Origin of the sequence: Microcoleus sp. S1D4, assembly GCF_036700765.1 — a bacterium.
In the GTDB taxonomy this organism is placed as follows: Bacteria; Cyanobacteriota; Cyanobacteriia; order Cyanobacteriales; family Microcoleaceae; genus Microcoleus.
This window is the reverse complement of sequence record NZ_JAUBPP010000002.1, coordinates 115,344-173,014: the sequence shown is the minus strand read 5'-3', so window position 1 is coordinate 173,014 and position 57,671 is coordinate 115,344. Positions and strand designations below refer to the sequence as shown.

The following is a 57,671-nucleotide window of genomic DNA, read 5'->3' as shown; positions in this document are numbered from 1 at the left end:
GTTAGCCCTACAAGTTTATATTCGGATCGGCAGTTAGCATTAACTCTTACTTACAGAGTTTTCGTTCATGCCGAAATTGAGGCTTATTTTGAGGACAGAGTTTGGGAAGTCGCCCTTAATGCTAAAAATAATTGGGATAGCCAGGGTAAGACTTGCCATACTTTAATCTGTTTGCTTGCCTTTTCAGGTCAAATGATGGAAGTACCGCCAGATACACTTAATCCAACGAAGGGAAGTACAAAAGTTAAGGAGGAAAAAATAAAAATAAACAAAAAAATAGATTTAGCTATTAAGAGTTTTAAGCGAGTAATTGACCAAAATCATGGAATTAAAGAAGCTAACCTTCTGGCGTTGCTTTTGCCAATAGGGATAGATACCGATGATTTAGATTCTGCTTGGCTAGGTACGATGAATACGTTTGGGGAGGAAAGAGGTGTTGCGGTACATACTTCAGCGACATCTGCTAAAACTATTAGAGTTCTCAATCCTATAAATGAATTGCAGAGGGTAGAGCAAATTATTCAAGAACTTTTGAGGGTGGATGAGCTGATCGATAATTTAATGAGATAATTGAATAAACCTCCAGCAATTGTCAAAGATTTAATTTTTTCGGTTTCTCGTTTCCGTGCTCTGCTTGGGAAGGCAGATATGGAGGATCTGACTCCCGTGGCCTCGTTTCAAACCTTGTCTTTTGCAGGCGGAACTAAACCCGTTTTATTCAAACCGGCATCAATATCCCTGAGCAATTTTAAATCATCTTCGGGTAAAGAATTAACAGGCGAGTATTTTTCTAGAAACGAGAATGCTTGCCGAAATTCGCGGGGGCGGGAGTCGATCGCGCGATCGAAGTGACAAGGTACAATCCTCTCAAAATCCCAACTCGCGACTCGATCCGCCCAATCGAGAGTTTCCCTCGGCGCGCGGTTGAGAATCAAAGCCTGCAAAACCGGCGCAACCAACAACCGCCCTCCGCCCCGCAAAGCCTCGAACGATCGCGCCCAACCAGGTTTCCACTGGAACGGATACAACCCAAAATAAGCTTTTCTAGAGCGTTCTGGCGCTTTGATAGCTCTGTCAAACACCCCCGACCAGGGCGGCACTTCCAGCACGCTGGGGCGAAAATACATGGCAAATAAGGCTATTCTATGCCATCCTTTGCGCCGATTTTCCTCGGTGTCTGCCACCACATCCGAGGCGGTGTCTTTGGCGTGAAACAGCAGCGGGTAAGAGTCGAGTTGGAGAATCGCGGGCGGGTTTTCCGGAATGGAAACGACGGAATCTGTTAGCATCAGCGTGCGCGACTGCCTGTGAAATAAGGCAACTTCAGCGAAGCGGCCCAAACCGAGGTCGATCGGGCCTAGGATTGCCCAGTCAAATTCACCTGCGAGGGGCGTGTTGCTGCTGTCACGGGGCAGTACAGAGGTGCGTTTTGCCGGCAAACCCAGCCAACTCAGGGGCAAATTTATGGGGAAACTCCACTGCTGCGGGGCGACAAACACCTGCGCTGCAGGAAAACACCTCGCAAACGGGCCGACAAACACTTTGTGCTCGATGCCCGAACCGGTTGTCAGCAAAATATACTTAACTTCGCCGTGCTCTGCTACTAACTCGTTTAGCAAGCGGATGCACTCGCGAGTCGGCGCGACGGGGGCGTAGACTAGAAGGCCTTGGGATTCTAGTTTAATAACTGTCATCCGCACCGGCACAATCACGTAGAAAATGCCTTGCAGTTGGTCAAAAGTCCAGATTTTGTCTTTGACTATTTCTTTGCGGATGGTGCGCCGCTTGCCGTAGGGATATATTGGGACGATCGGCCAAAATGGCCAGGAATAGTCCCGATTGTCTGTCTGTGTTGGTGTTGGTGTGCCTTCGCCCTCTGCCACTGGTGCGACTCCTTGCCGATTTTTTGGTACTTGCGCGCGATCGAACTTTTGTTAATCTTATTTCAATGTTGCGGCGCGGATTCGATGAGTTGAAAATGGGTTACGGGCGATCGGGCTTTTGAAAGTTTCAGTTTTGACTGTCGGCATCAGTAGCATTGAATTTAAAAAATCGGAAAATACTCTAAAATCATCTGCGTCAATCAGTATTGATCTACCATAAACCTGCGGTTTATGTATCTAACCCGTGACTTCTGCAACTCAAGTCTACTTTGCCGTCCCCATCTCCGCCTCCGGCCCATTCACAGCGAGAATATCCAACCGCCCTTTAATCAAAGTATCTCCATCTTAAACCTCGATCGGAATCGTATCTTCCATTGTCAGCACAACAGGAAATTTAAAAATTCCGTTAATCTCATCAACGGTGAAAGTGATAAAAACTTAACCAATTCTTCCTAAACCTTCCCCACTTCTAGATAGCGCCAAAAGTCATTGCTGATTTGCAATAATTCCTGCTGTTCAAAATCAGTCAGCGGTTCCAGAAATAAAGACTCAGCAAAAGAACCTGCTGTTTGTCTTTCCAGTTTGAGAAGGCGGCGAACGTCATTTAGGGAAAGTTGGCTGGCTTCTCAATTTTGAATCATGGCTTTTGTGCGATCGGCTGTTCCTGTCAAGTATATTGCAAACTTGGTATAATCTCATCTTAAAATTGGGATAAATCGATGATGTGTGAGCAACCATTAAAACCCATTAGTATCAGAATCATTCATCTCTCTCTTCCTCTGCGCTCTCTGCGGTTAAATCATTCCGAAAAAACCGTAAACAATCTCAATCCCCAAACAGACAATTACTTGTGATACAATCATACCAGATATCACCCAGAACCAGCCATGCAGCTAGAAGAATATTTTAACTTCCTAAGACCTGACGACATTCGGCTCAAAGGTTCCCGAATCGGCATCGAAACCATTCTTTACGAATACCTGTTTCGCGCCCGAACTCCCGAAGAAATCGCTAACATTTATACATCCCTCACCCTCGAACAAGTTTATGCAACAATTTTGTACTACCTGCACAACAAAGAAGCAGTCGGTAAGTACATAACCGAATGGCTGGAATGGGGCGAAAAAATGCGAGAAGAACAGCGCCGCAATCCTCGTCCAGTGTATGAAAAAATCCGCAAACTGAGAGCAGCAAGAGATGCAATGAGAAAAGCTGATGGCAATCCAGTATCTGTTTGATGAAAATGTCGATCCTGCATATGTTAACCAAATTCGCAGGCGCAATCCCGATCTGGTTGTTCTCGCAGTGGGAGAACTAACAGCACCTTCCAAAGGGACTCTCGACCCAGAAATTCTCATTTGGTGCGAAATCCACAATTTCATTCTCGTTACCAACAATCGCCGCTCTATGCCCGTTCATTTAACAGATCATCTAGAGCAAAATCGCCATATCCCAGGAATATTTATCCTGAATTCCAAGCTGAGTATCGGTCAAAATATTGAGGAACTGATTTTGATTTATCAAGGATCGTTTGATGATGAGTACCAAGATAAAATTGAGCATTTACCGCTACCATAATTCTCACACATCCCCAACATTGACAAAATTGCCCCTGTCTTAAGGAAAATAAACATACTTTGGCCCCAACTTATGCAAACAATAGTTACAAAGAGTAACTGAAGAAAAAACTAACAGCGATGTCACAAGATACGATCGAATCAATTCTGCATGAAAAACGCCTATTCCCGCCCACGGCTGAATTCTCCCAAAAAGCACAGGTCAAAAGCTTAGAAGAGTACCGCGCCCTCTACGACAAAGCCGCTGCTGACCCCCAAGCATTTTGGGCCGAACTCGCTACCCAAGAATTAGACTGGTTCCAAAAGTGGGATACCGTACTCGACTGGCAGCCACCTGTTGCTAAATGGTTTGTCAATGGCAAAATTAACATTTCTTACAATTGTCTCGATCGCCATTTAACCACTTGGCGCAAAAACAAAGCCGCCCTCATCTGGGAAGGCGAACCCGGTGACTCCCGCACGCTGACTTACGCGCAACTCCACCGCGAAGTCTGCCAAATGGCGAATGTCATCAAAGAATTGGGAGTGCAAAAGGGCGATCGCGTCGGCATTTATATGCCCATGATTCCCGAAGCTGCGATCGCCATGCTAGCCTGTGCCAGAATCGGTGCAGTACACAGCGTAATATTCGGCGGATTTAGCGCTGAAGCATTGGGCGATCGCCTCAAGGACGGCGAAGCAAAACTCGTCATCACCGCCGACGGCGGCTTCCGCAAAGATACCGCCGTCGGCCTCAAAGCACAAGTCGATAAAGCATTAGCAAATAACGCCGTACCAAGCGTTACCAACGTTCTCGTAGTTCAGCGTACCAAACAACAAATTGAGATGGAACCGGGGCGCGATATTTGGTGGCACGAACTGCAAAAAAACGCCTCAGCAAATTGTCCCGCCGAACCAATGGATAGCGAAGATATGCTATTCGTACTCTACACCAGCGGCAGCACAGGCAAACCGAAAGGAGTCGTCCACACAATCGGTGGCTACAACCTTTATACCCACATGACAACCAAGTGGATCTTCGACTTGCAAGATACCGATGTTTATTGGTGTACTGCCGATGTCGGATGGATTACAGGCCACAGTTACATCCTCTACGGGCCGCTTTCCAACGGTGCAACAACTTTAATGTATGAAGGTGCGCCCCGCGCGTCGAATCCCGGCTGTTTTTGGGACGTAATTGAAAAATACGGCGTCACTGTTTTCTACACCGCACCAACAGCAATTCGCACCTTTATGAAAATGGGTGAAGACTTGCCCAAGGCGCGCGATTTGTCATCTTTACGATTGTTAGGAACAGTCGGCGAACCGATCAATCCAGAAGCTTGGATGTGGTATCAGCGCGTAATTGGCAACTCAAATTGTCCAATCGTCGATACTTGGTGGCAAACAGAAACGGGCGGAATTATGATTGCCGCTTTGCCCGGTGCAATTCCTACAAAACCCGGTTCTGCCACCCTTCCTTTTCCCGGAATTGTTGCCGATGTCGTCGATCGAGATGGCGAATCAGTAACTAATCAAAGCGGCGGTTATTTAGTTGTCAAACATCCTTGGCCGGGAATGATGCGTACACTTTACAACGATGCCGATCGTTTCCGCCGCACTTATTGGGAATATTTGCACCCCAAAAATGGCGAATTTGTCTACTTTGCTGGAGACGGTGCCCACAAGGATAAAGACGGTTATTTCTGGGTAATGGGCCGCGTTGACGATGTAATTAATGTCGCCGGACACCGACTCGGTACGATGGAAGTTGAATCGGCTTTGGTGTCGCATCCAGCGGTGGCGGAAGCTGCGGTTGTTGGCAAACCGGATGAGATTAAAGGTGAGGAAATTGTCGCTTTTGTGACGTTGGATGACTCGCAGCAACCGAGTCCAGAATTGGAGAAGGAATTGAAGCAGCACGTTGTTAAGGAGATTGGGGCGATCGCCCGTCCCGGCGAAATTCGATTTACCGATGCTTTGCCGAAAACGCGCAGCGGTAAAATTATGCGCCGCTTGCTGCGTTCTTTAGCCGCCGGAGAAGAGGTTTCTGGGGATACTTCGACTTTGGAAGATCGGACTGTTTTGGATAAGTTGCGCGGCGGTTCTTAGGGCTGTGCAACCGCAGATAAACGCGGATGAACGCAGATAAGATTTACATCTGTGTTCATCTGCGGTTTAATTGTTAATTCGCTTATTTACCTCGCCACAAATGAACGGCATCGCTGTTAATTTCCGACCTTACTTGCAGCCAATCTTCTAGCAAGTAGTCATCATCGACTGCTTCTGAATGCTGTTCGTCTTTGAGAATTGCTAAGACGTGAACTCCAGACGGATAGTTGACATGACGGATTTCTGGGTCATATCCTAAGTGTTGAATTTTTGCTAAAACGCGATCGACTGAACCGGCAACAGTCAGATCGACGGCCAGAATAATTTGACCGAGTTTAGCACCCGGTTTTACACATTCGAGAATAACCATTACTCTTTCTCCCTATGCTATCTTAGATTTTTTTACTGTAGCAATGAATTATTTGGCTCATCTATTCTTATCAGACGGTACGCCAGCATCGCTGATTGGCAACCTCTTAGGCGATTTTGTCAAGGGTTCGGCAGTCAATCTTTATTCCGAGGAAATTAGAAACGGCATCGATTTGCACCGGAAAGTCGATCGCTACACGGACTCTCATGCAGTAGTGCGATCGAGTACAAGCCTGGTTTGCGCCCAGAGACGCAGGTTTGCTGGAGTTTTGATAGACGTATTTTACGACCACTTTTTAGCTAAAAATTGGCTGGAATATTCAGAAGTTCCACTCTGCGATTTTGCCCGCCTAGCCTACAAAGTCCTGCAAGACAACCGCGATATATTGCCCGAATCACTTCAGCGGATTATGCCGCAAATAATCGCCCGCGACTTGCTCGGTTCTTATCAGGAAATTAGCGGAATAGATATTGCTCTCCATCGAATGTCGGCAAGAATCAAGCGGACAAATAACTTAGCAGGTGGAGTGGAAGATTTGACAGTTAATTATCAGCAGCTTGAATCAGATTTTACGGCTTTTTTCCCAGACTTAATAAGTTACGCAGCAACTTGCAAAAATCAATATCAAAAATACCAACACTAATCAGTAGGGTGTTTTTGGGTGCACTTGACTGCGATCTGTTCTCACTAATTGCTTTGGGCAGCAAACTCATGTACAATTTAGCCTAAATATGCGAATCTAATCTCAAGTCCAACAAGGTTCAAAATATGGCAACCAGAATTCAGAACCTGCAAGTAACTCAAGTAGTTGATGGCGACAGCATCAAAATTTCTCTCGACGGCAAAACCGAGTCTCTGCGGCTAATTTGCGTCGATACAGAAGAAAGTTACTCCAACAGTTCAAAACCTGTTACAGCAGCCGGCAAAGCAGCTTCGGAAATGGCTAAAAAATACTTCACTACAGCAGATGGTAAATTTGCTCAAATTGACATAGAATTTGATACAGACGATCCGGTTAAACTTGCTCTAGAAAAACATCGCGACAACTACGGCCGTCTCCTCTGTTACGTACATAAAGATGGAGAAAATTACAACCTCAAACTGATTCAACAAGGCTGGAGTCCCTACTTTGTCAAATACGGGCGCTCCCGATTGTATCACCGACCAATGACTGAAGCAGAATCGGCTGCAAAAGCTTACAATTTGATGATTTGGAATCCGATTACCAATGCCAAAATTCCCTGTCGCAACTATACTATTTTACTGCCTTGGTGGTCGATGCGCGGCTCGATTGTTGAAGATTTCCGCTTGTGTGAAGCAACTACAGAAGCGCTTTCTGTGAGGTTGCACTACCAGAAAATTTTAGCAGCTTCTGAGACAGCTAAACCTATTACTATTTTCTGCGATTTACTGTCTGGAATTAATCAATGGATCGGCGGTCATGCTAGAATTTATGCGGGTTCCTCGTATCATAGATTAGATTTGTGGATACCTGATGCTAAAACTGATGAAAAGGCTCCCTTGAAGCGGCTAATCGAGAAGCGTTATGCGGGTATGGGACGGGGATATGTGTATATCAGCGGTAAGATAGAACAATACAAAGGTAAGCCTCAAATAGTTTTAAACAATCTCAAACAATTTTCTGATTTCCCTCCCTAAAATTTACTTTTACATGAATTGAATAAAAAAAACGGACAAATAGCAGGGCTGCATCTATCCGAAAGAATTTGTAGTGCGAGGTTCCCCGGTTGCTTGCTATACAATGCCCGCCAGCGGTTCCTTTCGCAAGTCGTAAAAAAATGCTTTTTGCCAAGCCGGAGATGCTTCCAAGCGAACCAGATAGCTTCGATTCACCCATTGTTTTGATTTCAGTAGCATTACGGTTAAACAATCCAAATTATTCTGTTTATTTTATGAAACTAAATCAATTTATACTATAATACTATCATTACCAATCTGTAGCTGCCAAGAGCTGCGCCATCAATCCCAACTCCAGAGAGGTCAAAGCCATGTGTCAATTACTGGGAATGAACTGCAATGTTCCAACCGATATTTGCTTCTCTTTTGAGGGTTTTTCTGCAAGAGGTGGCAGAACTGACGTTCATCAAGACGGTTGGGGAATTGCTTTTTTTGAAGGTTTGGGGTGTCGCCTTTTTATAGACTCTAAACCTGCTATTGATTCTCCGGTTGCTGAATTAGTGCGCCGCTATCCCATTCATTCAACTAACGTGATTGCTCATATTCGCAAAGCTACTCAAGGCGAAATTTCTCTGGAAAATTGCCATCCTTTTAGTCGGGAACTTTGGGGACGCTATTGGGTGTTTGCTCACAACGGTAATCTGGAAAATTTTCATCCTGAAAGTGCGGGATTTTATCAAGCTGTAGGCAAAACTGACAGCGAAAAAGCATTTTGTTTGATATTAGAAAAGTTGCGAGAAAGTTTCCCTCAAAACAAGCCTGCTTTGACGGAAATTTACGATGTTCTGAACGAAATTACTAAAACTTTGGCAGCGCACGGAATTTTTAATTATTTACTTTCTGATGGAGAACATTTATTTACACACTGTTCTACTAATCTGCATTATATTGTGCGACAAGCACCTTTTGCTAGGGCGCACTCGATCGATGAAGATGTAACTGTCGATTTCCGGGAATTGACACAGGAAGGCGATCGCGTGGCTGTAATTGCCACTTTGCCGCTTACGGATGATGAAGTTTGGACGCAGATTCAGCCGGGAGAATTGCTGGTATTTCAGGATGGTTTTCCTATTAATTTTGAGAGATAACTTGGCGATTTAAATCGCTTCTGGTTATTGATGATTAACTACTCATCAAGAATCATATTTTCAAACAAAATAGGTTCAATTCGCTTCAATACTTCTTTAACTAAATCTTCTGGACATTCACCAATCAAACTTGCTTGCCTTGCGCGATAATCTTGCATAACGGAGTTGAGCAGTCATAATTACACCTGTCACCGTTTCACCTTCTGGAATGGGAATATAAAACGGATTTTTGCGTTGTGTGGTGCTAATGGGACAGACAAACACAAACCCCATTTTTCGGTTAAATTTAGTTTGACTCACAACCAGTGCAGGTCGAGTACCCATTTGTTCGTGTCCTGCTTGAGGATCGAAATTGAGGCGAATGAAATGACCTCGTTCGGGGATGTAGTTTACCAAACTTCTTCTCCTTCTGGTTTTCCCCAAGAGATTTCTTCGCTGGGTTCTATTTCGCCTGCTAATAGTTCATCTAAGGTGTATTTTGAAATTTTATGATTTATAGGCTCTATGACCATTTTTCCATTTTCTATACTGCAAATTACTGAATCATCTGCTTTCAGGTTGAACAATTTTACAATATAGTCTGGTATTGGCAAAGCTAAGGAATTATCCAAGTTGCTGAGGTGTATTTTTGCTGTCATACATTTGCGATTTTAATGCTCAGGTTTATCTATTATAACAGCTAGATATAAATCGCCTACCAGATTTAGTGTTGTAAATATTTTGAGGGCGATCGCCTTCGGGCAATATCATGACTGCAGGTAGTGTCTAAAAAGTCAAAAAATTGGTTTCAACCGCCGGGTGGGCTATGCAAATACGGCTGCTACGGCTTTCGGCAATGCGGCACAAAATATGCAACTGGATACAAATAATCTTCGCCTGATTCATCAATAACTCGGATATATTGATGTTTCGCAGCGCGAATATCCGGTATCACCTGATAGATTTTTCGCAATTCCAAGGATACTGGATAATCTTGATTGTTAATGCAAACTACAAAATTAGTTTCTAAGTTAAACTTCAACATATTTGCACAAAGTCCTCGGTTCAGGAATAAACGAACCTGCTTGTCGCAACTCTTCCAAGTGCAAGACTATTGCTTCTTTAATTTGCTGTTCTACCTCTTCGAGAGTTGTACCTGTTGCCGCACATCCCGGTAAATCTAGAACGTAAGCAGAATAATTGCTGTTGGCTTTTTTAATCGCAATTGCATAACGCATACTTTCGCGCTGCCGATTTGCGGCTGCGTCTGTCAGCAAAATTGACCCTTCCGCTGTCAATTCCCATCTGTCGCGCGGCGAACCTGTTTCGATATATCGTTTAACAAAGCCATCAGCAGCCAGTTTTTTTAAGACCACCATCATGTCAGGTTCTCGCGGTACATCTCGACGAGAAAGTGCATTCGCGAGTTCGTACCAACTCCACTTTCCTTGACCTTTAGCTACTAATTCCAGCAGCACTAATTCTAGCTGGGTTAATTGAGTTAGGTTTTTCATTAAAAGTCCTCTACGCTTGGATGAAATAAAATACCGAATCCTTCTTTTAATTTATAATCTTCAAGAGTAGCTGTATGAGCATTGTTCCAAAGTTCATAAGCATCGTCGGGGTTTGTTGGCTGTCCCGTTGGATAGCCTAGTTTTTTATACCTCAGATACTCGCGCAACTCGTGAGTATAGAAGCGTAAATCAACAGGCTCAGCAACAAGGGCTTGAGTAGCGATACTTCTTAACCTTTCTACCATTTTTAGCTCAGCTTCACCAACTGGATTAAATCTGCGAACATGAGCTTCAACTAAGGAAACGCCTTTATCAGTAATTTTAACATTTTGATAAGATAAGTTGAGAATTTTTCCGCCCGCTTTTGATGGATTGAAGGGTCTGCCACTTATTGCACCTTTTTTTGTCATTTTATTCAAGTGGCTTTAATTTGTTAATTTATCCATTCCACAATTGCCTCTACTTACGCAGCCAAACTATTAACCAGTCTAACTGTAGGTCGGTCTGCACTTGTGGGCGATCGCAAATAACTTCCAGGTAGTGTCGCAACTGCTACAGTGTTTCCCAACAGATCGAAGAACTCAACGCTATAACCTGTTTCTAGTCCTTCAACGTGATGCTGTTCAACAACCGTACCGATATCGCCGGCATAAAGCCCTTCTTCTGGAAGGTTGAACAGCAAGATCACATCCGAATAAAGTTTATAGTTCATAATTATTCTGCTTCGGGAAATTTTTGCTCGTATTGGGCTAAAATTTCTCGAACTGTTTCGGCCGCGATGTCTGATAGGTCTGATTTAGAATAGATAGTCACCAAAACTATCGAATCGCTAGTTTTGAGGTAATAAATAGCACGGTAGCCCGCACTTTTGCCTTTTTGAATGTCGCTGTTTTTAATTCTGACTTTGAAAATTTCGTACTCCATTCCCGGAATGCGATCGCCCGGAAGTTCCCCCGCTTGAAGTTGTTCGATTACAGGCTGAATGTCGTTGCGAATGTTGCGATAGCGTTTGCCTAAATTTCGCAAGTCTCTTTGAAATCGGGGGGTGAGTTCAATTGCGATCGGTTGCGGATCAGTTGTCATCGATGCCGTCCCACAGTTGAGACAAGGGGAGAGTTTGTCCGGTAATTGCCTCATGGAAGCCTTGCTGAATCCCTTCGATGACTGTCTCAGTGGGGTCATCATCAGGATCGATATCAGTGTTTTGACGAATTTTTTGTTGCAGTTCTTTGAAGCGTCCTTTATAGATATCTTCCCATTTATCGGACTGCAAGAATTTGATAAAAGCTAAGACTTCTTGTTGTTGGTCGGGCGATAAGACCTTTACATTTTCCAAAATGGCTTGTTCTACGCTCATAATTATCCCTTTTTTTAATTGCTATTTTACAATCTAGTAACAACATTATATCAAACGGGTGGGTCAACAGCAATTCAAAGTTTGATAAATTACTAGGAAACTACTGCAAAATCGGTGTATTGTCGCATTCCCTGCTCGTGAAATGCCAACACAATATCTTCCTTGGGAACCCCTGCACGCACCAAATCCGTTGCAATCCCATCTTCTGTCCAGTCTTCCTCGATCCAGAATTTGCGATCGCGAATCCGAACGTAAACAGTGATACCGGTAATGCGATCGCCCTTTTGCCAGCCAAGATTTATCCAGATGTAATGACCGTTTTGCTCGTCTGCAATCAAGAATGTCTCGATGTCTTGTTGAGAAGGGCGATTATTGCACAATTCTATATACTCGGTCAAAATACGCTTGATTAGTTTGGGATATTCGATTAGTTGATCCATTCACAATTTTCTCTACTTCTGTATTTACGATAATTATTTTATAGATGACAAGCAGATAGTTTGGAATCTAACCAATGCAATCCCAATCCCCAGCTATTTCCACCAGGGACGATGACTCTTCTATGTCCTAACCAATATACAAAAGTATGGGGAAGATGACCAAGGGGAGCGCGGAGTTCATAGGTCATTCTACTATTAAATGAATCCCATTTAACGTATTCGCAGAATTTGTCATAATCTTTGCCCGCTTCTTGCCAAATAGACCTTTGTACTGAAAATCCGAAACGCTCATTTGAGTATTTTACCCAAAGTTGGTTAATTGTTTGGAGGTCTGTACAAGGAAAGTTTACCCAATCTGAATGCCCTAAATAGCCTAATTTTTCACAGCACGCTACCCAAAGTATAATTTGTTTAGTTTCGCAATCAGCTTCTTTAAACTTGCCCTCGGCTAAAAAATTGCGTAATTGAGTGTAATCAGCTCCGCTTTCTGAAGCTAGATTAAGAAATTGGTTGTCATAATTTAAAGATTGAAAATCACTCATGGTCAGCGCCTAAGATATTTTGAATATGAGATTATTTGACTTGAGCCGTATGAATTTGCTTCGCGCCCGCTTCGAGAAACCCATGCTTGAGTTAATTATAGTTTTGTAGGGTGCGTTAGGCGGTAGCCGTAACGCACCCATACTAATACTAGCTGCCGCCAATCCGAGCGACATCACGAGCGTTTTCTTCAAACGCAGCCGTCAGCGCATCATCACCGCTTAAACCCGATGCGATCGCCCTTTCAATGGCCTGCAACACCCGCTTGTAATCCCGCGGCATCACCTTCACAAACACCGGCACCATCTCATCCCACGCAGCAAGAACCTTCGACGCTTTCGCACTTCCAGTCAAATCAACATGAGTTTGAAGCATCAGCCGCAAATCAGCAATCTCCTCAACATCCTCCAATTTTTCCAAATCCACCATCGACATATTGCAGCGAGTAGCAAAATCCCCCGCCTCATCCAAAATGTAAGCAACACCGCCACTCATACCCGCTGCAAAATTGCGCCCGGTTTCACCCAAAACTACAACCTTGCCGCCAGTCATGTACTCGCAACCGTGATCGCCCACACCTTCAACTACGGCATTCACGCCGGAGTTACGCACCCCAAAACGTTCGCCCGCCATCCCCCGGATGAAAACATCACCAGCGGTTGCTCCGTAAAGCACCACGTTGCCGACAATCACATTTTCCTCTGCGACAAAGGTAGAAGCCGGCGACGGATACAAGATGATTTTGCCGCCGCTCAGGCCCTTGCCCAAATAGTCGTTGGCCTCGCCTTCGAGCTCCAGGGTGACTCCCTTGGGTACGAATGCGCCAAAGCTTTGTCCCGCGCTACCTTGGAAGTGCAGGTGTACCGTGTCATCGGGTAAACCTTCCCAGTGGCGTTTGGTGATTTCGTTGCCGAGAATTGTGCCCACAACGCGGTTGATGTTGGTAATCGGCAGTTTGGCGTGCACTTTTTCGCCGTTTTCGATCGCACCTTTGCACAAATCCAACAACACAGTCATATCCATCGACTTGGACAACCCGTGATCCTGCGCCATCTGACAGTAGCGCCCGACATCCGCCCCAACATCCGGCTGGTAAAGGATTTTCGAGAAATCCAAACCCTTGGCCTTCCAATGCGCCACCGCTTGCTGAGGTTCCAAAACATCAGTCCGCCCCACCATTTCATTCAGCGTGCGGAAACCCAACTGCGCCATAATTTCCCGGACTTCCTGGGCGACGAAGGTCATAAAGTTTACCGTGTGATCCGGATCGCCGGTAAAGTTTTTCCGCAGCAGCGGATCTTGGGTTGCAACACCCACCGGGCAAGTGTTCAGGTGACATACGCGCATCATGATGCAGCCCAATGTCACCAGCGGCGCGGTAGCAAATCCGAATTCCTCCGCACCCAGCAAGGCCGCAATTGCTACATCGCGACCGGTTTTCATTTGTCCGTCGGTTTCGACAACAATCCGGCTGCGGAGATTGTTGAGTACCAAAGTTTGGTGAGTTTCGGCCAATCCCAATTCCCAAGGTAATCCCGCGTGTTTGATCGAAGTCTGCGGCGACGCGCCGGTACCGCCGTCGTAGCCGGAGATGAGCACCACATCGGCGTGGGCCTTCGCAACCCCAGCGGCGATCGTCCCGACTCCCACTTCCGACACCAATTTGACGCTAATCCGCGCTTCCCGGTTGGAATTTTTCAAGTCGTGAATCAATTCGGCCAAATCTTCGATCGAATAAATGTCGTGGTGAGGAGGAGGCGAAATCAAACCCACACCAGGAGTCGAATTCCGTACTTTCGCAATCCACGGGTATACTTTTTTACCAGGCAACTGTCCGCCTTCTCCGGGTTTTGCCCCTTGCGCCATCTTGATTTGCAGTTCCTTGGCTTGGGAAAGATACAAGCTGGTAACGCCGAAACGCCCAGAAGCAACTTGTTTGATCGCGCTGTTTTTCGAGTCGCCGCGATCGTTTGTCCAAGTATATCTTTCCGGATCTTCGCCACCTTCACCGGTGTTCGATTTACCACCAATGCGGTTCATCGCTACAGCCAAAGATTCGTGGGCTTCTTGGGAAATCGAACCGTAACTCATCGCCCCAGTTTTGAAGCGTTTGAGAATAGATTCCACGGGTTCGACTTCCTCAATCGGGATTGATTCCCGCTGCTTGAATTGCAACAAACCGCGCAAGGTAAAATGCTGCTGGTTTTGTTCGTTTACCAGGGCAGAATACTTTTGGAAAAGCGGGTAACTTCCTTCGCGAACTGCTTGTTGTAGCGCGTGAATTGTCTGCGGGCTAAACAAGTGGGCTTCACCTTCTTTTCGCCACTGATATTCGCCGCCGACATCGAGAGTATGTCCGCTGCTGGGGCGTTCTGGGAAGGCGTGGGTGTGGCGCAAAATTGCTTCTTGGGCGATAACTTCCAAGTCTACACCTTCAATCCGGGAAGCTGTCCAAGCAAAGTATTTATCGACTACGGATTTGTTCAAGCCAATTGCTTCAAAAATCTGCGCGCCGCGATAACTTTGAATTGTGGAAATCCCGATTTTTGATGCAACTTTGGTCACGCCTTTGGTGGCGGCTTTGATGTAGTTTTTGCAAGCTGTTTTGTAATCGACATTTAGCAGCAAACCTTGTTTGATCGAATCGGCGATTGTCTCGAAGGCCAAATACGGATTAATTGCACCGCAACCGTAGCCGATTAAAGTTGCAAAGTGGTGCACTTCTCGCGGTTCGCCGGATTCGAGAACGAGTCCCGCCCGCGTGCGCGTACCTTGACGGATCAAGTGGTGGTGGAGGCCCGCAACCGCCAGCAGTGCCGGAATTGAGGCTTTGTCGGAATTGATGCCCCGATCGCTCAAAATGATGATATTCACCCCAGAGGCGATCGCGCTATCTGCTGCTGCAAATACATCTTCTAAGGCTTGTTCTAGACCTTTTACCCCGGTTTTGGGGTCGAACAAAATTGGCAGCGAAATCGAGCGGAAATTGCCCGTTTTTACGTGTTTGAGTTTAGCCAATTCTTCATTGCTGAGAATTGGTGTTTTCAGTTCGATTAAATGACAGCTTTCCGGTTCTGGTTTCAGCAAATTGCGTTCAGCGCCGATCGTAGTTTCGGCAGAAGTGACAATTTCTTCGCGGATCGAATCGATCGGCGGATTGGTAACTTGAGCAAACAGTTGCTGGAAGTATTCGTAAAGCAGCTTTGGTCTGTTCGACAAAACGGCCAGCGGCGTATCTGCACCCATTGCACCGATAGCTTCCACGCCGTTTGTTGCCATTGGCGCTAACAGCAACCGCAGTTCTTCAAAGGTGTAGCCAAAGGCCATTTGGCGCTGGATCAATGTTTCGGGGTCGGATTCTGCGACTGCTGGCGCATCTGGGAGTTTGGCAATCTCGACCATGTGCTGGTCAATCCACTGGCGGTACGGGTGTTCTGTGGCGATTTTGGTCTTAATTTCTTCGTCAGAAACGATGCGGCCTTCCTCAGTATTTACTAGGAACAGCCGCCCCGGTTGCAGGCGGCCTTTTGATAGGATTCTTTCTGGGGCGATCGGCAAAACTCCGGCTTCCGATGCCATAATTACTAAGTCGTCTTTGGTGACGCAGTAGCGGGAAGGGCGCAAACCGTTGCGATCGAGCACTGCGCCGATCGATGTTCCATCAGTAAATGCGATCGAAGCCGGGCCGTCCCAAGGTTCCATCAAGCAGGAATGGTATTCGTAGAAAGCTTTTTTCTCGTCACTCATCGACTCGTGGGCCGTCCAAGGTTCGGGAATCATCATCATTACGGCGTGGGGTAAAGAACGCCCGGCCAAATACAGCAATTCCAAAGCGTTGTCAAAGATTGTCGAGTCGCTACCTTCGATGTTGATTAAGTTCGGGATTTTCTTTAAATCGTCTCCGAACAACTCCGACTCGAACAAGGATTGCCGCGCGTGCATCCAGTTGATGTTGCCGCGCATGGTGTTGATTTCGCCGTTGTGGGCGATGTAGCGATAAGGGTGCGATCGTTCCCAACTCGGAAAAGTATTGGTGCTGAAGCGCGAGTGAACTAGGGCTAGAGCGCTTTCCATGTCGGGGTCGTGGAGGTCGGGATAGTAATCTCCCACTTGCACCGGCATTAACATTCCTTTGTAGACGATCGTCCGGCAGGAGAGTGTGGAATTATACCAATAGGGGTCTACTTCCGTCCTGCGGATGGCGTTGTGAGCGCGTTTGCGGATGACGTACAGTTTCCGCTCGAAGGCAGCCTCGTCGATACCTGTGGCGCGCCGGAGGAACACTTGCTGCATGAAGGGTTCGCTAGATTTGGCGGTGTCGCCGAGGGACGAGTTGTCTGTGGGAACTTCGCGCCAGCCGAGCACTTCTTGGCCTTCTTCTGCCGCGATTTCCTCAAAGATGCGCTGGCCGTTTTCGCGTTCCGTCTGATTTGGCGATGAGTAAATCGCGCCAACTCCGTACTCGCCGGCTTCTGGAAGTTGGATGTTGAGGGCCGCCGTTACTTTTTTCATGAATTTGTGCGGCACTTGCATCAAAATTCCCGCTCCGTCTCCGGTGTTGGGTTCGCAGCCGCAGGCCCCCCGGTGGTCGAGGTTCAGCAGGATTGTTAGTCCCTGTTCGACGATTTCGTGGGATTTGTTTCCTTTCATGTGTACGATGAACCCGACTCCGCAAGCATCGTGCTCGAACTGCGGATCGTAAAGGCCTTGTTTTGCTGGCAGTCCGTTGCTATTCATTTGGATAAGTCTCTCAAAGTGATCAAAAAATTGCGATCTAGAGCAGAGCGCGGGATGACGATCGATCTAGTATGATGTATTATATATAGATTTACTGTATTGGGTAGATGCAGGAAAAAATTATTGCTGGTGCGATCGATCGTGCAAAAATATTTATAACCGATGAGTTAAGTGTTAGGAACTCCGGGCTAAATATTTATGCTGAAAAAATATCTAATTATTAGCGCGTCTAGATTGGAATGATTTAACCGCAGAGAACGCAGAGAACGCAGAGTCAGAGAAGAGAGAGAAATAATTAGGATGTCAACTGAAATCTTGCATCATTGTCAAAATAGCATTCAACGTATTCAGGAAACATTTTCATGAACGGGCAAAAAATACTCCTAGATCCGGTTTTACCGACAGAAGCAGAAACAATTGCTATCAAGTTGTTGGATAAAATGCTATCCCTCAAGATAGAAAATGGTGATTCTGAGACATTAAAAGTAAAACTTGTGGAAGTGGGCGGGGAAGAAATCGCACTTCCTGAATCTCTCTATCAATTGTTGTGTCAAGCCACACATTTAATGGCGGCTGGTAAAGCAGTATCTTTAGGGCCGATTGAGCAAGATATGACTGTTGAAGCAACTGCTAGTTTGCTGAATGTGTCGCCAGAATTTGTGGTCAAATTACTAGATGACGGGGAAATTACCTATGGAAAATTAGGAAACCAGCGGCGGATTAGTTTGGCAAGTGCGATCGCATACAAACAGCAGCGTAGTGTTAAGCGCCGTGAAATTCTCAAGGAATTAGCTGAGTTTAGCCAGGAAGAGGAATTGCATGAGACCAGAGTATACAGCTAGCAGGTTGATTCCTTATCGTGTTGTTTTGGATTCCTGCGTGATATTTCCTATGCACTTGCGCGATACGCTATTTCGTGCTGCGGAGATTGGGTTGTATGATTTATATTGGTCGCAAGAAATTTGAGACGGTGCAACTCGCAATCTTGTTAATACTGGAAGGATGAAAAGTGAGAGGGTGGCGCGTTTTGAGGCTGCACTTAAGGCAGCTTTTTCTAATGCAATGGTTGAAGTTCCAGAGAATTTGATTCAACAGATGACTAACGATCCAGGGGATCGCCATGTCTCTGCGGCTGCGGTAGTTGCTAAAGCTCAAGTTATTGTTACATCCAACCTGAGAGATTTTCCACGAGAGTCTTTAAATCCTTGGGGAATTACAGCTATGCACCCCGATGTTTTTCTGAATCGTCTTTATGAGGTTGCACCGGATTTGATGGCTAATGTAGTCAGCAAACAAGTTGAGGATTTGAAAAATCTACCCCTGACTGTTGATGAATTACTTGTCAGGTTGAGGGGAGAATTTCCGGTTTTTTCAGATAAGATTCAACGCTATTATGAGAATATTTCGTAGGTTGTAGTTAAGGGCGATCGCTATGCACAAAAATTCCCACAGTTCGATATTGCGGTCATTGTTCTGTAAGCACCATCCCATCGCTTGGCAGATTTGAAGCCTTTAGCTCCCAAAGTTTTAGCCATTTTAGCAATGGCAACCAGAGAACAAGTTATGATTGTCAGTGCACAGCTTTAAGCAATACATTCTCTGCAATTTTTCCCAACCGCTGAATAAGCTGATTATTAAAATGAATGGCGATGGTGACAATGCCGTTACCGAAGTTACCTATAAACCCGCAGAACAACGAGTTTACCTTAACAAAGTCCGCTATTTTGAAGGCATCGTATCCGAAGTTTGGGAGTTTAAAATTGGCGGTTATCAGGTGTTGGAAAAATGGCTCAAAGACCGCAAAAAAGCCAAACGCACTTTATCCTTTGATGATGTGCTGCACTCTCAAAAGGTGGTGGTGGCGCTCAAAGAAACTATGCAACTGATGATAGAAATAGAGCGACTGATTCCTGGTTTTCCGATAGAGTAAAGTTCAGGACTTACTGACTCAGACAAAGAAACCGGGTTTTGATCGAATCTGTGCACAGTAACGAAGTTTTTTTGTAAAAAACCCGGTTTTTGGGGCCATGCGTAAGTCCTATTACGTTATAATTGAGCTAGAATCTTCTATCTGTAAAAATGGGATAGTAAACTATGATATTCACCGAATTAAAAATCGATCTAGCCTCCTTAAATTCAGCCGATAAAGCAGCCGCTATAGAAATTTTACTTCAAACTTTAGCCAACGGTTCTCTAGGCATTAAAAAGACTCCCGGCGTGTGTGGCGGCGATGCTTGTGTTGGCAATACTCGCATACAAGTTTGGGTACTTGTGGGTTATCGCCGTCTCGGATGCAGCGATGCTGAACTTTTTAAGTGCTATCCCCATTTGACTGCTGCTGATTTAGTCAATGCTTGGGCTTATGCTGATGCTTACCCAGACGAAATTGAACTAGCAATTAAAGAAAATGAGGAAGCCTAAAACATGGCACGAATTTATGCAGACGAACAGTATCCGTTGCCAGTAGTTGAGTTTCTGCGACCTTTAGATCACGATGTTTTAACAGTTCAAGAAGCCGGAAACGCAGGATTAGGAATTCCTGATGAGGATGTATTGGCTTTTGTAGCGAGTAATGAGCGAGCAGTTTTGACTCTCAATCGAGGGGATTTTATTCGACTGCATCGATCGCAACCCGACCATGCTGGTATTATTATTTGTACTCAAGATAGCAACTGGGAAAGACAAGCGACGCGAATTAATGATGCTATTTCTACCCTGGATACTTTGAACGGTAAATTGATTCGAGTTAACCGTCCTTCGATGTAAAAAAAACCGTAGCTTACGGGGCCTGGGCGCGATCGCCCTTGTTAAATCTACAGCAATTGTGAGATTCTGTACGTAGCCTTGACTGCGTGACTAATCACAATTACGTTGAAATGCGTAAGTTCTGTGAAGAGTTGATGTAGATTGGTAAATTCGATCGCATACCGGGTGACAGTAGCTAGGGTAATTTTGCTATGGTTGTTAAGGCAGGTCGATCGGGCTGATAAGATTTCTCGGTAAAAATGTACAGTTCGCTAACTCGTCCGCGCGGGTGGGCTGCGATTTTAACAACAAATTAGCTGCCCTCAAAACCCAACGTCGTTTACCAAAGGATTCAGCAAGCAATCCTCAAGGAGTGAAAATCATGGTTCAAACTCAAGAAATTTCTCAAATATCTACTCTGCTGGCATCAGCAGCATCCAACGGAATAGCCGCTACAGAATTGCGCCCTTGGGGCTCGTTTACCACCCTAGAAGAAGGCCCTGGATATAAAATTAAGCGAATCGAAGTTAAACCCGGACACCGCCTCAGCCTGCAAATGCACCACCACCGCAGCGAACACTGGATCGTAGTTTGCGGTACCGCAAAAGTTACCTGCGGCGAAACAGAACAAGTTTTGTTTACAAATCAATCTACCTACGTTCCTCAGTGCATTTCTCACCGTTTGGAAAATCCAGGAGTTATCCCCCTGATTTTAATTGAAGTGCAGAATGGCGAATATCTCGGAGAAGATGATATTATCCGCTTTCAAGACGATTACGCCCGCACCGAAAAGGCCAAGTAACTGATTAAGTGGTTATTTGTTATTTGTTATTTGTTGTTTGTTATTTGTTGTTGGTTATTCGCACCAATCAGTAACCAGTAACCAATAACTAATAACCAGTAACCAGTAACCAGTAACCAGTAACCAGTAACCAATAACCAATAACTAATAACCAATCATGATTAATCTGAGCCCAACAGCAGTCACAGAAGTAAAGCGCCTCAAGTCAAAACATTCAAACCGCAATGCTTTATTTCGTCTGGGCGTAGAATCTAGCGGCTGCTCCGGTTTATCCTATACAATGGCATTTGACGATGCCGCCAGCCCAGAAGACACTGTATACGAGTCCGAGGGAATTCAAGTAGCGATCGACCCCCAGCACTTAAAATATCTCAATCAACTAACCTTAGATTATTCAGAAGACTTGATGGGCGGAGGTTTCCGGTTCCACAATCCCAATGCAGCCCAAAGCTGTAGCTGCGGCAACTCCTTTTCTGCAAAAGAATAATCAAACAGCAGTCAGTCGCAGATAATTCTTCAATCTCCAAGAAACCCCCAGCATTCACGACCAAATTTTCTTAAAATCATCTCCGTTTATCCGCATTACATCTGCTGAAAATCTGCGATTTTCAGAGTAAAATATCGCTCCAATATATCATCTCAAATCTAACAGAGATTAACGTAAAGCGCCTGAAAAGAATCAGGAAAAATTAATATTATGATGACAGTCAAAGACTTAGAAAAAGTTCAAAAAACCTTCAAAGAAGCCGATCAAGATTACCAATTAGAATTAGAAAACGGGAAGATTATCATTGTGGGCCCATCAGATATTGTATCTAGCGAAATAGGTGTACTTTTCATTTGGCTGCTCGCCAATTGGGTTTATCCCCGCCGTTTGGGGCGAATTTTTGACTCCGCAGGCGGCTTTATTTTACCGGATGCTAACCTCACAGCACCCGATGTTTCTTTTGTGCGGGCCGCGCGTCTGAGGGAAAGTCCCCGTTATTTCGGAGAATTAGTCCCAGACTTGGTAGTAGAAATTAAATCACAGAGCGATCGCATTAAACCGCTAGAAAAAAAGCTCCTGAATTTTATCCAACTAGGAGCGCAAGTAGGAATTTTGATCGATCCAGACGAACAAACTGTTACAGTTTACCGTCAGGAATGCGAACCAATTGTATTGGGAAACGAAGATGTTTTAACAGTAGCCGAACTTTTTTCCGGTTGGGAATTGCCAATTTGTCAACTGTGGCCGCCAATTTTTACTGAAGCAGAAACTCAAGCATAATTTTGCATTTTAATATAAGTAATTTGAACGAACCGCGAAGACGCAAAGGACGCGAAAGAAGAGAAGAGAAATTCTTTGTTAGCAAATTTGGGAGAAGCGCTAGAAAAAAACTGCGGCCACAGCATCAAAGCTTCCTATCTTTCCGCCTTTCATATTGCTAAAAAAATCTAACGCTTTTTCTCTTTTCTTCCTTCGCGTCCTTTGCGTCTTCGCGGTTTATAAAAAAAATCAAAATCCCGCCAAAATTTCTATATACAATTAACACGCCAAACAGTACAATTTGAGGTTAATTTAAAAATAGTTAATTAATGAAACTGAGAACTCGCAAATTATGGCTCGGTATAATATTTTGTAGCTTTAACCCGATCGCCCCCAGCATAGCCCAAATCGTCCCCGACACCACGCTACCAGTCAATTCTACCGTGACAGTCAGCGGCAAAAACAGCTCGATAGAGGGCGGCACGACAGCCGGAAGCAATCTATTTCACAGTTTTCGAGAATTTTCGGTTTTGACGGGAAACACGGCTGTTTTCAACAATTCAGCAGACATCCAAAATATTTTCACCCGCATTACCGGTGGCTCGATTTCTAATATTGACGGCGAGTTGAAAGCTAACGGTACTGCAAATCTATTTTTGCTCAATCCTAACGGGATTATTTTTGGCCCGAATGCTTCGTTAAATATTGGCGGTTCGTTTTTGGCGACTACGGCGAATGCTGTAGATTTTGGCGGTGGGGCGAATTTCTCTGCCACTTTTCCCGGACAAAATACGCCTTTGTTAATCGTTAGCGTGCCTCTGGGCTTGCAATACGGACAGCCTTCTGGAAGTATCGTAAATCGATCGACCGACGGATTGCAAGTGCGATCGGGCAACAGTCTGATACTTGCCGGCGGCGATGTGAGATTGGAAGGCGGAGTTTTACTTGCTCCCGGCGGTAGAGTAGAACTCGCAGCCGTTGCTGGCTCTGGAACTGTGCCGCTCAACTTCCTCGGTAACAATGTGAGTTTAGTTTTTCCCACCGGCATCGAAAGAGGCGATATATCTCTAACAAAGGAGGCGGCTATCAACGTGCGCGCAGCAGGCGGCGGGAATGTTATTGTCAACGCTCACAACTTCAACGCTTCAGAAGGCAGCACAGTGCGGGCGGGAATCAATCTAGGGCTGGGTGCGGCAGGCGCTAGAAGTGGAGATATTTATGTTAGCGCGTTGGGTGCGATCGCGATCGACGGTGAAGGCACATTTCTTTCTAATGCAGTGCTGTCAGACGCTACAGGCACCGGCGGCGATGTCAACCTCACAGCCAACTCGCTTTCTGTCACCAACGGCGGTCAAATATACGCCGGGACTTACGGGCGGGGAGATGCCGGCAACGTCAATATTAACCTCAGCGGTGCAGCTTCCTTTGATGAAACAAACGGCTTCTCCAGCGGTGCGTACAGTCGGGTGGAAAAAGCAGCCGCAGGAAACGGAGGCAATGTCAATCTCACAGCAGCCTCGCTTTCGATAACTAATGGGGCTGCCCTGCAAGCCAGCACCTACGGACGCGGGAATGTCGGCAGCGTCAACGTTAACGTCGCCGATACAGTGATTTTGGATGGGACGAGTTCCGAAACCGAGGTTTTCTCCAGCGGTATCTACAACCGAGTGGAGACATCCGACAACGCAGTCGGTCAGGGTGGTAGCATTAATATCGCCGCGGGTTCGCTGTTTTTGACTAATGGTGCTGTGATTACTGCTAGCACCGGCGCCCGGGGCAATGCTGGAAATCTAACGGTGACAGTCCGCGACGGCATTACCTTAGATGGTACCGGTCGATTCTCGTCGGCTTTGGGAGTTGGACAGTCCAGCGGTTTGTACAGCAGTGTCAAAGACACAGCAGTTGGAGAAGGCGGAAATATTCGCGTCAGTGCTAATTCGCTGTCGGCGACAAACGGTGCTGTTGTGATTGCCAATACTTTTGGTGTCGGCAACGGCGGCAGTATTCAAATTAATGTTAATTCTGTCAATCTGGCGGGTGTTGATGCTGGCGGACAGTCTAGCGGCATATTTACGCCGACTGAACCAAGTGCGATCGGCAACGCCGGAGAAATTACAATTAATTCTGATATGCTGCGGCTGGCTGACGGCGCTGTTGTCAGTTCGCGCACTCTCAATTCCAGTAGCGGTGGCAGTATTGCGATTAATGCCCGCACCTTGGAAGTCGTTAACGGCGCGCAAGTGTTGACTACTGCTAACCGCGAGGGCAGTGCGGGAAATATTCAGTTGAACGTTTCTGAAAGTATAAGCTTTTCTGGGAGCGATCGCACTTTTGGCGATCGACTCAATAGATTCGGTCAAGATTTAGTTAGCAACTCCGGTGCTGCTAGCGGAATTTATGCCAATACATCTGACAATTCAACAGGTGCCGGCGGCACTTTAACCGTTCAAACCAGGCAATTAACTGTCCGAGATGGCGCAGCAGTTACTGTCAGTGCCGACGGCAAAGGCGCAGCAGGAAATTTAACAATTGCGGCCGACTCAATTCGTTTAGATAGCGGCGCAATTAAAGCCACAACCCAAGCCGGCAATTTCGGAAACATCACCTTGCAAGCACCGGATTTGCAACTGCAGGGTAACAGTCAAATTACTACTAATGCCTTCGGTACTGCCACCGGCGGCAATATCGATATTAACACCAAGTTTTTAATTGCTAAGGAAAATAGCGACATCCGCGCCAACGCAGTCCGAGGCCGAGGCGGGAATATTATCATTACTGCCGAAGGCATTTTTCAATCTTTAGACAGCGACATCGACGCCAGTTCAGAATTAGGAATTGACGGTAATGTCGAACTCAGAACACCCGATACTGATCCCGTAAAAGGATTAAATCAACCAGAAATCCTCGGAGTTCCCCCGGCACCTGCACAAACTTGTCAAACTAGAGGCCAAAGGACAAGTCGGTTTGTCATCACTGGGCGCGGCGGTTTACCCCCTAGTCCCAGGGAACGAGTCAGCAGCGAGCATAATTTCGAGGCCGTGAAAGAGCCTATTGTGGAGGCTCAAGGCTGGATAATTAATGCTAAGGGGGAGATTGAATTGGTGGCGAATTCGGCTGCTGTGGTTCCTTACAGCCCTGGGAGAGCGCCTGTTTGCCACTGAATAGCGCGCGATCGATTTTGTGCGGCGGGCTTTGGCAAGACCCTAAAAATGCTGTTTCTTTTGATCTCATTGTCGATCCTAAGTGAACAGTATTAGTATTGTAAAAAAGCGGACGGTCGTCCTCACTGCGAACCAATCAATTTTAGACCGGACAGGATTTAAGACCGTTTCCCTCCCGGTATCGCCGCTCAATTCACCGCCGGAACTGGTGATTCTACAGGTCGAATAATTGGCGGTTTATTCGTAGATTTTTCTTGAAAAACTGCCTTGAGTGCTAAGTCTAGATTTTCTGCCATGACGATGCGGTTTTCGTAGGCAACAATAACTCTGACTAAAGTTGGCAAACTATTGCGCTCCGCTTCTAAATAAAGAGGTTCGACGTACAGCAAAGATTGTTCGATTGGAATAACTAATAAATTTCCTTGAATTGCTTTTGAACCCTGGCGATTCCAGAGAGATATTTGTTCGGAAATAACCGGGTCTTGATTGATTAATGCTTCTATTTGTTCCGGGCCGTAAACTAATCGCTGTTTGGGAAACTGGTATAACAGCAATTTTCCGTAATTTTTGTCGTCCGATCGCCCTGCAATCCAAGCAATTAAATTGTTGCGGCCTACTGGTGTAAATGGCAGCAGCAAAATAAACTCTTCGGAAGTTTCCGTCGGCAGTTTCGTAATCAAATAGTACGGTGCTACCGGCTGCTGTTCGTTACCGTAAATTTCCATAGGAACTCGCCACAAATCCTCCCGATTGTAAAATACCTGTGGGTCTTCCATGTGATAAGTTAGCAAGCGTTCTGATTGAACGTTTAACAAATCTACGGGATACCTAATATGTTTGCGGATAGTCAGAGGCATTTGGTCAAGGGGTTTGAATAGTCCGGGAAATATCTGAGCCCAACTGTTGATAATCGGGTCTGAGGGATTGGCAACATAGAAGTCAACCGATCCGTGGTAAGCGTCAATGACTACTTTTACTGAGTTGCGGATGTAGTTAAATTCATTTTGACCCGGATCGGAATACGGGTAGCGATCGCTCGCTGTATAGGCATCGATAATCCAGTAAAGATAGTTAGGAGGATCGTTATTATTAGTTTTTGAGGAAGAAGGCTGATTTTTTTGACGATTTTTAGCGTTGTTTTTTTCTATATCATTTTTACTCAAATTGGCGTTTGCTACTACCAAATACGGATCGGAATCGTAGCGCAAAAAAGGAGCGATCGCCCGAACTCTTTGGTTAATGTTTCGGCGGTACAATAATTTAGTTTCGGGCGTAAAATTGCGAGTCAGTACCATTTGCCAATTTTTGAGATAATTAGCAAACAGCCAGCGCCGCCACAGAGAACCGATCGCAATTCCGCCTCTACCGTTGTAATTGTTGTAAACATTTTCTTCGCCGCTGGGATAGTCGAATTCCTTGACTTGTGTCGGTGTCATCACGTTTGTATCTGTGAGGGCACCGTAGTAAATGCGCGGATAGCCGATCGGGAGACTCATCCGAATTCGATCGCTAGTTATATCTAAAGCAGTCTCTCCTTTCTCGGCTGGAACTCCAATATCTTTAACAAAATAATCGGGTAAACCGCCGACACCGACTGTGTTTACGGGAGAAAGAGTAAAGCCGTAACCGTGCGTGTACACCAGATGTTCGTTCACCCAAGTTTGAGCTTCCGGCGCAACTGCTGCATAATCTAGTTCCCGCGCCGCCAGAATTACTTGCTGGCTTTCAGTTTCTCCCTTTTTTGCGGTTTTCTTTTTGATTGTGTAGCGATCGATATCCGCATCAGGAAATGTATAATACGGTCTGATTTGCTGCAACTGTCGGTTGGTTTCCAGCAGTGGCCGTTTGTCCCACAGCCGGATGTTGCTAACAGTCAGTTGATTTCTTTCTAAGTCTTCATATGTAAGTTTCCCGGCTGGATCGAAAGTTTTTATTTCTATTTTTTTGAGGTCAAAAGCTTCTTGAGTAAAGGCAATGCTGCGTTTGATGTACGGCTGTTCTCGCGCTATTTCGTTTGGTCTGACTAGCAGTTGCTGCACAAGTTTTGGCAGCAGCCAACCTCCCAAAACACTCAAAATTATCCACACTAAAATAATCTTTTTAATCAGTTTATTGGGAGTTTTGAATTGCCAAACCTGGTACAGCATCAAAAGTGCGATCGCCCCAGCCAACACGCTCAACAATCCGTAGACGGGCAGCCGCACCGTTACATCAGCGTAATTCGCTCCGTAGGTAACGTCTCCGCGCGAGTACATCAATGCGTAGCGCCCCAGGCAGTACCGGAGTGAGGTGGCTAGCATGAAAGCTGCACCTAAGCCGTACAAATGGCGCTGCTGCGATCGCGAAAACCCCAAAAATCTACCTTTACTCAGGCTATCTCCCGACAGCAAATATGTTAAAGCACCAGAGACTAAACCGTACAAAAATACAACTGTCAGCCCTAAGCTTAGCAACTCTAAAATTGGAAAAATAAATACATAAAAGCTAATATTTTGGTTAAAAATAGGGTCGGTTGTATTAAAATTAGTAGGGTGGAAATATTGTAAAACGTTTGTCCAGCGACTGACTGCAACAATCCCGATCGCCACACTGAGAAAAAGAGCGATCGCCCGCAGCCAAAAATCCGGCTTAATTGCCACAGCTAACATTGTGCCCAGCAGCAAGCCCAACTGCCACCGCCCAGAAAATAGCTGTACCAGCCCTGGCTGAATTGACTCAATTCCTAACTTTATGGGCAGTGGAGGCACATTGCCTCCTATACCGAGATAGGTGAAGCTGTTGGCAGCTAACAGCCCGCAGTGAATTACTGTCAAAGTGGCGATCGAACTCAATCCGAATACCGCCAACAGCAGCCAATAAAAAGTAATTTGAGATTTAGCAACAGGTAATTCGTCGTAATTCTTCCCCGTTTTGTTCGCCCAGGGCGAAGCGAATAGCCCCGCCGCCCCCGGCGATTTGATTTCCTCCGCCGGATGTTGCAGGCGGCGCGCCAAAGCCAAATTTCCCAGCAAAAAGGCAGAAGAAACCGTAATTGCGATCGTCCCCAGCAACCCTTGAGTTGTCAGCTTTAACAGCAAAACCTGAAGATATCCCACTTCCTGAAACCAGAAAATTTCTGCCGCAACGCGAGAGGAAAATTCAAAAATTAACCACAGCCCAACAAGCAATAAAATTAATTGATAAATTCGCTTAATAGTCATTAATAATTAGTTAAAAATAGTCATTAGTCAGTAGTCATTAGTCAGTAGTCATTAGTCCTTAGTCATTAGTCATTAGTTAAGAAGAGTCATTAGTTGAGAATAATTGATAATTTTCAACAATAACAAGCGACCAATGACTAATAACATTCGCGAGTGGAGACAGCATTAATGACTAATAACTAATGACCAATGACTAAGGACTAATGACCAGCTAGCTGTACTGCTGATTGACATCCACATCCAAATTAAACAGCGTTTGCAAAGTCTGCATCGCTTGTCTGCGTGCCTCAATATCCTGCTGAGCGCGCAACTGTACCATCGGATCGTGCAAAATTTTATTCACAATCCCCCTTGTTAAAGATTCAATCACATCTTGATGTTTCTCCGAAAATTCAGAGCCCAGACGTGACAAAGCTTTTTCTAACTCTTGTTCCCGAATCAATTCTATCTTATCCCGCAAACAGCTAATAGTAGGAACAGTTTCCAGACTGCGCCACCAGACATCAAAAGCCTCTACTTCCTGTTCCAGCAAACCCTGAGCTTCCATTGCCATTTTGCGGCGGCTTTCGTGATTTTGAGCTACCACTGCTTTCAAATCATCCACATTAAACGACTTGACATGAGCGATTTCCTTCGCGTCCGAATCAACGTTGCGCGGCACTGAAATGTCCACCAACATCAAAGGGCGGTTCACGATTAAAACAGCTTCTAATTTAGCTTTATTTAACAGCGGATCTGTAGCAGCAGTACAGGTAAAAACCAAATCAGAATCTGCAATTACCTGCATCATTTCCGACAGCAGATACAAGTGCAATTGGGCATCTTTAAAGTTATTTGCTAACTCCTGGCCGCCCCGCACGGATCGATTGACGATCGCAATATGGCTCGCCCCTTTCGAGAGCAAATGCTGCACCAAAAGCCGCGACATTTTACCAGCACCGATAATCGCAATGCGGCTACTAGCTAAATGCTGACCTTTCAATTGAGCCAATTCTGCCGCCGCCGAACTGATCGACACCGCACCCGTACCGATGCTAGTTTCGGTGCGAACTCGCTTCCCTGCTGTGAGAGCTTGCTTGAACAAACGCTCTAAAATTCTGCCCACACCTTTGTACTGCTGGGCGAGTTTGTGAGTTTGTTTCACCTGAGCCAAAATTTGTCCTTCTCCCAGCACCAAACTATCGAGGCCCGAAGAAACTCGCATCAAGTGCATCACCGCATCTTCGTGCAGCAAAATAAACAGGTGAGGGCGCAAAGACAGCAAGGGAACTTTGCTGCATTCAGAAAGAAACTGAATCACCTCTCGCACTCCAGGCTCAGACTCGCTGGTAACAATATAAATTTCTAAGCGGTTGCAAGTGCTGAGGATGGCAACTTCTTGAATGTGGGGGTAGCCGCGCAATTGGGCGATCGCGGCTTCAATCTTCGGTTCTGGAATGCTCAGTTTTTCACGAACTTCAACCGGGGCTGTTTTGTGGCTGAGACCTACGACTGCAATATTCATATCTGTGATTTGTCACTATTTATTTCTTACTTGTTAACAGTCACCTGTTATTAGTTCTTAGTTTATCGCTAATTACCAATCACGGGTGACTGTTAACAGCTAACAGTCAACAGTCAACAGCTAACAGTCAACAATCAACAGTCAACAGCCAACAGTTAACCGCTAACTAATGACTAATTCAATTGCAGAGATTTCGGCTGGTCAAACATATGGATAGTATCCACAAACCGAGCTGTTTTCGACTGAGAAGAAATTACCAAACTCTCAGTGCGAGCGCCGCCGCCAAAGAAGCGAACTCCATCCATCAGCGTTCCGGGAGTAATTCCGCAAGCTGCAAACAGAACAGTTTCTCCAGATGCCAACTCTTCAGCATTGTAAATCTTGTCTGGGTCTGTGATACCCATTTCTTTAAGGCGGGCGAGATTGCTCTCTTTGCTTTCACCGATCAAACCAGTTTTGACAACAGCCGGATCGTAAATTAACTGCCCTTGGAAGTGACCGCCCAAGCAGCGCATTGCTGCTGCGGAAATCACACCTTCGGGTGCTGCACCAATACCCATCAGCGCGTGGATGTTGGAACCAGAAAACGCGCAAGAAATCGCTGCCGAAACGTCGCCGTCGCTAATCAAGCGAACTCTTGAACCTGCTTGCCGAATTTCATTAATTAAATCTTTGTGCCGGGGGCGATCCATGACCACTACCACCAAATCTTCAATACTGCGGCCGAGGCAATCAGAGATAATTTTGAGGTTTTCGGTTGGCGTTTTGCGAATATCTACATGATTCTTAGCAGCCGCAGGAGCAGCCAATTTGTTCATGTAGAAATCCGGTGCAGCAAACAAACCACCTTTTTCAGAGATTGCCAAAACTGCCATCGAACCGTTTTGACCGTAAGCAACTAGGTTAGTTCCTTCGCAGGGGTCAACGGCGATGTCAATTTCGATCAATTCATCGATGTTGCAGACATCTTTAGCATCTTCGCGAGTACAAATACCTACTTGTTCGCCAATGTAAAGCATGGGTGCGTCGTCGCGTTCCCCTTCACCGATCACAATGCGGCCGCGCATATGAATTTTGTTCATGCGCTCGCGCATGGCTTCTACAGCCACTCTGTCGGCTTCATCTTTCTCGCCTTTGCCCATCAAGCGAGCGGAAGCGATGGCTGCCTGCTCGACTACTTCGATAATCTCTAAACCGATTACATTGTCCACAAACTTTATTCTCCCAACTTCTGATGCTTGCCTGTGCTCTTTTGCACTCCCAGCCATCAAGTTTATCAGAGGCGGGGATCTCTGCGAGCGTAAGCACTTGCTTTGTTTGTGTTAACTTTTGCTTCTTTCAGACCCGGAGGGGAGATGGGGGAGATGGGGAGATGGGGAAATGGGGAGAGTGGGAGAGTGGGAGAGGGGGAAATGGGGAGAGTGGGAGATGGGGATATGGGGAGAGTGGGAGAGTGGGAGAGTGGGAGATGGGGAGAGTGGGAGATAGGGAGATGGGGAGATGGGGAGATGGGGAGATAGGGAGATGGGGATATGGGGAGAGTGGGAGATGGGGAGATGGGGAGAGTGGGAGATGGGGAGAGTGGGAGAGTGGGAGAGTGGGAGATGGGGAGATGGGGAGAGTGGGAGATGGGGAGAGTGGGGACAATTTTCCTTCTTCCCTCAAGCCTCAACATCATCCTTCTTCCTTTAACATTCATCCGTTACATCCGTTACACAATCCGTTGCCGAACTTCCTTCTTTCTTCGCCATCCTTGATTTATCGTAACAGTTGCCTCAGTCTTGAAGTTTTATGATGGTGATAGGAAATCAAATTTTCGACCTAAAATCGGGACGAACTAGACTTTATAACCGGGGAGCAATTAAAAATGATGATGAAAGCCCAAGATATTATGACAACAGAAGTTGTTACCATTCGGGGTTCGGCCACGGTAGCTGAAGCAGTGGCGACGATGAACGAACTTTGCCTGCGCGCGCTAATTGTGGAACGCCGCCACGAACAAGACTCCTACGGTATTGTTACGGAAACCGATATTGTTTACAAAGTAACAGCCTACGGAGTAGACCCGCAAAAAGTCCGCGTTTTTGAGATTATGACCAAACCGTGCATTACGGTGAATCCAGACTTGGGTGTAGAATACGTGGCGAGGTTGTTCGCCAATACTCGCATCCGCCGAGCTCCGGTGATTAAGGATAAGCTGCTTGGCATTATTTCGGTAACAGATATCTTGACAAAAAGCGATTTTGTTGATAAGCCGAAAAGTGTTTTATTTGAGGAAGAAATCGAAAGGGCGATCGCGGATGCTAGAACAGTCTGTTCCCAAAAAGGCGCTACTTCTAGAGAGTGCGCGGTAGCGTGGGACATTGTAGAGGAAATGCAGGCTGAGGCTTCTCACCAGCGATCGATGAAGCTTGAGAAAACGGCTTTTGACGAGTATTGCGAGGAAAATCCCGAGGCGGCTGAAGCGCGGATGTACGACAGCTAATTTAGTCATTAGTCATCAGTCATTAGTTATTAGTTATCAACTCTTATGTATGGATTGATAACTAATAGCTAACGATCGGAAATAGCTTTTTTTAGGCTCGCCTCACGAAAAATAAAAATCTTAAGTGTTTGGCCCAATCATATAAAACACGTTCAGCTTATTCCCATCTAGATCCCGAAAATATCCCACATAAAACCCCGGTAACGTGCCTCTTGACCCCACTGCTCCTTCATCCTTAGCGCCAAGTTCGATCGCTTTGTTATAAACTAAGTTGACTTTTTCTGGACTGTCAACTTGAAGTGCGATCATTACGCCATTACCAACAGTTGCTTCGTTGCCATCAAAGGGTTTTGCAACAGCAAATCCTGGCATCTCTGGAGAAACGCTCCATGCGATAAATCGGTCGAATTCCATGAATCGTTGAGCGCCAATTTCCGCAAGCAAAGTATCATAAAACTTGGCTGCACGTTCAAGATTGTTGGTGCCGACTGTAACGTATCCAATCATATTTTTTCTCCTCTAACTGATGTTAAGATAAAAAAATGTTTGAGCAAATAACAACTGACTTAAACTGATCCTTATAAAACCAAAGCTACAACTCAAACATCATTTTACATCATAACTGACACTATCTCGGTGTTGTCCGCTCCCATCATTTATTGCCGATCGCTAATACATTCGGGAGTGTCTCTACTTGGACTGTTGACGATCGCGCTTACCGCCTTTGCTTTCATTGCAGCAGCATAGGGCTTTAACAGCGGCAAAACTTCCTGAGCATTTTTAACAGAAGGATCGAGCCACTCTTCCCAAGCGCTGTCGGGCAAAATCACCGGCATTCGATCGTGCACGGGCTGCACAGTTTCGTTAGCAGCGGTAGTAATTATAGTACAAGATACAATCTTTTCTCCTTCTGGAGATTCCCAATTTTCCCACAAACCGGCAAAAGCAAAAGGTTCGCCCTCCGCCATTTGAAAATAGTAAGGCTGTTTGTGTTTTCCCTGTGGCAGCCATTCGTAGAAACCATCAGCGACTATCAAACATCGCCGGTGCTTGATGGCGCTGCGAAAAGCAGGTTTTTCGGCTACAGTTTCCGATCGCGCGTTAATCATCTTGCTGCCTATTTTCATGTCTTTTGCCCAACTTGGAATCAAACCCCAGCGCATAAATTGGAACTGTCGCTGCATTTGCTCTTGAGAAACTGTGACTGTGGCAACTGATTGAGTTGGGGCGATATTGTATCGCGGTTTGATGTCGGGAACTGCCGAAAGTTTGAAGAATTCGGCTATGATTTGACCTGAAGTAGTTAAAGTGTATCGTCCACACATAATTTATAGTTGGTATTAACAAAAAGGTAGATTGGGATTTACCGTTGGGCGGGGCGGGTTTTGGAGATTATTCGTGTTAGGCAAAGATGGTTTGTAAAACCCCACCCTACGAGACATTGCTAAATTGTGGAACATTCGCAGACAACCATTCGGCGCGCAACTTTTCAATAGCTAATTCTTTGAATTTAGCTTCTACTTCAATCCACGGAGCCTGATAATAGCAATTAGGCATTTCTGTAATTAAATCGCTGTGGCGCGGATCGGCAAAAAATTCTCTGCCATTCGATATGTGCACTAATTGCCATTCAGGAACCGACCAACTTGTGCGTGCTGCTGCGAGCATTTCGGCAACGCTGGGATCGTCGTAACTTGCTAAATGTTCGTGAATGACGTGGTGGTGCGCGTCAAAAACCATCGGGACTGCGGTATCGAGACAAACTTCTAAAAGTTCTGAGGAACTGTAAGCGTATTCGTCATTTTCAAAGGTTAAGCGCGATCGAATAGATTCGGGTAAGTCGCGGATGACTGATGTGAGTTGCGAAGCGCGATCGCCCTTACCGCCGTGAATGTTCATCAGTGCGTAGGGCGATCGGGGTTGTTGCAACATATCTAAGATTAAAGCATGAGTTGCCAGAATTTTAATGCTGTTTGCAACCACAGAAAGCTTGTCGGAACTGAGGACAACAAATTGATCCGGGTGGAGTACCAAACGGATATTGAGGGAAATTGCGCGATCGCCGATTCTCCGCAATTCCTCAGCCATTGAGTGCAGCACTGCTTCCCCCAAATCTGTATCTGCAAAAGGGAAAAGTGCAGAAGTCATGCGATACAATTTAATGTTATTTGCACGGCAGAAATCAATCGCTTTGTCAAGCCGTTTTAAGTTGTCTGTATAAAGCTCGCGCAACACTTTTTCTTGTTCACTTTCGGCAAGCTGTAAAAGTCGCTTCCGCGTGACAGTGCGAAAGCGAACAGCATCGGATGTTGTAATGCAGACTAACCCCAATTCCGGTAATTTGTCCTTTCCCAATACTTGGTTAATCTCGCTCATTTCTCCATAATCCTTAACTTGACTTTTATCCTAAATAGGTTTGTACTAAGGATTTTAGTCCTTAGTTCGGAAGTTGGGAGGGACTACTCGCGTCTCCCGAAAAAATTGCTATATCTCCTGATTCCCCCCATCTCCCCTTAACAATCAACTCCGCAAACGACCAGAACGCAAAATGCTAATAATCAACCAAAAACCCAAAAAACTCGCCGCCCCAAACAAACCGTTGCTCAGAAAAGATAATTGAGCAGTTTGCGCGTTAGAAGAAATAATTGCCGCCCCCACAATCAGCGAACCCACGACAATACTAAAAGAAAGTCGGTTCGCAGAATCTCCCAGAGTTCGGCGCAACGGATCGAGTTCTTTTATGCTCAAGTTCCACTTCAAAGTTTCCGAAGTCACCCGCTCTAAAAGCACTTCCACCTGTCGCGGAGATTGCAAAGACAAGCTTTTCAGATCCAGGGCAGTTCTCAGCAAAGCTTGCACCGGGTCATCTCCCAACAACTGACGCCGAAACATATCGGTCATCAGCGGTTTTACCTGCTCTACAATATTGAATCTTGGATTGAAAGAACGTGCCAACCCTTCCAAATTAGCTAGAGTTTTTGCGTATAAACCGAGATTACTTGGCAGCCTAATTTTATTGTTTCTGGTAATTTCCAGCACTTCATAAAATATTTCCGATAAGTTCATTTGCGACAAGCTAACATTATAATACTTTCGCAGCATTCGAGCCAAATCGTTTTCGAGAATAGCTAAACTTTTAGGCTGAGCAAATTCTGCCATTTCTAATGTTAATTGAGCGCATCGCTGAGCGTCTAAATCGACAATTGCCAGCAACATTTCTGTCAAATTCTGCTGGGTGCGCGGATCTAATCGGCCGACCATGCCGCAGTCTAGCAGGGCAATCCGACCGTCTTTGAGATAAAATAAATTGCCGGGATGCGGGTCTGCGTGAAAGAATCCGTCGATGTATAACTGCTGGAAGAAAACGCGGCAAAGTAGCGTTGTAATTTCTTCGCGTTCGGCATTTATATCTCCTTTGTGTCCAACTCCTTGCAAATCGCCTAATAAAATCGGTACTCCGTTCAGCCATTCCATTACTAAGAGTTTTTTGGTGGTCAACTCCCAGTTGATTTCTGGTAGAACAACTTGTTTTGGGTCGAACCATTTACTTTTAGATAAATTGCGGCGCAGTTCGTCGGTGTAGCTGGCTTCTTGAATGAAGTCTAGTTCTGCACGCAGGGCGATCGCAAATTCTTCGGCTAGGGCGACAATATCGTATTGTTGACCGAATTCTGTGAGCATGACAAGTTCGGCCAAACCTCGGAGTACGGCGATGTCTTGTTCGATGACAATATCGATACCGGGGCGCTGAACTTTCAGGGCGACTTCGCGGCCGTCTTTTAAGGTAGCTTTGTGGGTTTGGGCGATCGAGCCTGCGGCGATCGCCTGAGTGTTAAATTTAGCGAAGGTATCTTCGAGAGATTGTGTGAGTTCCTTGCGGACAATAAATTCTACTTCCGACCAAGGTACGGGCGGAACTTCCGCTTGTAGCGTCGAGAGGGTTTCGATGTAGGCGGCGGGTAAAAGGTCGGGACGGGTACTCAGCAATTGTCCCAATTTCACAAAAACTGGGCCTAATTCTACCAGGATGTTGCGGAGAACAGCGGGAGTTGGGAGACTGGGTGCGTCGGTTTTGCGGCCGGTTAGGAGGCTTTTCATGTAGTCCCAACCGTTGCGGAAGACGACCTCTAGGATTTCTCCTTTGCGAGAAGTGTTTTGAACTAGGCTGAACAAGGGGCCTCCTGGTCGATCGACTTTGGTAGCAATATAACTACTAGGATAGCGCTGTTAACCAAGCTGACCATTGTCTTGAGGAATAAATTGGGCGAAAGGGTGGGAATGGGCGCAATTTCTGAAGAGGGATAGCTGCGCTGCACTTTGGGGTGTGGGGGAGGGCGATCGGTTTTTGGCCGTAGCATTAATCCTCATGTTAATATACAGTTAAAGCAGACATGATATTTTTATGATTAAATTTATTGAGTTTAAAAGTTGAGTCAAAAACTTGAATAAGTAAGTTATTACCAGCCAAATTGTCAATGTGTTTCACATCTATAAAAAACATGATTGCCATCCAATCTCCTGCAAACTCGATCGAATTATCCATCAACTTAACTGACGAGCAATTTTTTCAGCTTTGTCAGAACAACCGCGATTATCAATTTGAACGTACAGCATCAGGGGAATTAATTATTATGTCACCAACAGGCAGTGAAACTAGCATACGTAATGCCGATTTAACATCTCAACTTCGAGTCTGGAACCGTGAAACTAAACTGGGAGTTGTATTCGACTCTTCTGGAGGCTTTAAACTTCCCAATGGGGCCGATCGCTCTCCTGATGCCTCTTGGGTCAAAAAAGAACGCTGGGATGCTTTAACACCGGAACAAAAAGACAGTTTTGCTCCTTTGTGTCCAGATTTTGTGGTCGAGTTGCGCTCGAAGACTGATTCGTTGAAAAAGCTGCAAGAGAAAATGCAAGAATATATAGATAACGGTGCGAGATTGGGTTGGTTAATTGACAGGCAAAATCGGCGGGTAGAAATTTATCGCCCCGGTCAAGATGTGGAAATTCTCCAAAATCCTGCTACTGTGTCGGGGGAAGATGTACTGCCTGGTTTTGTGTTGGATTTAGCAGAAATTATGTAAATAGTTGACAGATGCGAGTTGCGTCACTAAAATTTCCTAGGTTCGTAGTAACGACTTTAGTCTTTCTGGCTTTATTGAGTAAGAAAAAACTGAAGTCCTGACTACGAACCTGTTTTTTTATTGCGGTGCCGCCCTTTACAACAAATCTTTCAATTTGTCATCTTCTCCCAACACTTTGATGACCTGTTTAATCTCCTGCGTCCTGTCCTTTTTCACAATCAAAGTCACATTCCCATCCCTGACAACTACCACATCTTCTAAACCAATGGTGACAATCACTTCATTGTCATCCGCTGCATAAAAAATGCTTTCCTTGGTATCAATTCCGACGTGTTTTGCTAACTCGACATTCGGCTTGTCTCCTTGCAGCAAACGCCCGATCGCATTCCAATCTCCCAAATCGTCCCAGCTAAAGCTCACAGGCAAAACACAGGCTTTTTGCGTCTTCTCCATCAAAGCGTAATCGATGCTAATTTTCGGCAATTCCGAGTAAGCAGCAGCACCTTTTGCTTCCAAAGCTGCCATCATTTCCGGTACATGATTTCGCAATTCTGTCAAGACCGTACCGACTCGAAATACAAAAATTCCGCCGTTCCAACTAAACTTGCCGCTGGCTACAAATTCTTCAGCAGTTGCGCGATCGGGCTTTTCGGTAAATCTCGCCACCCGGTACGCCGGAAAACCGCCAAAACTGCCAATTTCCTCGCCTTGTTCGATGTAGCCGTAACCAGTAGAAGCATAACTCGGTTTGACACCCAAAGTGGCGATCGCATCCTGATTTCTCGCCAAATCCGCCGCCGCCTCCAAAGTCTTGACAAACTCCTGCGGTTCCCCAATCCAGTGATCCGCCGGGAAAAAACCAACAACCGCATCCTCACCGTAACGCTTCGCAGTTTCTATAGCAGTCCAAGCCACCGCCGGCGCAGTATCCCGGCCCTGGGGTTCCGCCAGCAAATTCTCTTGAGGTAAAAGCGGCAACTGTTCCCGCACCCCGTCGGCCAACATTTCCGACGTTACCACCCACAAATCCTCCCAAGCGTTACCTAATTCCAAAAGTCTTTCTGCAGTAGTCTGCAGCAAACTCTTACCGCTACCGTCGAGACTCAAAAACTGCTTGGGCCGCTGCTTGCGACTCAACGGCCAGAAACGTTCGCCTTTACCGCCGGCTAGAATCACAGGAATTAAGGTTCTACTCATTATTGAAAGTTTAAACAGTTCACATCTATTTTGCCTCGATATCCAAAGGCTGTTTGTAAAGAATTACTGAGAAAGATTGACTGTTGAGTGTTGAGTGTTGACTGTCTCGCTATCAACCTTGTGATTGCCCACATTTTTCAACCCGCATTGCCTCTCTTGTGCTTAACCGCGCGATCGATTTTGCCGCTCTCAAAACCAAGCAAATCAGCGCCCTCAAAAATTGTTACAGTCAAAAAAGTCATATCCAGAGCGCACAATCAATTGAATTCGAGTGTTTCTTTTCTCCCTAACACGCTAAGCTGTCCTGCATCTAGATTGTGTGTGGCAATTCACCCCGATAGCTGCGCGATGTTATACCAACTTGATAAAGTGCCACTACAAATACGAGTTTTGCTTTAAGCTGTTCGGGATTTAAAAGAGGATAGTAAGAGGCGGAGCGTACATAAATATTTCCCAAATAACGTAGCATAAAATTTGAAAAATGGTATAATTGAGCGCCGAGACTAAAAACGGATGCCGATCGCGACCACCGCCGTGGAAAGATCAAAATTTTAAAGCCTAGTTCAACCTCTATTCCTCTGTGGAGTAAATCGAAAACGGAAAATCGACCGAGGGCGATCGCAGATACTTTCTTAAGTTGCACGCGGAAACCATAAAAAACTTTAAAATAAAAAAATACTGCCGTCAAATTCACCTTCTCGGTCAGCGCCTGGGAATGCCAATTACCAACACCATCTCAACTTTGATTCAAGCCGAAACACTAGAACTATTAGAATGGCCGCGCCTGTGTCAGCACTTGGCTACCTTCGCGGCTACCAAACTCGGCGTCGCCGCCGCCCTCGACCTCCAAATCCCCGAAACTCAAGCTCAGACAGCCGAACTCAAGGCGCAAACTGAAGAAGCTTATCAGTTAGAAAGCCGTCCTGGCGGTGCTTTGAGTTTTGAAGGAATCCAAGACATCGGCAGTGTCCTGCAGCGAGCCGAACTGCAAGGTTTACTCGGCGGCGAAGAATTGCTGGCAATTGCTACCACCCTCGCGGGGGCGAGGCAATTGCGCCGGATCGTTGACTCTGCAACGGATGTGCCGATACTCAAAGAATTGGCTTCCCAATTGCGGACTTATCCCGAAATCGAGCAAGAAATTCATCGGTGTATAGACGATCGCGCTCAAGTAGCAGACAGAGCCACTCCTAAATTAGCAGGAATTAGAGTTCAAATGCGACAGTTGCGCGATCGCATTTATCAAATATTGCAGGGGATTTTGCAGCGCCAATCCAACGCCGTACAAGAACAGCTAATTACCCAAAGAAGCTCGCGCTTTGTCATTCCCGTCAAAGCTCCCCAAAAAGATGCCATACCAGGCATCGTTCACGACTCCTCGGCCAGCGGCGCGACACTCTACGTAGAACCCCACAGCACAGTCAATCTTAACAACCAAATGCGGCAGTTGCTCCGGCAAGAACAAGCCGAAGAAGAAGCAGTTCTCCGCGCCCTCACCGAGCAAGTCGCAGCAGTAAAACCAGATTTAGATAGATTGTTGGTGGTAGTGACAACTTTAGATTTAGCTGCCACCAAAGCCCGTTACAGTTTTTGGCTGCAGGCAAATCCTCCTAAATTTATCGAATTCGGAGAACCAGAATTAACACCAAAAAATCCTGACCAATTAGATGAGGAAAATTTAGAGGAAGAAACAGCAGAAAATAGTCGATCGTTAATTCCCAATTTGCGATCGCAAATTACCCTGCGCCAATTGCGCCATCCTTTATTAGTTTGGCAGCAACAATACGAACAAGGCTTTCCAGTCGTCCCAGTCGATTTAACCATCGGGCCCCAAATCCGCGTCGTCGCCATCACCGGCCCCAACACCGGCGGCAAAACAGTCACCCTCAAAACCTTGGGATTAGCAGCTTTAATGGCAAAAGCCGGAATGTTTGTCGCCGCCCGCGAGCCCGTAGAATTGCCTTGGTTCGACAACATTCTTGCCGATATTGGTGACGAACAATCCTTGCAGCAAAGTTTGTCTACTTTCTCCGGCCACATCCGCCGCATCAGCCGCATTTTAGAAGTTTTGCATAATAAATCGGAAGGGGAAAGTGCAGGAGAAGGAGAAGGAGAAGAAAATTCCCAATTCCCAATACCCGATGCCCAATTCCCGATGCCCGATGCCCAATTCCCAATTCCCAAATCTTTAGTTTTGCTAGACGAAGTAGGAGCGGGGACAGACCCCTCAGAAGGCAGTGCATTGGCGATCGCCCTGTTGCAATATCTCGCCCAACATTCCCTATTAACAGTCGCAACCACGCACTTTGGCGAACTCAAAGCCCTCAAATATCAAGACTCCCGCTTTGAAAATGCCTCAGTAGAATTTGACGACAATTCCATGCAGCCAACCTATCGCTTGCTGTGGGGAATTCCCGGACGTTCCAACGCCCTCACCATTGCCAAAAGACTCGGTTTGCTAGCATCCATAGTCGATGAAGCTCAAACCTATGTAGGCGGAGCTTCTGCCGACGTCAATCAAGTGATTGCGGGACTCGAAGCACAGCGCCGCAAACAGGAAACCAAGGCCAGAGAAGCAACTCAACTGCTGCACCAAACCGAAAAACTGCACAAAGAAGTTTCTCAAAAAGCAGCGGCTTTGCAAGAGCGGGAGCGAGACTTAAAAATTGCTCAGGAAGTGGCGGTAAACGAGGCAATAGGCACGGCAAAATCAGAAATTGCTCAAATCATCCGGCGCTTGCAGTCGGGCGACAAAACGGCTCAAAATGCCCAATTGGCGACAGATACCTTAAATCAAATTTCCCAAAAACATCTGCCCTCTCGGCAACAACCGGCGAAACCAAAACCGGGTTTTATGCCAAAAACGGGCGATCGCATCCGCATACCCAGCCTCGGCCAAACCGCCGAAGTCCTCAGCGGCCCCGATGCTAACGAAGAATTGAGCGTGCGGTTTGGGATCATGAAAATGACCGTCAAACTGGCAGAAATCGAATCCCTCGACGGTCAAAAACCTGAAACCAAAGCTCAACTAGCCAAGGTAGCAGCCCAAGCCCAAGCAATCGCTACGGCTAAAGCTAAGCAAGCAGCGGCGGAACCTGCAAAACCCAATCCCGAAATTGCTATTCGCACTGCTAATAATTCGATCGACCTCCGGGGTGCGAGAGTCTCCGACGCGGAAATCGAAATCGACAGAGCACTTTCCAAAGCCGTGGAATACGGAGTTTTGTGGATAATTCACGGCAAAGGTACGGGACAGTTGCGGCGCGGGGTGCACGAATTCCTCGCTACTCACCCGCAGGTTTCCCGCTTCGAGCTCGCCAGTCAAAAAGAAGGAGGTGGAGGCGTGACGATCGCTTATTTACATTGATTTCGGTCACTTTGCGGCGTAGGATGGTTGGGGGTGAAAATTTATGGGTTTTTGGGGTTGCGCTCGATCGAACTGGCAACCGCAACCTTCGACTAGCAAAATTCGTCAACAAATAGTATTGCCGGAATCAAAACAACGAGTTATCAGAAATTTGGGTAAAAACCCCGTCCTTTGAAAACGGCTTTACAATATCTTCACGTTTGCTTACAAAATAATTGCTAAAATGCAAGCATGACACAAAAAGCTTTCAAGTACCGCTTCTATCCGACTCCGGAGCAAGAAACCTTGCTTCGGAGAACCTTGGGCTGTACTCGATTGGTCTACAACCGCGCTCTCTGGGCCAGAACAGAGGCATGGTACGAACGGCAAGAGCGAGTTGGCTACACCGAAACCTCTAGTTTGTTGACGGCATGGAAAAAACAAGAGGATCTTGATTTCCTTAATGACGTTAGTAGCGTCCCCTTGCAGCAGGGCTTGAGACACCTGCAATCTGCATTTTCTAACTTCTTTGCAGGACGGGCGAAATACCCCAACTTTAAAAAAAAGCGCAATGGTGGTAGTGCAGAATTTACCAAGTCTGCCTTCAAATGGCGAGACGGTCAACTTTTTCTGGCGAAAACCCTTGAACCCTTGGCGATTCGGTGGAGTCGGGCTATCCCTCAAGGCGCAGAACCTTCTAGCGTCACGGTGAGACTCTCGCCCGCTGGACGCTGGAGTGTTTCGCTGTTGGTGGATATCGAGATTGAACCATTGCCCCAGTCTCCTAATGAAGTCGGGATTGATTTGGGTATTACGAGTTTGATGGCTCTGAGTACGGGTGAAAAAATTGCGGGTCCCTCATGTTTCAAGGCGTTTCGCCACAAACTCAAAAAAGCTCAAAAAGCATTGAGTCGCAAGCAAAAAGACTCTAAAAATCGGCAAAAAGCGCGTTTGAAAGTCGCTAAAGTTTATGCAGAAATTAGCGATGCCCGACAAGATTTTATTCACAAGTTGACGACTCGGTTGGTGCGTGAAAACCAAACCATCGCCGTAGAAGACTTGGCTGTCAAAAACATGGTGAAAAATCACAAACTCGCCCTTTCAATCAGTGATGCAAGCTGGGGTGAGTTGGTAAGGCAACTTGAATACAAGTGTAAATGGTACGATCGCACTTTGATTAAGATCGATCGTTGGTTTCCGAGTTCTAAGCGGTGCGGCAACTGCGGTCACATTGTGGAAAAGTTACCGTTGAATCTGAGGGAATGGGACTGCCCTAAATGCAGCACTCACCACGACCGAGATATCAACGCCGCCCAAAATATACTTGCCGCAGGGCTTGCGGTGAAAGTCTGTGGAGCGAACGTAAGACCGGATAGGCATAAGTCTGATGGCGGTTGCGATGAAGCAGAAAGGTCTAGGAAGTGATTTCTAGAATCCCCGTGCGTTCACGCCGGGGCGGATGTCAAGGAGAAAAACTAACAGATTATGCCGTTGTCCGGCGGCCGCAAATCCGTCAACACCGCATACTGTTAGGGTATTCAGCCTCAACCAGTCTTATTTCCCGTGCCCAAGCCATGCGCTCCACCGTAAAGCCCTCCGCTCCCACAAACCAAACAGGTTCATCTCCCAACTGGGAAGAATTGACCCAAAAAGCACCAGAACCTACCCAGTTGGACAACATTAAAGCCCAACTGGATTTAGTGCTGTTAGCCCTAGAAGCACTCGCACAAATTGGTTCAGACGCGATGCTCAAAGTAGCAGCCGAACTGAATTTAGAGCCAATGGTAGCCGATCGCGTGGCATTGTGGCGGCTGCGCCAATCTAACCCGCTGCGGAAAGGCCAGGGAGGGCGCAAAAAACTAGATGTGGAAGAAGCTCGATCGCTCGTTTTGATCGGCTGTCATTTAGCAAAACAGCACCAAGCTTTAATCCGCCGCGCCGTCGCTTTGCTAGAACAAATGGCAGAGCAAAACCGCGAACCTCATACAGTCGCTTTGCTAGGAGATTATATAGACAGGTTCAGCAACACCTATGCCGATCGCATGGAAGATGCAGAAAACCTATCGGCACAAGAACTAACCAACCTAGCCCTCAAACTCCTGATAGATTTGCTATTTTACAGCAGTCCCGGCGGTCACAGGCGGCTCTGGCTGGCTCTCCTAGACCGCGCTAAGAATTAAGCTAAGCCATAATGAAAACGAGAATGAAAAACATCAGGAACAGGCAAGATGCCTGTTGCTAAAAAAGCTTGTTAAGAATGCTACCAAATATCAGATAAAACATAGTTATTCCATCTGCCTAATGCCTAATGCCTAATGCCTAATGCCTAATGACTACTGACTAATGACTAATGACTACTGACTTCTTCCCTCTTCCCTCTTCATTCATTATGCGAAAACGGTACACGCCCCCTACTTGCACGCTGGAAATAACAGCCAAAAGTTCGCCTCTATCTCGCTGGGCCGGCAAACCCGTATTTAAATCTTTAAATTTCGAGTTGCGGCTCGACGACCCCAGACTACCAGATACCGAACACGTTACTCTCAGGGGCGATCGCGCTCAACTCGAAACCCTCCACGAAGCAGTCAGCAACTACGTCCAAAACTTGCTGGGCGAATCCCGCGATTGGGAAAGCAACCTCAACTCCCAAACAAGCCTAACCGCAAGCGATCCAGACTCGCCAGAAGTCGCGCGCCATGTCGTTACATTCGATCGACCAACCAACACATCCGAACCCGGAACCATCGCCCCAAACACTTCCTACCTGCCAGTTGGGCCCCGCCTAGAACCTCGCGGCTTGCTCGCCCACAACTTATTTTTAGGCACTTTAACCCCCGCAGAATCCGGGCCTGCAGTACACCTAAGCACCCTGCAACTGTTTGACTTAGCCACAGCATTAGATGACTGCGCCGCCGAAGCCATCGCCCTCCCCAACCTCAACCGCCAGCGCGGACGATCGCCCTCAGCAGCCGGACTCAAAGTAGCAGCCCTGCTGGTCGCTAGCGCCGGCCTGACGACAGGAATTATCAAAATGCTCGATCGACCCCCCACCGCCTCACAAACCGCCTCAGCCCCCGCCAATCCCCAATCGATCGCCAATTCACGACAGCCCCAGCTAGCTGCCGGCGCATCCCCCAGCCCAATTCCTGCCCCAACCACATCCCCCACCGCATCCCCAACACCAGGCTTACCCCCCCTACCGCCCCCGCCCATCAACACCGCCGTCACCCCCAGCCCCAGCTTGCCCCCCATCGCCCCCGCCCCAGCACCAACCACCAACAAACCCAGCCCCATCCAGCAGCCAGCCCTGCTATTTCCCCCCAACAGCAGCGCACCTGCCACCTCACAGACCGCCCCAGCCCTCCCCCAAGGGCAAATCATCACAATTCCCGCCCCCTCAGAACAGCCAAATTCCGTCGCCAAAATACCCGCAACAGTACCCTACCAACTCCCTCCCATACCCCCCAGACTAGCTCCCGCCGTACCGCCCCCCCTTCCGCCCTCCCTGTCCGCTTCCAGAATTCCCGTGCCCCCCCTGCAACCATTCCCCCCCCTCCCCAAGCCAATTCTCCCCCCCGCCAGTACCGAACTCCCACCCCTTGAGGACACCCAACCCCAAGCCGAGTCCGCAGACAACAATCAAGCAGCAGCGAGCAAAAAAAATCGCACTTTATTTGATACAATTCCTCAAGTTTCAGAAGCTAGAACTTACTTTGAAGAACGCTGGAAGCCGACCGAAGGAATGGAACAAACTTTGGAATACAGCCTGCAGATCGACGAAAACGGGTCAATTAAAACTATTGTGCCGATGGGAAAAGCAGCATCCGATAATATCGAACAAGTTAATATGCCCTTAGTCGGCGAGCCCTTTGTTTCTCCCGTTTCCAACGGAAAAATCCCGAAAATCCGAGTAGTTTTGAGACCTAACGGTCGAGTACAAACATTTTTAGAAGAGACTGATTAAACCCTCTAACCAACATTTTATAGCTTGAAAAATAAGGTTGATTGCCAATGTTAAGCGGATACAAAAAAGATAGATTTTTAGGTGTGACGGCCAGCACCAGCCTGTTGACAGTAGCTTTAGTTTGTGCTGCAAACATTTCTTTGCCAGTGCGGGCAGAATCACCTGTAAAAAATATCTTAGTTCAAAATACAGGAGCCAATGAATATTTTCAGCAAGGCTTAAGTTTGGCTGCCAAACAAGATACAGAAGGTGCAGAAGCAGCCTTTCGCAGAGCAATTCAAATCGACCCTAATTTAGCCGAAGCTTACGCTAACTTAGGTAGCCTTCTAGCCAATCAAAACAAACTAGAAGAAGCAGTTCCCAATTTTCAAACCGCAATTCGTCTCAAACCGAATGTCCCAGAATTTCATTATATGTTTGGGCAAGTTCTCTACGCACAAGATAAAGTATCAGATGCAGTAGAATCATTTAAAAAAGCCAGAGATTTATTGAAAAAGCAAGGCAAAACTCAAGAAGCAAATTCACTCGAACGAGTTATCAAAAACATAACAAAGTAACTCATCTGCGGTGGGTGCCGCACAGCAAGCCCCAATTTACCATTTTTATTTTCGCACCTAACTGATTATTCCGGGCGATCGCAGTTGTGTATGCTTTCTCAAAAATATTTTGTTTGATTGACAGCAAACAGATGAGAGCAACCTCTAACTGGAAGGAAGAAAATGCCCCTAACGAACAGTCTTCTTTTAATTTCTCCTTAAAAAGGAGAGGCTTTAAACCAATTATTTCTGGTAAAATACCAAGATAGCGGTTTTGAGTTGACTGAAGTACAGAGTCGGGTAGAAAAACAGCATTACCGCGTCCTCTATTTCATCAGATTTAAAACTGCTATATTAATTTTTTCGTTCTCAAAACACAACTGTCTCTACTTTATGAATACCACATCGCCTTACGGTTCTTGGAAATCTCCCATCACCTCAGATTTAATTGTTTCGGGAACTGTCGGACTCGGACAAATTGCTATGGACGAATCGGATATTTACTGGGTAGAAGGACGACCGTCGGAAGCCGGTAGAAGTGTCATTGTGCGGCGCACTCCAGACGGTAAAATAACTGATGTAACGCCCCAGCCTTTCAACGTTCGCACTCGCGTTCACGAATACGGCGGCGGTTCGTTTGCAGTAGCCGGCGGTGTGGTGTATTTCTCTCATTTTGCCGACCAACGTATTTATTGTCAAGCATTAGATTCTCAACCAGAACCTCTCACACCTGCTGCTAAGAATTGCTACGCAGATATGATTGTTGACCTGCAAAGAAATCGCTTGATTTGCGTGCGCGAAGACGGTGCCGGTGAGGGGGAATCTGTCAATACTATTGTTAGCATTAATTTAGATAACGGCGAAGATATTCAAATCTTAACTCAAGGTAACGATTTTTATGCTTCTCCTCGTTTGAGTCCCGATGGTTCTCGACTTTCCTGGATTTCTTGGAACCATCCAAATATGCCGTGGGATGGGACAGAATTGTGGGTAGCAGAAATTAAGAGTGGCGGTTCTTTAGGCGAAAAATATTTAGTAGCTGGTGGCGCTGACGAGTCGATTTTTCAACCGGAATGGTCGCCCGATGGAGTTTTGTATTTTGTTTCTGACAAGTCGAACTGGTGGAATTTTTACAGAACTGTTAATCTCAGCTTGCAAGAAAAACCAGAAGTCGAACCTCTGTGTGAAATGGCGGCTGAATTCGGTCTTCCTCAGTGGGTTTTTGGAATGTCTACCTATGCGGTGGTTTCCGAAAGCAAAATTATTTGTACCTACACTCAGCAAGGTAAGTGGCATTTAGCCAGTCTCGATTTGGCGACAAAGCAGCTAACAACAATTGAGCTGCCTTATACTGATATTTCGTCGGTGAAAGCGCGGGGAGAAACTGTGGTTTTTCTGGCGGGTTCGCCTACTGAATCTACTGCTATTGTTAAATTAAATTTAGCAAGTGGCGAACGGAAAATTTTACGAAAATCGAGCGATTTAAGTATCGATTCTGGTTATCTTTCTGTACCGGAAATGCTAGAGTTTCCCACGGAAAACGGTATGACTGCTTTCGGCTTTTTCTATCCCCCGAAAAATCAAGATTTTGCTGCACCTGCGGGTGAAAAACCGCCACTGGTTGTCAAAAGTCACGGCGGCCCAACTGCTGCTACTTCTAGCGGCATGAATTTGAGAATTCAATATTGGACGAGTCGCGGTTTTGCTGTGCTTGATGTTAATTACGGCGGTAGCACTGGTTACGGTAGAGAATACAGAAGAAGATTGCAAAATAGTTGGGGAATTGTTGATGTTGATGATTGCGCTAATGGTGCTAAATATTTAGCTGCAAAAAATTTGGCTGATGGCGAGAGAATGGCGATCGCCGGTGGCAGTGCAGGGGGGTACACGACTTTGTGCGCTCTGACCTTCCGGGATGTGTTTAAGGCCGGTGCTAGCTATTATGGGGTTAGCGATTTGGAGGCTTTGGCTACTGATACTCACAAGTTTGAGGCGCGCTATCTCGATGGATTAATTGGGCCTTATCCAGAACGCAAAGATTTGTATGTAGAACGTTCTCCGATTCATTCTGCTGAACGTTTATCTTGTCCGGTAATCTTTTTTCAAGGATTGGAAGATAAGGTTGTTCCGCCGAATCAAGCGGAAATGATGGTAGAGATATTGAAAGCTAAAGGTTTGCCGGTTGCTTACGTTACCTATGAGGGGGAACAGCACGGTTTTCGCCGCGCTGAAAATATTAAGAGAACTCTTGATGGGGAGTTTTATTTCTATTCCCGGGTGTTTAAGTTTGAGTTGGCTGAACCGGTGGAAGAAGTGCCGATTTACAATCTTTAGAAAAAGTTAAGTTTGCAGTTGTTTTGTTGGCGCTTTAACGCAACTGCAAAGGACGGCATAATTTGCACATATTGAATGTGATTTAGTTCACAAATTCTGTTGGTTGCTGTCACAAGTTTTGGCTGTTTGGTGTCACTGATTTTAAGGAGATTTACATAGAAACTATGAAAGTGCGATCGCCCTCTGTGACTGCAGATAAAGTGCGATCGCCCTAGCGTCAAGTTGAGAGTCAATCTCTATGCAAACTCCTGTCAGCCTGATTCCATCTGCTTTGGGCGAGCTGTTCGCCGAAGTGAATTATAATGGCTACATTACTTTGGCCGATCGCTACGGTTTGATGGCCGCTATTTTTGACGAGACTTTGACGGAGGAAGAGAGACGCTCGATAGATCGCATCCTGCGCTCTGTGTGTCGGGGTAGGATAAAATTAGTTAACGAACTGTCTGCGATCGGATGCAGATAATTTTTCTTAACGGTAATCTTAAAAATCTCCATCATCAAAAAAGTCCTAATTGTCTCGTAATTGGGAATTCGATCGAGGAAACACTTTTTAATTTGTTCTGTCAGGGACGCAGAAACCGGGTTGATGGGCGAAAATACACAGGTTATAGCCTTTAATCCCGGTTTCTTTGGTATTGATGGTATTGATGCGTCCTGGACTGTTTCGATCTAGTTTGGCGCACGAATTATAGCGGTAGGGTGCTTGTGGCGCACCTTACATATACAAGTTTTGCCTGAGTTTCAACAAGTTTAACCTGCAGGTATAGCAGTCCTAAATCAGTCGCAAAATCGATCGATACCAGAATCCTTGTAGTGCGATCGTCTTGCTCGCGTATAATGCAAGCAAATCATTTAGGATTGCTATATAGCTGTAGTGAACTGCAACTTGCTCAAACTTTCTTCAGCTTGAAACTCCATCTGATAGGTGAGTGCCGGAGGAATCCCGAGCACGCAGCATGGAAAATTATTACCTAGTTCCTTAATCAGCCGGTGTTTGCCAGAATTGCACCCCAAAAACAGTAAGTTTGCAGATTCTAACTCTACCACATTTCTCAGTTCTGTAGCAACCCGCCCGATGCACAAATGAGCTTTGAATAAACCGCGCCATTCTTGGGCCAAACAGCGGGCTTGCCACAGCAACATATCTGCTACCTGGTACTGATTATTTTGACCGAAAATTGCTCGGAAATAAGGCGGCTCGATCCAAGTTGTTCGCCGAGATGCCGATTGGATTTCGGCTGGGGGTAAAACGATCGCAGGCGCTGCACAATGAAAGGCGGATATTTCCTCTAAAGCTGACCTTTTTGGCTTCGCAGCCCCGGCATTTGTCGCAGCAAAATTGCCAGTATCTTCGCCGTAACTGTTGGGCGCTTCGTCGAGCACGTAGACGACTTGCACCGTGACTTCTTTAGTTGTTACTAAACGAGTTTGATGCGCCATCCAAAGGGTAATATCCAGTGCAGTTTGACTTTTGGGAGAATTGTTGTAACCGACAATAAAATTGATAGCTTTTGCCGAATTTGTAGATTTTGATTTTTGAGAAACAGGCACTTTTGGCTCCGGCAGCAACACCATGTCTTCCGCTAAGTTTTGGTATCCCAATGCACTTTCAAAACGGGCTAAGATTGTTTTGAGATTCACAGGCTTGACCTCTGTTAAGTGAATTGTTTTGTCTGTTCGTTGGCTGTTATTCGTCTTGAGTAAAGTAGCGATCGAGAAAATTCAAAGCATAGTTGCGAAGTTCGTAATACTCCTGAGATTCCCGCAACTCTTGGCGATCGCGCGGATGCGAAAAAGGCACTGCCAAAATCTCCCCTATCGTCGCCGCCGGGCCGTTTGTCATCAGCACAATGCGATCGGACATATAGATAGCTTCGTCCACATCGTGGGTAATCATCATTACAGCTTGTCTGTGATTTTCCCAGATATCCAGTACCTGTTTCTGCAACTTGCCGCGAGTCAGAGCATCGAGCGCTCCAAACGGTTCATCCATTAATAACATCTTCGGACGAAGTGCCAAAGCTCGCGCAATCCCAACCCGCTGTTTCATGCCCCCTGAAATTTGATCGGGATATTTATCTGCTGCTGCTGTTAAGTTTACCATTGCTAGGTGTTCGTTGACCAGGCTAATCTTCTCGGCGCGGCTGAGATTTTGCAAAACTTCATCAACTGCTAGCCGAATATTTTCCCGCACCGTCAGCCACGGTAGCAATCCGTAGTGCTGAAATACCATCATGCGCTCGGCTCCCGGTTTACGAATTTCTTTGCCTTGAAGTGTCACCATTCCCGCACTTTGTTTTTCCAAACCTGCCACTATTTTCAGCAGCGTTGATTTGCCGCACCCGGAGTGACCGATTACCGAAATAAATTCGTTTTCTCCAATACTTAAGTTGATATTTTCCAGAACGCTAAATTCCTTGCCGTCCGCACTTTTGTAGGACTTGAACAAATTGTTTATTTCCAGAAACTCTGATTGGCTGTTAACTTGGTCGTTGGTTGGGGTAGATTTAGAAGTGGATTGAGTCACGGTATTCTCCTAAAAAGTTGTAAAGGGTTAATTTTAATTTATTCTGATTCTGGTTGTGTAAGCGGTAAGGTGCTGCACGCATAACCTAATTATGTAGGGTGCGGCCTAAGCACCGGTGCTTGTGCCGCATCCTACTTGGGATTCTGCCTTAGCTTTTGCGCCCAAGACTGGAGAAATTAAGACTGAAAAAAAGATTGAGGGCGGTTGGCTCTAATTTCAAAACTATTCAAATAACCCACCGGATCGCTTGGATCGAATGCCTTTTTATCAATAAAAAGTTCCGCAGGTTCCACTTGGTAATCCTCCTTGGGACAATCGATCGCCATTTCGGCCACAATCTTGCGGTAAAGGTCGGTTCTCCAAGCTTTTTTAGCTAATTCATCAGCATTTTTGGGCACTTTTTTAATCTGTCCCCAGCGAGCGGCTTGAGTCATCAGCCACAGACTCTGAGATTGCCACATAAATGTTGAATGATTTCCCGGTATTTGAGGTAAATTCTTAGGAATGTCATAGAAAATAGTTGCATCTTCCGATTGTATGGTGCGGTCTTTTCCGTCAAACCCTCCATAGTTGTATTCCCCTACTATTGCCGGCCGCGTAAATTTGTCGATCGCCCCTTTTTTCGGTTTCGCCCCCGTAAACGATCGCTCAGTCAGCAGCGCCGCTATTTCATTGCGATTTTCCGGGTGGCTGCAATACTGACAAGCTTCCACCATTGCCTTAACCAGCGAGTAATAAGTCTTCGGATTTTCCTCAATGAACGATTGCATTACTCCCAAAAGGCGATCGGGATGTCCCAGCCAAACTTCCTTGCCTTGGGCAAAGGTAAAACCCACTCCCGAATTGCCTTGAATTGCCCGCGTATTCCAAGGTTCGGCCACCATGTAAGCCTGCATCGCCCCGATTCTCATATTCGTTACCATTTGAGGCGGCGGCACAATAATTACCCGAAATTCTTTGAACGGATCGACACCGGCTGCCGCCGATATGTAGCGGACAAAGTATTCGTAAATCGCCGAACTCAAGACAACAGCCCAGACTTTATTTTCTACAGGTTGACTATCAAAAAAACCTCGAAATTGTTTGCCAAATTCTTCTAAATTGCCGTTGTATTCGTGCCAGGGGCGCAAGCCGAAATCCCACATCGCTTTGCTCATCGTCATCGCGTTACCGTGGCGGTGAATTGTCATTGCCGCGCACATGGGTGCGTGACGCGCTCCTTCGGCACCGATGCGGGCGTTGGTGACGGCGCCGGATACCACTGGGGAAGCATCGAGTCGCCCGAAAATCAGGCCGTCGCGGGAGGTGGCCCAGCTTGCTTCGCGGTTGAGTTTGACGTTTAAACCGTATTTGCGGAAAAATCCTTTTTTCCAGGCGATCGCAAATGGTGCACAATCGTTAACCGGCACGTATCCTACGGTTAAATTTGGTTTTTCTAAGGTTCGGGAATCGACGAGCGGCTTTACCGCTTCCGCTTCTTCAGTGAGTCCTTTTGCCGATCGATCCGCGCTAATTCCACAAGCAGATAAAGCCGTACCCGCCGCCGCCGCTCCCATTCCTTGCAAAAACTCTCGGCGATTCCATTCATTGGAAAACTTGTTGCTCATATACAGTTGATAGTTGACAGTTGACAGTTGATAGTTGATAGTTGCAGGGTGCGTCGCCACCAACCATCACACACAAAAATCGACCATCGATGAGCAGCGACGCACCTTACAGTTGACAGTTGATAGTTAACTGTTCGCTGCTGACTAATGACTAATGACTAATGACTAATGACTAATGACTAATGACTAATGACTCTCGATAGATCGATGTGTCACCAATTCCTGAACTTTGCCAACCCCCCAATCGAGCAACAATCCAGTTAAGCCAATTACAAACACCGCTAAAAATACCGAACTCAGATTCAAACGGCTCCACTCATCCCACACAAAAAAGCCAATTCCCACACCGCCTGTCAGCATTTCCACCGCCACAATCACCAGCCAAGCAATCCCCAAACTAATCCGCAAACCTGTAAAAATGTATGGCAAACTCGCCGGCCAAATTATCTTGGTAATCCGCCTCCAGCGCGGCATTTCCAACACTCGCGCTACATCCATATAATCCTTGGAAACGTTAGAAACTCCCAAAGCTGTGTTGATAATTGTCGGCCACAAAGAGGTAATGAATATGACAAAAATTGCCGACGGCTCTGCTAAATTAAAAATCGATAAAGCTATGGGCAGCCAAGCTAGTGGCGACACCGGTTTGAAGATTTGAATCAGCGGATTGAGCGCCATCATTGCCGGTTTCGACATCCCGATCAGAAATCCCACAGGAATCGCCACTGCAGCACCCAGCAAAAATCCCACTAACACCCGCCGCAAACTCGCTAGCAGCAGCAAGCCAATGCCTAAATCTCCAGGCCCGCGCTGGTAAAATGGATGCAAAATGTAATCTAAATTAGCGATTAACGCCTGATAGGGAGTGGGAATCAAATCGCTCTTGAAGCTGGCAACAATCCACCACACCCCAAGAATTCCCAAAAAACCAGCCGCCGGCAACAATACGGTATCTCGGATAAAAACGGGTTTTGCCCGCTTCCATGCTGCAACTCCGGCAACTGCGATCGCAGATAAATTAAGTTGAATTGACATTTCAATCTCCTCAGAGTCAGGGGCGGTATAAGAATCTTGAACAATACCAACCGGAGACACTGATGAAGCCAAACTATCTATTGAAGACAAGTTGACTCTTCAGTCTCTTCTCAATGCCTGCGAAGTTAGCTGACGGGCTAGGACTGAGAGATGTCCTTCTCTAAAGATTTCAAAATCAAAAATTACACTCAAATTTGGCAACTTTTAACTTGGCTCTTTAATTCTGTAGAGATTCGCCCCTAAAATTGGTTCCTCCGCTCCAGCCACACGCTAGTCTTTGCAAATTGTTCGATCGCGCAGCGCTGGATTAGGCTTGACTTTTATAGCCAATTCAACCTAACTTATCACTAGCGCCCAATCTTGTCAATACGTCTTTAGGAGTAGCTACTGCACGACTTACGTAAAAAGTGGTTTGACGCGCTACTCAATAGGGGTAAGGTACCCATTGCAAACCTGCAATATAGAGGTGATGCGTAACTCGTTTAATGGCGATTTTAGATACTTTGATATTACCAACCAATTTCTCTTCACATCGCTCTTGTTCCCGGTTCCCTGTTCCTTCAAATCAGAAACCGAATAGTTACATAAATAGCAGCCACCACCAATTGCAACGCCATCACAGGAAGCCCGTAACGCAGAAAAGTTTGAAAAGAAATCCGCCTGCCATGCAATTCAGAAATTCCTGCTGCAACTATATTAGAAGAAGCTCCTACCAAAGTGCCATTTCCTCCTAAAGTTGCCCCGTACATCATCGCATAAAACAGCGGTAATACCTCCAGAGGAAACTGCCCTGCAAAATCGGGATCTAGGACTTCCACAGGGGCTAACCCGATGTTAACAACATACTGTTTGAGCAAAGGGACCATCGCCACCACTAGCGGAATGTTCGGCACCACGCTGGACATTAAACCCACAAAAAATAACAAACTTAGCGAACCCAAAAAAATATTTTTACCCAAAATCACTGCTAGAATTCCCGATATACTGGCAATCACTCCAGTTTTTTCTAAACCCCCAATCAGTACAAAAGTAGACATGAAAAATAGCAGCGTACTCCAATCTAAATCCCGCAAAATATTGTTGACAGAATCTATCTTGGAGTGGTGAGCTAAAAGCATTGCCAAACCAGCCCCCAACAAAGCAACGGCTGCTGGTGAAAGTGGCACGGGCAGAGACTCTCCCACAACAAAAAATAGCAGCACAAAAGCTATGATTAAGCCGCCCACTCCTAAAACTCGCGGGTGATTAATTTTGGGATGTGGCAAGTGTGCCAAATCCTCTAATTCTTTGTGCCAGATTTCGGGGAACAACCACGGCAGAAGAATGACTATTACTCCTACGGCAATTGCGCCGCCTAAACTTAATTTCATCAGGTAATCGGCAAAGCTCATATTAATCGCATCGCCTACAATGAATGTCGCCGGATCTCCCACGATTGTCAGCAGTCCCGAACTATTGGCTACAAATACCATTAAAATTAGTAATGGTACAAAATCGACACCCACTTCTTGCGCCATTGGCGGAATTAATGGTGCTAGCAGCATGACTGTGGTAGCATTGGGCAAAACTGCACAAATCGGGGTAGTAATCGCCACAATACCCAGCAACAAATTTTTGCCTTTTCCTTTCGCCAACAGCACCATTTGAGTTGCCAAATAATCGAATACTTTGGTCGGCTCAAAGGCTCTCACCATGACCATGACTCCAAAAAATAAACCCAGGGTTCCGTGACTGCGACCGATATATTCGATCGCATTATTTAACGTCATCACGTGGGTAAAAACCAGAATCAGCGCTCCCAAAAATGCCGCAACTGTCAGGTGTATCCATTCTGTAATTATTAAGAAAACTACACCGATAAATGTTGCCGCAGCGATCGCAGCTTGCACGTTTTCCATTTAGTCCCCTGACAAAACTAAAGCTTAAAAATTAAAACCTCTGGTTGTCAGCGAACATACTACTTTTAAGCTCTTCTGTCAAGACGTTTAAGTGTCACTTTTGGCATAAAAAAGCTGGGATCTAGTCATGGAGAGAGCAGCACGGGGGAAAAATCACCTCAAAACTACTTCTTTTAGCAGGGTTGCGATCGCCCGAAGTTTGATATGGCGATCGGGCGATCGCTCAACTACAATGAAGCATGGGCAATATCTGCCAAACTCAACCCCCACGCAGACATCATGGACTACAGCCAAATGCTCGCCGATAAAACCGATACGATCCTTAAAAACTGGATTGAAGCAGTACGTCAGGATCGGAACATTGAAAGTGCAGACACCTTAACGCACTCAGCGATCAAAAATCACATACCCCATTTGTTGGCGGCGATGGCCGCATTGCTTTCCCAATATCGCAACAGCGACATAAAGGTAATAATTGAAGCCAGTTTAGATCACGGACTTCTTAGAGCCGAACAAGGCTACGACTCCGCAGAAGTAGCCAGGGAATACCATTTATTGCGTCAAGTAATATTCTCAGAATTAGAAGCAGAATTGCTAGCAGGAACCACTGCCGAAGTATTCAAAGCTTTTCGCCTCATCGATGCCGTAATAGACGAAGCAATTGCCCAGTGTTTCAATAGCTACGTCGCTCAGAAGCTTCGGGAACTCCAACAAATCCAAAGTCAGTTACAACTCACAAATCAAGAACTCAATCGCCTCGTCAGCGTCAACCAAGAAAACCTTTCCTATTTAGCTCACGAACTCAAAACACCTCTCAACTCAATCATCGGTTATTCAGAGCTATTTTTGCGAAAAGGAAGGGCGCAAACAGAAATCAAAGATACCCTCCCCGGCATCGAACACATCGAGCGAGTATTGCGTAACGGCAGACAGTTGTTGCGCCTGATTAACGACGCCCTAGAACTTGCTCGCGCCGATGCCGGCAAAATTAAACTTAACCTGCGGCAAACTAATGTACAATCTCTAATTAACTCCGTAGTAGAAATGATGCAGCCAATTGCTGATGCTAAAGGACTAAAACTTGCTGTTACCAGCGACTGCGCCCCCAAACAAGTAGTCGCCGACGGACAGCGGCTGCAACAAATTGTCACCAACCTTCTGAGTAATGCCATTCGCTATACAGAATCTGGTAGCATTGAATTAAGTTGCAGCCGCGCTGGAGAAGCAAATTGGACGATCGCCATTGCAGATACAGGTATCGGCATCGCCCCCGAAGATACCAACCGCATCTTTGACCCCTTTTTTCAAGCAGGAGAAGCCCGCAAACAGCAGTATCCCCCCGACAGCACCGGCCTGGGATTAGCCATAGTATCGCGGCTAGTCACGCTTTTGCAAGGTCAAATAGAGGTAGTATCAGAAATCGGAGTCGGCTCAACTTTTACCGTAATTCTCCCTTTAGAAGTTAAAATACTTCAAGTAGTAAGCTAAAAATTAAGTTCAAAATTTTAGATCCGAACATCAGAAAATCCTATGCCCGCAGCCAACCTTAGCTTTTCCACAACCGCCTTTCCCCTCACCGCCGTAGTCGGGCAAGCAGCAATCAAATTAGCCCTGCTTTTAGCAGCAGTAGATCCCGGATTGGGAGGAGTGGCGATCGCCGGTCGCCGCGGTACCGCAAAATCAGTAATGGCCCGCGCCCTGCATTCCCTACTGCCACCAATTGAAA

General features: G+C 46.2%; 55 protein-coding genes and 1 riboswitch (2 of these 56 cut by a window edge). Of the genes, 27 read left to right on the top strand and 28 right to left on the bottom strand.

Translation table 11 applies throughout. From position 1 onward, the window contains the following. Nucleotides 1-570, top strand: the 3' portion of a protein-coding gene (locus QT998_RS03165; RefSeq protein ID WP_333090349.1) for a HEPN domain-containing protein. Its footprint begins 72 nt before the window's first position; 570 of the gene's 642 nt are visible here — the last part of the coding sequence; its start codon lies off the left edge, out of view; its stop codon occupies nucleotides 568-570. 107 nt (nucleotides 571-677) lie between these two features. On the opposite strand, the gene QT998_RS03160 is transcribed toward QT998_RS03165, so the two are convergent. Beyond that, nucleotides 678-1,883, bottom strand: coding sequence for a DUF4336 domain-containing protein (locus QT998_RS03160; RefSeq protein ID WP_333114033.1), 1,206 nt, complete (start codon nucleotides 1,881-1,883; stop codon nucleotides 678-680). A gap of 887 nt (nucleotides 1,884-2,770) precedes the next feature. Here QT998_RS03160 and QT998_RS03155 point away from each other — a divergent pair. The 3 genes from QT998_RS03155 to acs all read left to right on the top strand — a co-directional run bounded on the left by QT998_RS03155 (nucleotide 2,771) and on the right by acs (nucleotide 5,551). Continuing rightward, nucleotides 2,771-3,121 (top strand): DUF433 domain-containing protein, encoded by a 351-nt coding sequence (locus tag QT998_RS03155; RefSeq protein ID WP_333090351.1) that lies wholly within the window; start codon nucleotides 2,771-2,773, stop codon nucleotides 3,119-3,121. Beyond that, the gene (locus QT998_RS03150; protein ID WP_333090353.1) at nucleotides 3,099-3,461 is read left to right on the top strand and encodes a DUF5615 family PIN-like protein; all 363 of its coding nucleotides are present in this window, start codon (nucleotides 3,099-3,101) and stop codon (nucleotides 3,459-3,461) included. The genes QT998_RS03155 and QT998_RS03150 overlap by 23 nt, the downstream gene beginning before the upstream one ends. A 119-nt stretch (nucleotides 3,462-3,580) precedes the next feature. Continuing rightward, entirely contained in the window at nucleotides 3,581-5,551 is a 1,971-nt protein-coding gene (gene acs, locus QT998_RS03145; protein WP_333114032.1) for an acetate--CoA ligase, read from the top strand. 82 nt (nucleotides 5,552-5,633) lie between these two features. Here acs and QT998_RS03140 read toward each other — a convergent pair whose 3' ends face one another. Next, nucleotides 5,634-5,921 carry a hypothetical protein gene (locus QT998_RS03140; protein ID WP_194067522.1) on the bottom strand — a complete coding sequence of 96 codons (288 nt, stop codon included), beginning with the start codon at nucleotides 5,919-5,921 and terminating at the stop codon, nucleotides 5,634-5,636. 43 nt (nucleotides 5,922-5,964) lie between these two features. Between QT998_RS03140 and QT998_RS03135 the strand changes: the two genes are divergently transcribed. From QT998_RS03135 to QT998_RS03125, 3 genes are all read left to right on the top strand, one after another. After that, nucleotides 5,965-6,564, top strand: a complete 600-nt coding sequence (locus QT998_RS03135) for an acyl carrier protein phosphodiesterase (RefSeq protein WP_194067521.1) — start codon at nucleotides 5,965-5,967, stop codon at nucleotides 6,562-6,564. A gap of 125 nt (nucleotides 6,565-6,689) precedes the next feature. Continuing rightward, complete coding sequence (locus tag QT998_RS03130; protein WP_194067520.1) at nucleotides 6,690-7,580, top strand: thermonuclease family protein; 891 nt, start codon at nucleotides 6,690-6,692, stop codon at nucleotides 7,578-7,580. Nucleotides 7,581-7,930: 350 nt separating this feature from the next. After that, nucleotides 7,931-8,707 carry a class II glutamine amidotransferase gene (locus tag QT998_RS03125; RefSeq protein ID WP_194067519.1) on the top strand — a complete coding sequence of 259 codons (777 nt, stop codon included), beginning with the start codon at nucleotides 7,931-7,933 and terminating at the stop codon, nucleotides 8,705-8,707. 117 nt (nucleotides 8,708-8,824) lie between these two features. Here QT998_RS03125 and QT998_RS03120 read toward each other — a convergent pair whose 3' ends face one another. From QT998_RS03120 to gltB, 11 genes are all read right to left on the bottom strand, one after another. Then, a complete protein-coding gene (locus QT998_RS03120) occupies nucleotides 8,825-9,103 on the bottom strand; it encodes a type II toxin-antitoxin system PemK/MazF family toxin (RefSeq protein WP_228049973.1) in 279 nt (92 codons plus the stop codon). After that, nucleotides 9,097-9,345 (bottom strand): AbrB/MazE/SpoVT family DNA-binding domain-containing protein, encoded by a 249-nt coding sequence (locus QT998_RS03115; RefSeq protein WP_194067518.1) that lies wholly within the window; start codon nucleotides 9,343-9,345, stop codon nucleotides 9,097-9,099. The genes QT998_RS03120 and QT998_RS03115 overlap by 7 nt, the downstream gene beginning before the upstream one ends. 182 nt (nucleotides 9,346-9,527) lie before the next feature. After that, a complete protein-coding gene (locus tag QT998_RS03110; RefSeq protein WP_194067517.1) occupies nucleotides 9,528-9,731 on the bottom strand; it encodes a hypothetical protein in 204 nt (67 codons plus the stop codon). Continuing rightward, nucleotides 9,718-10,200, bottom strand: a complete 483-nt coding sequence (locus QT998_RS03105; RefSeq protein ID WP_333090360.1) for a type II toxin-antitoxin system HicB family antitoxin — start codon at nucleotides 10,198-10,200, stop codon at nucleotides 9,718-9,720. The genes QT998_RS03110 and QT998_RS03105 overlap by 14 nt, the downstream gene beginning before the upstream one ends. Beyond that, nucleotides 10,200-10,610, bottom strand: a complete 411-nt coding sequence (locus QT998_RS03100; RefSeq protein ID WP_194067516.1) for a hypothetical protein — start codon at nucleotides 10,608-10,610, stop codon at nucleotides 10,200-10,202. The genes QT998_RS03105 and QT998_RS03100 overlap by 1 nt, the downstream gene beginning before the upstream one ends. Nucleotides 10,611-10,663: 53 nt before the next feature. Further along, nucleotides 10,664-10,912: a DUF4926 domain-containing protein gene (locus QT998_RS03095; RefSeq protein WP_333090362.1), complete on the bottom strand. Its 249-nt coding sequence runs from the start codon at nucleotides 10,910-10,912 to the stop codon at nucleotides 10,664-10,666. Nucleotides 10,913-10,914: 2 nt separating this feature from the next. After that, nucleotides 10,915-11,283, bottom strand: coding sequence for a type II toxin-antitoxin system RelE family toxin (locus QT998_RS03090; protein ID WP_333090364.1), 369 nt, complete (start codon nucleotides 11,281-11,283; stop codon nucleotides 10,915-10,917). After that, nucleotides 11,273-11,557 carry a hypothetical protein gene (locus QT998_RS03085; protein WP_333114029.1) on the bottom strand — a complete coding sequence of 95 codons (285 nt, stop codon included), beginning with the start codon at nucleotides 11,555-11,557 and terminating at the stop codon, nucleotides 11,273-11,275. Before QT998_RS03085 ends, QT998_RS03090 begins: the two co-directional genes overlap by 11 nt. A gap of 92 nt (nucleotides 11,558-11,649) precedes the next feature. Next, on the bottom strand, nucleotides 11,650-11,997 hold the full coding sequence (locus QT998_RS03080; protein ID WP_333114026.1) for a XisI protein: 348 nt from the start codon (nucleotides 11,995-11,997) through the stop codon (nucleotides 11,650-11,652). A gap of 38 nt (nucleotides 11,998-12,035) precedes the next feature. Beyond that, nucleotides 12,036-12,539, bottom strand: coding sequence for a GUN4 domain-containing protein (locus tag QT998_RS03075; RefSeq protein ID WP_190693291.1), 504 nt, complete (start codon nucleotides 12,537-12,539; stop codon nucleotides 12,036-12,038). A 148-nt stretch (nucleotides 12,540-12,687) separates the two neighbouring features. After that, nucleotides 12,688-17,274 (bottom strand): glutamate synthase large subunit, encoded by a 4,587-nt coding sequence (gene gltB / locus QT998_RS03070; protein ID WP_333114021.1) that lies wholly within the window; start codon nucleotides 17,272-17,274, stop codon nucleotides 12,688-12,690. A gap of 362 nt (nucleotides 17,275-17,636) precedes the next feature. On the opposite strand from gltB, the gene QT998_RS03065 reads away from it, so the two are divergent. The 9 genes from QT998_RS03065 to QT998_RS03025 all read left to right on the top strand — a co-directional run bounded on the left by QT998_RS03065 (nucleotide 17,637) and on the right by QT998_RS03025 (nucleotide 25,228). Next, a complete protein-coding gene (locus tag QT998_RS03065; protein ID WP_333090377.1) occupies nucleotides 17,637-18,116 on the top strand; it encodes a helix-turn-helix domain-containing protein in 480 nt (159 codons plus the stop codon). Nucleotides 18,117-18,276: 160 nt separating this feature from the next. After that, nucleotides 18,277-18,684 (top strand): PIN domain-containing protein, encoded by a 408-nt coding sequence (locus QT998_RS03060; RefSeq protein ID WP_333114019.1) that lies wholly within the window; start codon nucleotides 18,277-18,279, stop codon nucleotides 18,682-18,684. Between the two features lie 163 nt (nucleotides 18,685-18,847). Next, complete coding sequence (locus QT998_RS03055) at nucleotides 18,848-19,204, top strand: type ISP restriction/modification enzyme (RefSeq protein WP_333114017.1); 357 nt, start codon at nucleotides 18,848-18,850, stop codon at nucleotides 19,202-19,204. 164 nt (nucleotides 19,205-19,368) lie between these two features. Continuing rightward, entirely contained in the window at nucleotides 19,369-19,695 is a 327-nt protein-coding gene (locus QT998_RS03050; RefSeq protein ID WP_333090383.1) for a DUF433 domain-containing protein, read from the top strand. Between the two features lie 3 nt (nucleotides 19,696-19,698). Next, the gene (locus QT998_RS03045) at nucleotides 19,699-20,040 is read left to right on the top strand and encodes a DUF5615 family PIN-like protein (RefSeq protein ID WP_333090385.1); all 342 of its coding nucleotides are present in this window, start codon (nucleotides 19,699-19,701) and stop codon (nucleotides 20,038-20,040) included. A gap of 361 nt (nucleotides 20,041-20,401) precedes the next feature. Continuing rightward, nucleotides 20,402-20,821 (top strand): phosphomannose isomerase type II C-terminal cupin domain, encoded by a 420-nt coding sequence (locus QT998_RS03040; RefSeq protein ID WP_194012284.1) that lies wholly within the window; start codon nucleotides 20,402-20,404, stop codon nucleotides 20,819-20,821. A 157-nt stretch (nucleotides 20,822-20,978) separates the two neighbouring features. Beyond that, a complete protein-coding gene (locus QT998_RS03035) occupies nucleotides 20,979-21,308 on the top strand; it encodes a HesB/IscA family protein (RefSeq protein WP_333114014.1) in 330 nt (109 codons plus the stop codon). A gap of 213 nt (nucleotides 21,309-21,521) precedes the next feature. Then, a complete protein-coding gene (locus QT998_RS03030) occupies nucleotides 21,522-22,088 on the top strand; it encodes a Uma2 family endonuclease (RefSeq protein WP_333114273.1) in 567 nt (188 codons plus the stop codon). 308 nt (nucleotides 22,089-22,396) lie between these two features. After that, on the top strand, nucleotides 22,397-25,228 hold the full coding sequence (locus QT998_RS03025; protein WP_333114013.1) for a two-partner secretion domain-containing protein: 2,832 nt from the start codon (nucleotides 22,397-22,399) through the stop codon (nucleotides 25,226-25,228). Between the two features lie 188 nt (nucleotides 25,229-25,416). Here the strand turns inward: QT998_RS03025 and QT998_RS03020 are convergent, their stop codons facing one another. From QT998_RS03020 to glpX, 3 genes are all read right to left on the bottom strand, one after another. Beyond that, nucleotides 25,417-28,428, bottom strand: coding sequence for a UPF0182 family protein (locus tag QT998_RS03020; RefSeq protein WP_333090389.1), 3,012 nt, complete (start codon nucleotides 28,426-28,428; stop codon nucleotides 25,417-25,419). A 211-nt stretch (nucleotides 28,429-28,639) separates the two neighbouring features. Further along, on the bottom strand, nucleotides 28,640-29,932 hold the full coding sequence (locus QT998_RS03015) for a glutamyl-tRNA reductase (protein ID WP_333090390.1): 1,293 nt from the start codon (nucleotides 29,930-29,932) through the stop codon (nucleotides 28,640-28,642). A gap of 173 nt (nucleotides 29,933-30,105) precedes the next feature. Further along, on the bottom strand, nucleotides 30,106-31,143 hold the full coding sequence (gene glpX / locus QT998_RS03010) for a class II fructose-bisphosphatase (protein ID WP_194067500.1): 1,038 nt from the start codon (nucleotides 31,141-31,143) through the stop codon (nucleotides 30,106-30,108). Between the two features lie 656 nt (nucleotides 31,144-31,799). Between glpX and QT998_RS03005 the strand changes: the two genes are divergently transcribed. Next, a complete protein-coding gene (locus QT998_RS03005) occupies nucleotides 31,800-32,417 on the top strand; it encodes a CP12 domain-containing protein (protein WP_333090397.1) in 618 nt (205 codons plus the stop codon). A 120-nt stretch (nucleotides 32,418-32,537) separates the two neighbouring features. Here QT998_RS03005 and QT998_RS03000 read toward each other — a convergent pair whose 3' ends face one another. The 5 genes from QT998_RS03000 to QT998_RS02980 form a co-directional block, all read right to left on the bottom strand. Next, nucleotides 32,538-32,924: a VOC family protein gene (locus QT998_RS03000; protein WP_333114010.1), complete on the bottom strand. Its 387-nt coding sequence runs from the start codon at nucleotides 32,922-32,924 to the stop codon at nucleotides 32,538-32,540. Between the two features lie 149 nt (nucleotides 32,925-33,073). Then, entirely contained in the window at nucleotides 33,074-33,742 is a 669-nt protein-coding gene (locus QT998_RS02995; RefSeq protein ID WP_333114008.1) for an SOS response-associated peptidase, read from the bottom strand. A 106-nt stretch (nucleotides 33,743-33,848) separates the two neighbouring features. After that, nucleotides 33,849-34,793, bottom strand: coding sequence for a UV DNA damage repair endonuclease UvsE (gene uvsE / locus QT998_RS02990; protein WP_333114006.1), 945 nt, complete (start codon nucleotides 34,791-34,793; stop codon nucleotides 33,849-33,851). A 144-nt stretch (nucleotides 34,794-34,937) separates the two neighbouring features. Further along, entirely contained in the window at nucleotides 34,938-36,590 is a 1,653-nt protein-coding gene (locus QT998_RS02985) for an ABC1 kinase family protein (protein WP_333114005.1), read from the bottom strand. After that, nucleotides 36,578-36,775 carry a hypothetical protein gene (locus QT998_RS02980; RefSeq protein WP_333114002.1) on the bottom strand — a complete coding sequence of 66 codons (198 nt, stop codon included), beginning with the start codon at nucleotides 36,773-36,775 and terminating at the stop codon, nucleotides 36,578-36,580. Before QT998_RS02980 ends, QT998_RS02985 begins: the two co-directional genes overlap by 13 nt. A 141-nt stretch (nucleotides 36,776-36,916) precedes the next feature. Between QT998_RS02980 and QT998_RS02975 the strand changes: the two genes are divergently transcribed. Next, nucleotides 36,917-37,501: a Uma2 family endonuclease gene (locus tag QT998_RS02975; RefSeq protein ID WP_333113999.1), complete on the top strand. Its 585-nt coding sequence runs from the start codon at nucleotides 36,917-36,919 to the stop codon at nucleotides 37,499-37,501. 135 nt (nucleotides 37,502-37,636) lie between these two features. Here the strand turns inward: QT998_RS02975 and QT998_RS02970 are convergent, their stop codons facing one another. Then, nucleotides 37,637-38,698: a mannose-1-phosphate guanylyltransferase gene (locus QT998_RS02970; protein WP_333090406.1), complete on the bottom strand. Its 1,062-nt coding sequence runs from the start codon at nucleotides 38,696-38,698 to the stop codon at nucleotides 37,637-37,639. A 310-nt stretch (nucleotides 38,699-39,008) separates the two neighbouring features. Then, the gene (locus tag QT998_RS02965) at nucleotides 39,009-39,386 is read right to left on the bottom strand and encodes a hypothetical protein (RefSeq protein ID WP_333217915.1); all 378 of its coding nucleotides are present in this window, start codon (nucleotides 39,384-39,386) and stop codon (nucleotides 39,009-39,011) included. Between the two features lie 54 nt (nucleotides 39,387-39,440). On the opposite strand from QT998_RS02965, the gene QT998_RS02960 reads away from it, so the two are divergent. The 7 genes from QT998_RS02960 to QT998_RS02930 all read left to right on the top strand — a co-directional run bounded on the left by QT998_RS02960 (nucleotide 39,441) and on the right by QT998_RS02930 (nucleotide 49,341). Beyond that, entirely contained in the window at nucleotides 39,441-42,065 is a 2,625-nt protein-coding gene (locus tag QT998_RS02960) for an endonuclease MutS2 (RefSeq protein ID WP_333114270.1), read from the top strand. A gap of 231 nt (nucleotides 42,066-42,296) precedes the next feature. Next, nucleotides 42,297-43,469, top strand: a complete 1,173-nt coding sequence (locus QT998_RS02955) for an RNA-guided endonuclease InsQ/TnpB family protein (protein ID WP_333113996.1) — start codon at nucleotides 42,297-42,299, stop codon at nucleotides 43,467-43,469. Next, nucleotides 43,466-44,224, top strand: coding sequence for a DUF3038 domain-containing protein (locus tag QT998_RS02950; protein ID WP_442921933.1), 759 nt, complete (start codon nucleotides 43,466-43,468; stop codon nucleotides 44,222-44,224). The genes QT998_RS02955 and QT998_RS02950 overlap by 4 nt, the downstream gene beginning before the upstream one ends. Nucleotides 44,225-44,394: 170 nt before the next feature. Beyond that, nucleotides 44,395-46,008, top strand: a complete 1,614-nt coding sequence (locus tag QT998_RS02945) for a DUF4335 domain-containing protein (RefSeq protein WP_333217913.1) — start codon at nucleotides 44,395-44,397, stop codon at nucleotides 46,006-46,008. A gap of 47 nt (nucleotides 46,009-46,055) precedes the next feature. After that, nucleotides 46,056-46,565 (top strand): tetratricopeptide repeat protein, encoded by a 510-nt coding sequence (locus tag QT998_RS02940; protein ID WP_194013158.1) that lies wholly within the window; start codon nucleotides 46,056-46,058, stop codon nucleotides 46,563-46,565. 372 nt (nucleotides 46,566-46,937) lie between these two features. Next, entirely contained in the window at nucleotides 46,938-48,878 is a 1,941-nt protein-coding gene (locus tag QT998_RS02935) for a S9 family peptidase (protein ID WP_194070986.1), read from the top strand. 238 nt (nucleotides 48,879-49,116) lie between these two features. After that, nucleotides 49,117-49,341 (top strand): hypothetical protein, encoded by a 225-nt coding sequence (locus QT998_RS02930; protein ID WP_194070985.1) that lies wholly within the window; start codon nucleotides 49,117-49,119, stop codon nucleotides 49,339-49,341. 398 nt (nucleotides 49,342-49,739) lie between these two features. Here the strand turns inward: QT998_RS02930 and QT998_RS02925 are convergent, their stop codons facing one another. The 5 genes from QT998_RS02925 to QT998_RS02905 all read right to left on the bottom strand — a co-directional run bounded on the left by QT998_RS02925 (nucleotide 49,740) and on the right by QT998_RS02905 (nucleotide 55,945). Next, a complete protein-coding gene (locus QT998_RS02925; protein ID WP_333090414.1) occupies nucleotides 49,740-50,519 on the bottom strand; it encodes a universal stress protein in 780 nt (259 codons plus the stop codon). 46 nt (nucleotides 50,520-50,565) lie between these two features. Beyond that, nucleotides 50,566-51,405 carry an ABC transporter ATP-binding protein gene (locus QT998_RS02920; protein WP_333090415.1) on the bottom strand — a complete coding sequence of 280 codons (840 nt, stop codon included), beginning with the start codon at nucleotides 51,403-51,405 and terminating at the stop codon, nucleotides 50,566-50,568. A 176-nt stretch (nucleotides 51,406-51,581) separates the two neighbouring features. Continuing rightward, nucleotides 51,582-53,012 (bottom strand): ABC transporter substrate-binding protein, encoded by a 1,431-nt coding sequence (locus QT998_RS02915; protein ID WP_194070983.1) that lies wholly within the window; start codon nucleotides 53,010-53,012, stop codon nucleotides 51,582-51,584. A gap of 186 nt (nucleotides 53,013-53,198) precedes the next feature. Beyond that, entirely contained in the window at nucleotides 53,199-54,047 is an 849-nt protein-coding gene (gene ntrB, locus QT998_RS02910; protein ID WP_194070982.1) for a nitrate ABC transporter permease, read from the bottom strand. Between the two features lie 99 nt (nucleotides 54,048-54,146). Then, nucleotides 54,147-54,339, bottom strand: a riboswitch (cyclic di-AMP (ydaO/yuaA leader). 268 nt (nucleotides 54,340-54,607) lie between these two features. Further along, nucleotides 54,608-55,945 (bottom strand): ArsB/NhaD family transporter, encoded by a 1,338-nt coding sequence (locus tag QT998_RS02905; protein ID WP_194070981.1) that lies wholly within the window; start codon nucleotides 55,943-55,945, stop codon nucleotides 54,608-54,610. 204 nt (nucleotides 55,946-56,149) lie between these two features. Here QT998_RS02905 and QT998_RS02900 point away from each other — a divergent pair, with 204 nt between their 5' ends. Further along, a complete protein-coding gene (locus QT998_RS02900; protein ID WP_333090416.1) occupies nucleotides 56,150-57,433 on the top strand; it encodes a sensor histidine kinase in 1,284 nt (427 codons plus the stop codon). A 42-nt stretch (nucleotides 57,434-57,475) separates the two neighbouring features. Further along, nucleotides 57,476-57,671, top strand: partial view of a magnesium chelatase ATPase subunit D gene (bchD, locus tag QT998_RS02895; protein WP_333118811.1) — the beginning only. The gene runs 1,883 nt beyond the window's last position; only the first 196 of its 2,079 coding nucleotides appear in the window; it begins with the start codon at nucleotides 57,476-57,478; the stop codon falls past the right edge of the window.

Bases quoted from the DNA above. Each gene is read 5' to 3' on its own strand.
- QT998_RS02975 (WP_333113999.1), top strand. From the start codon at position 36,917: ATGATTGCCATCCAATCTCCTGCAAACTCGATCGAATTATCCATCAAC.
- QT998_RS03005 (WP_333090397.1), top strand. From the start codon at position 31,800: ATGATGATGAAAGCCCAAGATATTATGACAACAGAAGTTGTTACCATT.
- QT998_RS02930 (WP_194070985.1), top strand. From the start codon at position 49,117: ATGCAAACTCCTGTCAGCCTGATTCCATCTGCTTTGGGCGAGCTGTTC.
- ntrB (WP_194070982.1), bottom strand. From the start codon at position 54,047: ATGTCAATTCAACTTAATTTATCTGCGATCGCAGTTGCCGGAGTTGCA.
- QT998_RS02970 (WP_333090406.1), bottom strand. From the start codon at position 38,698: ATGAGTAGAACCTTAATTCCTGTGATTCTAGCCGGCGGTAAAGGCGAA.
- QT998_RS03025 (WP_333114013.1), top strand. From the start codon at position 22,397: ATGAAACTGAGAACTCGCAAATTATGGCTCGGTATAATATTTTGTAGC.
- QT998_RS03125 (WP_194067519.1), top strand. From the start codon at position 7,931: ATGTGTCAATTACTGGGAATGAACTGCAATGTTCCAACCGATATTTGC.
- QT998_RS02955 (WP_333113996.1), top strand. From the start codon at position 42,297: ATGACACAAAAAGCTTTCAAGTACCGCTTCTATCCGACTCCGGAGCAA.
- QT998_RS03130 (WP_194067520.1), top strand. From the start codon at position 6,690: ATGGCAACCAGAATTCAGAACCTGCAAGTAACTCAAGTAGTTGATGGC.
- QT998_RS03020 (WP_333090389.1), bottom strand. From the start codon at position 28,428: ATGACTATTAAGCGAATTTATCAATTAATTTTATTGCTTGTTGGGCTG.
- QT998_RS02940 (WP_194013158.1), top strand. From the start codon at position 46,056: ATGTTAAGCGGATACAAAAAAGATAGATTTTTAGGTGTGACGGCCAGC.
- acs (WP_333114032.1), top strand. From the start codon at position 3,581: ATGTCACAAGATACGATCGAATCAATTCTGCATGAAAAACGCCTATTC.
- QT998_RS03035 (WP_333114014.1), top strand. From the start codon at position 20,979: ATGATTAATCTGAGCCCAACAGCAGTCACAGAAGTAAAGCGCCTCAAG.
- QT998_RS03050 (WP_333090383.1), top strand. From the start codon at position 19,369: ATGATATTCACCGAATTAAAAATCGATCTAGCCTCCTTAAATTCAGCC.
- uvsE (WP_333114006.1), bottom strand. From the start codon at position 34,793: ATGAGCGAGATTAACCAAGTATTGGGAAAGGACAAATTACCGGAATTG.
- QT998_RS03040 (WP_194012284.1), top strand. From the start codon at position 20,402: ATGGTTCAAACTCAAGAAATTTCTCAAATATCTACTCTGCTGGCATCA.
- QT998_RS03150 (WP_333090353.1), top strand. From the start codon at position 3,099: ATGGCAATCCAGTATCTGTTTGATGAAAATGTCGATCCTGCATATGTT.
- QT998_RS03100 (WP_194067516.1), bottom strand. From the start codon at position 10,610: ATGACAAAAAAAGGTGCAATAAGTGGCAGACCCTTCAATCCATCAAAA.
- QT998_RS03105 (WP_333090360.1), bottom strand. From the start codon at position 10,200: ATGAAAAACCTAACTCAATTAACCCAGCTAGAATTAGTGCTGCTGGAA.
- QT998_RS03115 (WP_194067518.1), bottom strand. From the start codon at position 9,345: ATGACAGCAAAAATACACCTCAGCAACTTGGATAATTCCTTAGCTTTG.
- QT998_RS03045 (WP_333090385.1), top strand. From the start codon at position 19,699: ATGGCACGAATTTATGCAGACGAACAGTATCCGTTGCCAGTAGTTGAG.
- QT998_RS03060 (WP_333114019.1), top strand. From the start codon at position 18,277: ATGAAAAGTGAGAGGGTGGCGCGTTTTGAGGCTGCACTTAAGGCAGCT.
- QT998_RS03015 (WP_333090390.1), bottom strand. From the start codon at position 29,932: ATGAATATTGCAGTCGTAGGTCTCAGCCACAAAACAGCCCCGGTTGAA.
- gltB (WP_333114021.1), bottom strand. From the start codon at position 17,274: ATGAATAGCAACGGACTGCCAGCAAAACAAGGCCTTTACGATCCGCAG.
- QT998_RS02945 (WP_333217913.1), top strand. From the start codon at position 44,395: ATGACTACTGACTTCTTCCCTCTTCCCTCTTCATTCATTATGCGAAAA.
- QT998_RS03155 (WP_333090351.1), top strand. From the start codon at position 2,771: ATGCAGCTAGAAGAATATTTTAACTTCCTAAGACCTGACGACATTCGG.
- QT998_RS02905 (WP_194070981.1), bottom strand. From the start codon at position 55,945: ATGGAAAACGTGCAAGCTGCGATCGCTGCGGCAACATTTATCGGTGTA.
- QT998_RS03085 (WP_333114029.1), bottom strand. From the start codon at position 11,557: ATGAGCGTAGAACAAGCCATTTTGGAAAATGTAAAGGTCTTATCGCCC.
- QT998_RS03080 (WP_333114026.1), bottom strand. From the start codon at position 11,997: ATGGATCAACTAATCGAATATCCCAAACTAATCAAGCGTATTTTGACC.
- QT998_RS03090 (WP_333090364.1), bottom strand. From the start codon at position 11,283: ATGACAACTGATCCGCAACCGATCGCAATTGAACTCACCCCCCGATTT.
- QT998_RS02935 (WP_194070986.1), top strand. From the start codon at position 46,938: ATGAATACCACATCGCCTTACGGTTCTTGGAAATCTCCCATCACCTCA.
- QT998_RS02915 (WP_194070983.1), bottom strand. From the start codon at position 53,012: ATGAGCAACAAGTTTTCCAATGAATGGAATCGCCGAGAGTTTTTGCAA.
- QT998_RS03110 (WP_194067517.1), bottom strand. From the start codon at position 9,731: ATGTTGAAGTTTAACTTAGAAACTAATTTTGTAGTTTGCATTAACAAT.
- QT998_RS03000 (WP_333114010.1), bottom strand. From the start codon at position 32,924: ATGATTGGATACGTTACAGTCGGCACCAACAATCTTGAACGTGCAGCC.
- QT998_RS03030 (WP_333114273.1), top strand. From the start codon at position 21,522: ATGACAGTCAAAGACTTAGAAAAAGTTCAAAAAACCTTCAAAGAAGCC.
- QT998_RS03135 (WP_194067521.1), top strand. From the start codon at position 5,965: ATGAATTATTTGGCTCATCTATTCTTATCAGACGGTACGCCAGCATCG.
- QT998_RS03065 (WP_333090377.1), top strand. From the start codon at position 17,637: ATGAACGGGCAAAAAATACTCCTAGATCCGGTTTTACCGACAGAAGCA.
- QT998_RS02900 (WP_333090416.1), top strand. From the start codon at position 56,150: ATGGCGATCGGGCGATCGCTCAACTACAATGAAGCATGGGCAATATCT.
- QT998_RS02995 (WP_333114008.1), bottom strand. From the start codon at position 33,742: ATGTGTGGACGATACACTTTAACTACTTCAGGTCAAATCATAGCCGAA.
- QT998_RS03095 (WP_333090362.1), bottom strand. From the start codon at position 10,912: ATGAACTATAAACTTTATTCGGATGTGATCTTGCTGTTCAACCTTCCA.
- QT998_RS02980 (WP_333114002.1), bottom strand. From the start codon at position 36,775: ATGCTACGGCCAAAAACCGATCGCCCTCCCCCACACCCCAAAGTGCAG.
- QT998_RS03075 (WP_190693291.1), bottom strand. From the start codon at position 12,539: ATGAGTGATTTTCAATCTTTAAATTATGACAACCAATTTCTTAATCTA.
- QT998_RS03140 (WP_194067522.1), bottom strand. From the start codon at position 5,921: ATGGTTATTCTCGAATGTGTAAAACCGGGTGCTAAACTCGGTCAAATT.